Raw genomic sequence first — 51,368 nt, forward strand, 5'->3', positions numbered from 1 at the left:
AGAGCCGCTTGCGCAGACGCCAGGGCGGCGCGCAGCTGCGGTTCGGGCAGGCCGTCGAATAGGCTCATGGCCGTCCTCCTCTTGCCAGCCGGGCGCCCAGCGACAGTTTTTTGGCCGGTGCGGCGCTGGTGACTGACACAACCGGAGCAGCAGCGGTTGTCGCCTGTGGCGCTGGCGATGAGATCGGCATCGCCGGTGTCGGCGGCGCTTCAGCGTCGGGGAGGTGGTCGCTTTCGTCGCGATCCCCATCATCAGGATCGCCGACCACCTCGGTATGCGGCGTCACCTCCGCGCCGACCTTGTCCGCCTCACGGTTCAGCTTCAGGCCAGTGTGCATTAAGCCGCGAAGCGCGGCGAGCGCATAGACGCGGCAGTCGAGGCGTTCGTTCGCTCGCCCAGCGATCGGGACCCAACGGCGGATTTTCTGCGAACCTTCGCCTTTAATTTCGATCTGCTCGGAGGTGAGCTGTTCGAAGGCGGGGAGGTCCCAATCCCCGTTGAAGTGCATGTACCCAGGCCCAGGCGTGGGCTTGGGTAGATAGCTCTGAAGGATGGTGTCCTTACCGGCGTTCACGCCGAGAATGATGGGCCGGAAGGTCTTTTTCGACCGCGACGACGGCCGTTTGGTAGGCCACAGCGGATTACGAAAACCCGTCCGCGCGCTCTCGCCTTTGATTGCCCACCACTTACGTCGCAGGTTTTCCTTCGAAAACGTGTAAACAGCGTCCGTGTGGTGGCCGCCGCTGTCCTGGCACGCCGCGGCAATCGTGAACGGACGCTCGTCGGCTCTATACCACGTCCGCGATAGGAACCGTTCCAGTTGGGCGCGAACATCGGGATCGCTCATCTCGCCGTCGATGACGTGATGCTCGATCGACCAGCTTTCCTCGTCGCGGCCCCAGCCGACAACTTCGATCTCGATGCGGTAATCCTGCGTGTCGATGCCGGCGGTCAGCATCGCGACGCCGTTGGGCACGAACCCTTCGGGCCAATTCTCGCGGCGGGCGAGTAGCGCATGCCCATCGACCTGCTTGGCCATGTGCTTGCGATAGGTCAGCGCCAACTGGGTGTTGTAGAAGGTGAGCTTGCCGTCCTCGTCCGTGATGGCGAGGAACTTCTCTGCCATCCGCGGCGGGGAATCGTTTTGCCACGGGCTATAGAGCTTGCCCGCCTGGAAACCGGCATGGATGTTTGGCACGGCCCAGGTGCCGCATTCGCTGCACTTTGCCCTATAGACGGCGTGGCGAGGGCCTTCCCACCAGTCCCAGATGCGATCAACCGCCGCCGACCCGGTATCGCTATGCCACGCGGCCTCGTAGCGATCGAGCGGCTTCTGGAACACGCCGCAGCATTCGAACGGACGCGTCTGATGCCAACGGATTGTGCCGAGGGCGCGCAGGCGCTGACCTTCGGTCCAGCTCTCATTGCAGCGTTCGCAGTAGACCTGCGCCGTTTCCGGGCGGTGCGTCTTGCCGTCCTTGCCCTTCTCCCAATGCACATGGCGGAAGAAGTCTAGGAATTGGCGATGACCGCAATGCGGGCAGGCGACCGAAGCGCGACGCTGGTCGGACTGGTTAAAGCGAACCTCGATCTTGCTCTCGCCCGTGACCGTCGGCGAGCAGACCGCAACGTCGAGCGAGTTTGATTCGAACGTGGCGAGGCGCTCGGCGCCGATGAGGAGCGGGTCGCCCTCCTTCAGGGGCGCGTACTTGTCGACCTCGTCGAAGAGGATGATCCGGATCGGCCGGCGGGCGAGGTTGTCGGGGCTGCCGGCGCCGACGATGCCGAGGAAACCGCCGGGGAAGGCCTTGTAATCCAGCGTGTCGCCGGCGTCGCGCGTCTTGGAGGCGCCGACCAGGCCCCGTAGGACCGGCGTCGCTTTGATGAAGGGCGCCACGCGCTCCTTCGAAAACTGGAGGGCCGCCGTGTCCTTCGGCTGGACGATCAGCATCGGACAGGGGTCGAGATGGGCGTGATACCCGGTGATGTTCTCGATCAGCGTCGTTTTGAGCAGCTGCGTCGCGACCATCGCCGAGATCTTGCGGCAGCCTGGCTCCGTCGCTGCCAGCATCGGCCCGCGGGCGATTTCCACACGCCCGGTACGATATTTGCCCGAGGTGCTCCCCGCCTCCTTGGCGAGGACGCGATATCGATCTGCCCATTCAGGCAGGCTGATACGCGGCGGCGGCGTCCAACCTCGTCGACTAGCTCGGCGGAGACGATCAGCTTTCGACGGCGGTGAAGTCGAGATCCGGCTCGCCGAGCTCATCAAGCTGCTGGTGGACATACGGCTTCAGCGCCTCCGCCAGCGTGGCGCCATCGATATCGAGATCGGCGGCGAGCAGGGGCGCGAACCGCGAAGGGAACGCCATCCACGCGTCGCGCGCGGCGCGCCGGTCATCGAAAATCACCGCCTCGGCAACCTCGATCTCAACGAGCTTGCTGGCCTCCTTCTGCGCGGCGAGCAGGTGCTTCAGCGCGAGGGCATTCTCTTTGATCGCGACCGCTTCGACCTTGGATCGAAACTGCCCTGCGAGCAGCTCTTCGATGAAGCCGGTAGCGATCGCCTCGTCGATCTCGTCGTCTTCCGCGGCCGCTTTGAAGTCGGCAACGACCTCGTCGATGACCGCAACAACCTCAGGCGCAACAGCAGACTTGTTGCGTTTCTTGTTGCGCCCGCTGTTGCGGGGGCTTGTTGCGGGTGCGGGAGCAGCTGTTGCGGCCTCCAATTTGAACCGGCCGAGCCCAGCTTTGCGCAGCGCTTCGTCGGAGGCGCGCACGTCGACCAGCTTACCGGAAAGCGTGATAAAACCGCGCTTTATCCAGTTCTGAACCGCCTGCCGCTTCATGCTGTGCGTTTCCGCATAGGCCGTGATCGACAGCAGCGTCATCCGCGCCCCCTCCCCCGCAACAAGCGACCCCCCGCAACAAACTTTTCGCCCCCGTAGCTGGGCGAGCATCGGGGTGCGCAATTACCCTCGTTGCAGAAGGGGGCAGGAGGGACCCATTCGGGGTCGTCTAGCGCCGCTTGGTTGCGAGGGCGCGGCGCAGTGCCTGGTCAAAGGCGGCGGCGGCGTGCCGCTCGATGTACGTCCGCGCCACCCTATCAAAAGGCAGGCGCTTGCGGACTGGCGTCGTGTCCTCAAACTGGATCAGCAGCTTCAGCGTCGTGCGAGCGCCACCAATCTTGTTCAGCTTCCCTCGAGTGCTGTACTCGCCACCGCCCTTGTAGCGCTCGCCTCGCTTCGTCTTACCGCGCTGCCATACCCCGTTGATCGTACGTCCGTTCTTTAGCGTCACCGGCCCAATGAACACGCCGGGCTTTGATTTCAGCGAGGCCAGCTTGCCCTTCGACAGGTTGCCGTACTGATTGAGGCCAACGGCACGAGGGGCGAGCATCCCGCGCTTGGTGCCGAGCGAACGATTGCCACCCACGACGTATGGCTCGAGGTAGCTAGCTTGGATGTCTTTGAACGCGACGGTAGCCACCGGCCGAGATTTCGTCGCGACCTCGATGCGGGTTGCCTTTTGAGTGAATGGTGTCGGCGTGTCGAACGTGTCGTTGATCGCGTCCTGCTCGCCAGCGGCGACGCCGCGAGCAAGGTGGTTCAGCGCCAGCGACATCGCGAACGGGACCTGCTGCGCGCCAAGCGCGATCATCGCGCGGTGCAGTGGTTTGAGGTCGGCCTTAATGCTGATCCCGACCGGCATCAGGCCCGGCCGCGGCCCCGCACGGCGGCGCGGGCTTCCGCCGCGATGCGCTCTACGTTCTCAATGCGCTCCTCAGCGCGACCGTGGGTTTCCACAGCATCGGCGAAGTCGAACGCGGCGCTGTGCAGTTCACCTGCGAGGCGCTCGAGGATCATCGCGGTCGTAGCAGGCTGGGGCATTCACGCCTCCCAACTTCCGAAACTTCGGTAGCCTTCGGACTTCCATCGACGCGCCGTGCGTCAGATGGTTCGGCTGGGGATGCGGAAGAGCATGGAGCTCCACATCGTCTTTCCCCTCAGCTGCTCAGGCAGCGGCCCTATCGAAGGTGTTCGCGCTATGTACGCCAGTTGATACGATCTGCCAAGCCTCTACCGTAAGGGTCAGCGCGCCCCCGAAATGGACCTTGGCTGTAGCGCCTTTGCTTTCCACAATCACACCCGTCATGCCCGCGAGCGCCGGCATGTCCGTCACCTCCACCTCCGCCCCGGGATTGAACGCCTTGCGTTCGCGCCGCAGCGCCTTCCGCCGTTCACGCTCTCGCCCCATGCGCTCAGCCCGCTCCCGCCGCGCCGCTTCGCGATTGTCGGCTTCCCGCTCGGCGATGATGCTGGCCGTGGCCTCCGCTTCGGCGTCGAGCAGCCCGCGGATCGCGGCGGCGCCGATCTCTGGCGCGCGCCCGGCGACCTGCATTATCGAGAATTCCGGGAGCGGTCCGAACGGGATGAGGCTGACAGAGATGGCGTCGTGAAGCCGACGCGCGTCAACAAATACGATGCCCGGGAGAATGGGCACCGTCACCTCGACCATGATCCGCCGCTGCCCCATGACATAGCGACGCCCGCTGCGTGGCGCAGGTCGCTTTACGGTTCGCCGCGGCGACCACGCGTCAATGCCGATCGCCAGCAGCGCCTCGGCCAGCGGCAGCGTGCGGGAGATTGAGGTGCGCAATATGCACCACCGCTCTGCCGCCACGACCGCTGCGCCGGCCTGCCCTTCGATCCTCTGGTGCATCATTACACGTTCCCCCGGCCGCAATGCTCGCCGGGGAGCGCTCATCGCTAACCCGTTGTGAACCGGGCAACGGTAGCGCGATAGTTGCCATTCCGTTCCGCTTTGCCGGCCAAGTTCGGCTAGCGGAGTGATAATTGCAAAGAGTGATGCTGCATAAGATCTCTGCAGGTCCCACTTTCCAAAAAAACCGGTATACCGTTCCGCGACAAGTCATTCCACGCACCGGCGCCGGCCATAGTGATATCTCCGATAGCATCGTAGATCATATGACGATCCGCATCGGAAAGGCCAAATGCTGTTGCGAAGGCTCGCGCACTTTGTCCTCGATTGGGCGGCCTCAGTAGATCGTTATTCTGCTCGGCAAATCCATACCCCATAAACAACGTAACATGCGATGCTGCGATGTACTGCCTAACTTTCTCATCAACATCTGCCGCTACGGACTCCGTGAAAGTCTTAATATTGGCGGCTACGCGAAACAGCTTTTCTGGTTCGTCTTCCCCGAATTCTACACTCCCGTTTTCCGTTGACGCCAATTGCCAAGGTAGATTTCCCACCGAGCCATACGGATGCACTACATCCAAATTTCCTATCAAAAATGCTGCTTCTGCTGAGGCAATATCAAAGTAGGCTTGAACGGCTAGCCAAAGAAATTGCTCCAAACACCGATCGTAGTTGAATACTACAAATCGGAGATCTTTGAACGCTCTCTCAGGATATTTTTTATCCACACCTGTAAAAAGCCAGCGGGCAAGATCGGGAAACCAGCTAATTCGTTGGAAATCGTTACCCTGCAACGTATCAAGTCGATTTACGTGATTGAATGGCGGCCGATGCGATTTCTCAAAGAGTAGGCTTTCCCGCTCAGCCAGTAGTATGTTAGCCGCTATACCATACTTCCCAAGCATATTGATATCTGCATCATCTTGGTGAGTATGGAGATAATTATCTATAGATGCAGCAACGCTCATGCCCACTTGAATCTTATGGGCGGCGTCGGCAAGTGCGAACATTCTGTCTTGATTAAGGTGTCCATTGACACCCAACATTCCGCGTAACGCACGTTGCAGGCGCTCCTCCCGGAAACGCCAAGCGTTGCTGTAATCGGGCTCGAGAGACTTCGCGATTAATCGACGCAGTTCAGCGCCTGACGGAAGGCCGAGTTCACAACTTGAACCAGCACCGATAACTATCGTTGTAGGCCGGCGGATCATAGTGAGACTTTCATGCGTCTCAAACTGGCATGACGGCGTGATGACCACAAGCAATAGTCAAATCACGCCATGGCGCTGTCGCTCGACTGCTGTAGTGGCGCGATAACTTGCCAGCCCCGCTTATGAAGCAAAGCGACTGCCGCCTCTACGTCTCCAGGCACCGCTAGCCCATCGGCGTGCCGCACCAGCCGCCCTGCCGCCACAAGCCGCGCCACCGCGCGACTGACCGCCGTCTTCGACCCCGCCCCGACCTCGAGCATGATCTCACGGAGGCTGGGGCCGCGGTCGTATGTCAGGCGGAAGGCGCGCACGAACGACACGATCTTGACGTCGATCCGAACGGCACGCGGGATCGTCTGCTCGTTCACGCCGCCTCCCGCGCCGCCATCCCCGGCATGATGCGCGCAGCGCTCGACGCCTTCAGCTTCGCCGTTGCGATGATCTCGCGCATCGCCTCCGGGGTCAGCGGATCGGCGGCGAGCTCAGCGGCGCGGGCTTCCGCGCGTTCCGCCTCATCGGCAAGGCGCGAGAGGCGCATGGCGCGCGCGCGGCGTTCATAGAGCATGGGGTTGATGAAGGTCCGCAGCTCGCCGGCCGACTTCGGGAAAAACCGCCGGCCAGGCACATTGCAATATGCGCGGCACGCCGCCTGCAGGATGTCGAGCGGCACGTCGTCCAGATGGGCGCGCAGCAGCTTCAGGGTCGCGTCCGCTTCCTTGGCATCCTCATCGCGGATGATCGTGCTGCTGCGCATACCGAACAGCACGGCATGACGCTCAGCGCTGGTGCTGGGGGCAAGTGCCTCGGCATGCATCATCGCGGCAGCGCGCAGGCCCTCGCCAGAACCGGCGGGGATCGGCATGCCGTACCCATGCGGGAAGCTGGCATCGAGCGCGTGACGGTCAACCCAGGCCGGGATCTGCGCCGCCAGCATAGTGGTTGAGAAGGGGGTCGCGGAAACCGCTCCGTTGCTGCCGCCCGCCGCGATTGTCAGATCGTTTCCCACTGCGAAGCACTCCCTCGATGTAGCTGACGGGCTCGATGGCCCCTTCCCTCTGCGCCTTGCCCAGCGCGACGATCACCGCCTCCGCGCCGAACTCGCCCTTCCACCTGCCAAGCAGCTTGCCTGCCTTCGGATCACCGATGGCGTTGGCAGCCAGGAAGGCCCTCCCCTGGTCGAACATGACCTTCTCGGGATCGGCCGGCGGCGCCGCGGCGCCCGATCCGGTAGGATCGGAATTAGAATCTCTCTGTCCCTGTCCCTCTCTCTGTCTCTTGGAGGCTTCGTCCCCGAGGACATGCGCTGCTGTCCCTGGGGACAGGTGCGGGACAGAGGCGGGGAAATGCTGGGACAGGAAGGTGACGAAGTCGGGCGCGGCCACGTCTGTCTCGTGGCGCTGGTTATGCTTCTTCACCCGCGCGCATTCGGCACGGTGACGCTGTTCGACCTTGCTGCGCCAGGCGGCGAGCACCTGCTCGGCGACCACCGGATGGTAGAGCCGGCCGTCCGCAGCCTCGACCCAACCGCGCAGCGCATCGGCGCGATGCTTGCGGAACGTCTTCAGGTCGCGCCCCAGCCCGCATAGGCGCGCCAGCACGGCGTCCGCCGCCGGCAAAGACCCGGCCGGCAGCTGATGCCACGCCGCCGACCAGAGCAGCACGGCGTACCAGCACGCCTCCGGGTGGCCCTCGGCGGCGAGATCGCTGTCGCGCAGCCGGGCGACGTGCAGCGGCATGAACGGGAAGTCCTGCAGGTCCGCATCGGCGGGTGTCAGCGGCGCGGTCATGCGCGATCCTTTGCGGGCGGTGAGGTGTGGACGGAACGGAGCGGCGTCATCGCCACCCCCACGCGCGCAGCGCCAAGGCGCCGCCGTCCGGCGTGTTGATAAGTGCCCACGGGAAGCCAAGGCGCTGGAGCTCGTCGCGCCACCAGATCTGATCTGGATCAAGCGTCGACTTTCCTTCCCGCTTCACCTCCATGAAACCGACGCGCAGCGCGCGCTGGTCGATCACGGTGAGGTCGGGGAAGCCCGGTCGTACGCCGTCGGCCTTCAGCGCCGCCGTCTGTTTGGCGCGTGCCAGCTCATCGCCAGCGAGGTGCGACCCATTCGGCGTGTGAACGACGTGACAGCCCATCATCGTGAGGAGGTGGACGTTCGCGCGCTGGATCGGACGCTCGGCGAGCTTGGGCGGCTTCACGAGCCCACCAGATCGCGAAACAGGATGGGCTGCACCGACCCGTCATTGTGCATGGTATCGAGCCACACGTCCGCGTTCGGCTCGCCGCCTGTCCAGCCGTTCGGCCACGTCTCGAGCGCGATCAGCTCGCGAATGCGCGCCTCCTCGTCAGCGTCGATCAGGACCATGCCCTCACGGCCAAGCCGCGCCGCCGCTTCATTCACCTGCGCTTGGATGCCTAGAACGCGGTCGAGCGCCCAGAGGCGAGCCTCGAATGTCAGCGGGCCCATGCGCTGCTGGTTCGACTGGAGCGAGCCGTCCTTGCGCGTCTGTCCGCCAGGCTGGCGCTTGCGATGCTGTGGCTTGCGCAATTCGCGGTATAGGCGCTTCAGCTCTGTAAGCGGGCTCAGATGATCCCAGCCCTGCATACGCATCACCGCGCCGAGGGCGCCGTCGTGCTCGACCAGCGCGCATTCGACGCAGCCGGTCCGCATATCCTCCTCGCCGCCGTAGCCCTCCGCCAGCAGGCCAGTCGACCATGCCCCGAACTGTGACCAGGGCGCGAAGACCGTAAGCCAGTCCCACACCATACAGAGCGACCAGTGGTCGATCGGGGCGAAGGTGTCGGTGAGAGCGCCGGGGAGATCGGTCTGCAACCACCCCTGCCCGCACTCTGCGCCATTCTTCGAACAGGATAGCGAGATGCGCTGGTCACGCGCCGCGCTCTCGCCACGCCGAACGCCGGTGATGGTGAGCGCGCGACCGTCGAGCCCGGCCATGTGCCGCTCGATCGCCGCCGTCATCGGCTCGACTTTGATCTGGGGCGTGCACCACCGGAACGTGTTGGACGGCGGCGGCACGCCACGACCGAGCATGTAGACGAAGAACCGCTCGTCCATTGGAGCGACCACCTCCATGACGGTGATGCCCATGGCGCGCATCCGGTCCATAATTGCGCGAGCCGATGCCTGGAGCGGGGGGAGCTCCATGCGGGTGTCCGCGTACATGACCGTGATCGACTTTGGCCGCGGCAGGTGGCCGATCTCGATGAGGGTGACAATAACTGTCACCGCTGTCGTGCTGTCCTTCCCACCGCTGAAGGCGAAGATCCAATGGTCATAGGCGAGCGCGTGCGCGCGCATATTCATGAGCGTCCGCTCGACGCATTCGCCGACTGGCATGTGCGGGCCATCACCGGAGAACAGGTTGCGGGTCGAGCGAGGCCGATAGCCGAATTGCTCGGCGTGCTGCTCGATCATGGCACCGATGTCGGTCACTACGCCGCCTTCGCCCGCGGCGAATAGCGGCCGAGCGAAACCCGGTCGGACCAACCGGGAACTGCGCTCGCAACTTTGTCGAGCAGGTATTCAGATTCGACTAGGTCGCGGCGCCGGATCGCCGCCGCCAGATCCTGCAGGTCATCGCTTACGACCGACCTCTCCAGCAGCTCGACGATATCATCGTCGTCCGGCGCACGTCGGTCACCATCATCGCCATACTCGCCATCTGCACAGTCCTCGCACAACAGGCGATCGGAGACGCGCTCGCAGCTGTCGCACTTGAGCTCGGCGTGATCCGGGCAAAGAACCTTTTCGACGACGGTCGGACAACGGTCGCAGGATGCATGGGCGGCCATGGTTATTCTCCTGAAACGCGGATGGGCATGAGGACGAGCGACACGCCGCTCGCTTTGGGGCTGGTGATGAGTGCAGGGGCAGCGGGATCGCCGAGCGCGAAGTCGACATGGTCGACGTCGAGCACTGCCAGGGCATCGCGGAGGTAGCGGCTATTGAAGCCGATCGTCAGCGGCGCGCCGCTATACTCGCAGGGCACCTCGTCGACGGCGACGCCATGCTCCGCTGACGTGACGGACGCTCGCGTAACATCGCGCTCGATCTCGAGCTTCACGACGCGCACCTTGTCCGAAACGGCCGTCGCTACCCGCCCGATCGCTTCCGTGATCGCATCGCGGTCGATCACGAGCTTTCTGTCGTTCGACGTCGGGATAACCCGGGTGTAATCCGGGAAGGTGCCATCGACGACTTTCGCAACGATGACGTAATCCACCGCCGACATCGTCACCTTGCCGTCACCGACGGCGATCTCGATCGGAACGTCACGGGCATCGGCGGCGGCCCGGACTAAATCGATGCAGCGTGTCCGCAGGATGGTGTCGGGCAGCGCTGCCGCGCCATCGGGCAGGTCATCGACGTACCGAGCCAGGCGGTGGCCATCGGTGGCGGCATACCGGAGCTTGCCTTCGCTCGCATGGAGGAAGACGCCATTGAGGTAATACCGCGTCTCCTCGGTCGAAACGGCGTGCCGCACGACGCCAAGCGCCCGCGTCAGCACTTTGGGGTCAAGCGTGAACCGAGCCTTCACCGACTGCTGGTGCAGGATCGGAAAGTCCTTTTTGGGCAAGGTGGCGAACCGCAGGCGCGCGCGGCCTGATGACACCATCGCCGCCGGCGGATCGTAACGGATCGTGGTTTGACTGCCTGGGGTGAAGGAACCGACGACATCGGCCAGTCGATGCGCATCCAACGTGAATGCGATCTCCTGATCAACCGTCGCCGCGAGGGTACGGCTGACCATCACGTCGAGGTCGCTCGTCGTGAGGCGGACGCGGCCCGGCTCCGCCTCGATCAGCACGTTGAACAGGATCGGGATGGTGTTGCGGCGTTGCACTGCGCCGCGGACCTCCCTCAGGGCGGCGGCAAGCGCGTCGGTTTCGAAGGCGATGTTCGTCATGCGATGGCTCCGATGGACGGGGCGGCAGGCTCGACAGGCCCTTCGCCAATTTCGCGGAAGAGGTTTGCGGACACGCGGGCGCAGCGCTCGGCGACCTTGGCCAGCTCGCGAGCGAGCATGCGGACTTCGAAGTCCGTGATGGTCGTGTTGCCCTGTCGCTTGTCGTACAGGCCGCGCTCGCTGCACCCGATCAGCGCGGCGACGTTCTTGAAGCCGCCGCGGTCGCACATGATTTCGCAGGCGGTTTCGAGGCCGGCCATCCGTGGCACCGACAAGCGCCGCGAGACTGCTTCCGAATGTTCGGAAGTCACGTTAGCGCCGTTGCTGTGTTTACCGCAGCTCATGCGGCGGCGCCCCGGCGGGCAGGCAGCCCGATCACCGGGTGCCAACCCATCACGCAGCCGTTCACCGCGTACAGGCGCGTTGCGAGCGCGCTGGCCGCAGGACGCAGAGGTTCGTCCGCCGTCCCGCCCTTCGACGGGATCGACGCTGTTCGCATCGTCATGGTGTCACTCCTGGCGGGCGGCTGCCCGCGGGCTAGATCCTCAGGTCAGGGCAGGCAGGCGTCGTTGGGACTTGGCGCGCTGCTCACGCAGCCGGTCAATGTGTCGGGAAACGGCCTCGATCTCGGGCCACATGCCATCGAGCTCTTCGTCATCGACGATGTTGTCGTTCTCGAGCGCCGCCGCCTTTTTCGACATTAGGTCGGCTAGAGCCTTTAGCGCCGTCCGACCCTCGCAGGCTCCAGCCGCGTCGATCGGGCTGATCCGCATGCCGACAAGGCCCATGACGTCATTGGCGAATCGGCCGTCCCACTCCCGGCAGCCGCGGAGGAACGACACGACACCCATCTCGCCCAGGGCGGTGCGGTAGCGCGCGGCGGTGTCCTCGTGCTTTCCCAGCACCGCACCAAGGTCGGCATCGGTTGCCCCATCCTCCATCTTAATCGTCTCGAGGCTGCTGCCGAGCGTCTCAAGCAGTAACGATGCGGGAACAGTGCGGTAGCGGTTGTGGATGTGCGGCGCGGTCATGCTGCAAAGCCTTCGACATGAACAGGGAAACGCTCCACTTCGCCCCCAAGGCGGTCCGCCTCGCGGTTGCCCGCGCGCTGATCGACAAAGGTGCCGGTGACGCAGGTACGCGCGTCACCGGCGAGGGGGCGGCCGCCCGTCATGGTTTCAGCGGCCGCGGGGAGAGCTTGAGCGCGACGGATCGCGCAATCGGTGTGGGTGCAACTATAGGCCTCCGGATGCCAGGGGCCGATGCCGCAGCGATCGCAGGTGCTCATGCGGGCACCGCGCTTCCGGGGCCGCGCCTTGACAGCGCGACCCCTTCCGCCATCGTCGGGTTGCTCCACACCGACGAAAGGAAAACCGAGTGCCGCACCGCGCTCTCACGCAGACGGAAATGGCCGCTGCTCAGAAGCTTTTCGACCACATCATGGCGGCCGAATACGGTGGCGCGCCGGACGATGGTGAGAGCATGGCGGACTACACACTGCGCATCTGGGATCGATGCGCAAGCTCCGTCATCGAGCCGCCGCCGCGAGAAGGATAAGCGGCGGTTCATGCGGCTACCTCGACGGCTTCGCTGGGCAGGTGCCCGGTCATGAAATCCCGAACGCGCTGCTCCGTTTCGGGCCAAACGCGACGGCCGCGCCGCAACTGCCGGACGAAATGCCGGTCGCCGAGCGCGTCGTCGCCGAAGCGTGTCGCTGACACCTGCGGGTTCTGCTCGAGGAAAGCCTCGACGTCTGCGAGAAGCTGAGCCATGGCCACAGCAAATACGTGTGCAATATCACACCGTCAAGGTGTGAAACGTCTCACCTTTCGCCGTTCGTCGCATTCGTGTGAAAAAGCACACATGGCCGAACCCTATGAAGTTGCCCGCGTGAAGGCCGAGCTCCGTCGCCTGATGGACCTAAAGGGCATCAAAGCGAAGCCGTTGGCCAAAAAGGCCGGCCTTGGCGAAACTGCGGTCAGGGATATTTTCGAGCGCGAGGGATCCGACATGAAGGTCGGCACCCTCCATAAGCTGGCGGTCGCTCTAGACAGCACGATCGACGACATCGTCGGAGCTACCGGCGTCTCGATCGTGGGTAGGGTGGGCGCAGGCGGCAACGTAATCTACGCTGAGGACCACGCGGGGACCGCGCCCCGCCCACCCGGCTTAGCGATCCCGGTCGAGGCGCTCGAGGTCGACGGATCATCAATGCTGCCGCGCTACTCATCTGGCGACGTCGTCTACATTGCACGCGAACATGACGGTGTGATTGATGAGGACATTGGTGAGTTCTGCGCCGCCCGGCTTGTGACTGGCGAAACCTATATCAAGCAGCTTGCGTATGGCTCGCGCCCTGGCTTCTTCACCCTTCGGTCATTGAACGCAGAGGATATCGTCGACGTCGAGCTGGAATGGGCTACGCCGATCGTTTTCGTTCTTCCACGAGCCGCGCGGCGCCGGCTGGGATTTTGATCCAATAGCGAAAGCCCCCGCGGGGCGGGACTGGGGCCGCCCTATCGGGGAAATAGGACGCCACCTGCGGATCATCGTCGCAAACGACGGCGCTTATGGTCGCGCCCAGCACACAAGCGCGACTGTATCCAATGCTGGCGAAGACGCCAGAAATGCCGCGCCCTTGTTGGTGAACCACGTGATGGACCCAGCCTCCGCGCGGAACATATCCTACCGTTTCGCCCCGCGCCGAAACAATGCGAATCGCCTGCTGATCGTGGGGATTATCCGGCTCGTGGACAAACAATACGGCTTCGCCGGCAGAGCAGCGCTCGAGGGCATCTTGATAGAAGGAGACGCCCGCCACGCGAAAATGCCCCAGATCGTCATCCATCACGACTCGCTCCCTTCCTGCGCCAAACTCCCCAATGGCTTGGAACATTGCAAGAACGATGTGACGTTGCACATTTCCGTATTGACACAGTGTGATTTTGCACACTATCTGACCTCGAGCCGCACGACGCGGCATGGAGGTTTCACCCGTGGCCACCGCCCTACGCACCGATTGGCCGAGCGACGAACGCGATCCCCGCGTCGACGCCGCCGTCGAGGATTTTCGCGCCGCCGTCATTGACCTGCGCCGGCTGAGCGCCAAGCTGTTCGAGCTGCCCGCTGGTAGCGCGCATCGCCCGCCGCTGAAGGAGCAGATCGACGATCTGGTCGGCGGTATGCAGGCGCGCTGCGACATGCTGGGGATCGACCTCGACCAGCTGTTCCAACTCATAAACGCCGACCTCGCCGCCCGCCGCGGCGGCGGCAACGACCACCGCCCCCATGGCGATCACCTTCGCGCGCTCGTCGATGAGGTGAACGGAGCCTACGCCGACGAGGCGACCATCCGTCGCAACATCACTCGCCTGCAGGATCTGCTGCCCGGCGCCGCCGCGCGCCGGATAGCTGCCGATCGCGCGTGCGCGGGTTTCGTCGCCGGCTGGCCGGAGCGCGCGCGATGATCGCCGCGGCACCCGCCCCGCGGTCGGAAAAGCAGGAGGAGTTCCTCATCTACCTCCGCCGCATCGGACCGGAGGGGTGGGACAGGTCCCGCAACGACAGCGTCCTCTGCGCCCTCGAGCGCGACGGCTTGGCCGAATATCGCGGCACCCGCGCCCGTCCCCGCGTCGAGGCATGGCACGCCACCCCCGCCGGCGCGAAGTGGGTCGAGGATGCCCGCGCCGCCGCCCTCGCACAGGAGGTCTGACATGACCCGCGACACCTTCCTTCACATCGTCGGCTGGCTGTGCCTGATCGCGATCGCAGAGGTCGCCGTCTTCACGATAATTGAGACGGTCGCACCGCAGTGGCGCCGGATCTGGCGTCTCGCCACCGGCCACATTGACCCGGTGCCCGCACCCTTCCTCCCTGCCGCCTCGGACGCGCTTGTGTCGTCGGCACTCCCCCAGCGCCGCGATGACGAGGCCGCCGCCGCGCCAGCTCTTCAGGTGCGCGCATGATCGGGCGCGACCCGGCCCGCCAGTGGGTCGTGGCCGGCGGGGAAGTCATATCCCGTACCGACGGACAACGCCATTACGTCAGCGCCGACCAAGTAGCGCGTTCGCACCGCCTTCGCGATGACGAATGGCGCCGGTGGGACGGCAACGAAACGGCCCACCTGTGGCCGCGGCACGACGGCGACTACCGCAATCTGCGCGATCAGGTGCCGGTTACGCCGCCACCCACCGTGATCGTCGCCGGCCTAGGCCGCTGTGGCACGTCGATGGTCATGCAGATGCTGGCGGCCGGCGGCATGACCACGATCGGCACGTTCCCCGATTTCGAGGATATGGACACCGATCGCCAACGCAGCCTCAACCCGGCCGCGTGGATAGCGAGGTGCGAGGGCTGCGCGGTGAAGGTGCTCGACCCGCAGCGCGTGCCGCCGCCGGCCGGGCAGTCCTACCGCACGATCTGGCTGACCCGCGATCCCGAACAGCAGGGCCGCAGCCAGATCAAGCTGATCGACGCGAACCCCAGCCGCGCGATGCGCAAGGCGATGGCGCAGTCGATCCGCCGGGATGAGCCACGCGCGCGACGCGCCCTCGCCGCCGCCGATCTGTCGGGACGGCCGATGCTGCGGCTGACGTTCGAAGGCATCCTCGGCGACCCATTTGCCGCGGCAACTGCCATCGTCGATCACATCGACGCCGAGGGGTTCGAAGAGGGGGCGGCCTGGCGCATGGCGACGGCCGTGATGCCGCGCGGCCCGCATTGCCTCCCCTTCATGCTCGAAACCCATCTGCTTCAGGGAGCCGCCGCGTGACCGATCGCAGCTTCAAGATATACGACACGGCGCTGATCGTCAGCGCCGCCGGCAGCAAGCCCGACCGGGTCGGCGGCGTCGCGATGACGTGGAAGGCGCCTGACTACGAAACCTTCAATCGGCTGTTGCTGGTGCTGGAGGGCAAGGGCTTCACCGTCACCCGCGATCCAAAGATCGAGCAGCACTATCCGAGCCTCGGCCGACATCATCGCGTCGGCTCCCGCCCCACCCCGTCGGGCGACCTCTGGTTCCATGCCGAGGCGAGGCCCATTGGCTGCAAGGTCGAGTTCTATCAGGAGGTCGTGACGGTCAACTGCAACGGCGGCCGTTACGACTTCGACCGTCGCGCCAAGATGCCGTACCTGCTGGGGCTGGCGTACGAGGCTGCGATGCGCTCGGCATGCGCCCACCTGATCGACCGCGGCTTTGCCGACGTCACGCAGGCTGTTTCGCCGGTCGCCGATCCCCTCGGCTATTTCAACCAGCGGTGGGACAGCGAATGGGATCGCGCCGCCAGCCGGCACCGTTTCAAGCGCGGCGAGGATGGCTGGCCGATCGCGAGCGAGCTCAACAGCAACCAGGTCAGCGACACCAACCCACTGCCTGCGCAGGGGTCCGTCTGGTATTTCCGGGATCGCGGCGGCCGGCTGGCCCGGGGCCGCGTCTATGGCGGGATCGGCGGTGTGTGGACGGTCGTCTACGGCCCGCGTCCGAACGACTTCACGCATAAGGCGCGGTTCGAACTGTTCCAGTACGACCCCGCCGCCGAGCCGCGCCGCGTCGTGCCCGCCAAGCGTGGGATCGATCGCCTCACGCGCGAGCTGCGCGCCGCCGTCGAAACCGAGAACTTCGAACGAGCGATCATCCTGCGCGACAGCCTGAGGAAAGCCGCATGAGCGATATCCTACTCGAAAGCACGAAGGCGCCATGAGGAGCGCGATCGCCTATGCAACGCCCGACCAGCTGGTCGCCTGGGCGGCGGCGCAGATGCAGCGCGCGCCCGACTTCGTCATCGGCGAGGTGTCCGCACCGTATCTGCGCCGCTGGTGGCAGGTGCCGCGCAACAGGCAGTGCAACGTCTACCTGCACGAGATCCTGCGCAGCGACGACGATCGCGCGCTGCACGACCATCCCTGGCCGAACACCTCGTTCGTGCTGGCGGGCCGGTATGTCGAGCACACCCCGGACGGCTCGTTCCTCCGCGAGGCAGGATGGTCGGGCAGCCGGCCGGCTGAGGCGGCGCACCGTCTCGAGATCCTGCCCGGCGAGCGCGCGATCACCCTGTTCATGACAGGGCCAAAGCTGCGCGAGTGGGGCTTCCACTGCCCGAAAGGCTGGGTGCATTGGCGCGAGTTCACCGGCGGCGCCAATGGCGAGCTGATCGGCCGTGGTTGCGGGGAAGCGTAAAGCGATGAGCGCGATGAGAAATATTGAAGCTGCTGATCGTCTGCTCTGCCTCGACGAGGTCAAGGTGGTTGCTGGCATCGGCAAATCAATGATCTACCGCAAGATGCGCGCTGGCACCTTTCCGAAGGCCTGCAAAGCCGGGGGAAGCTCCACGCGCTGGAGCGAACGCGAGGTCCAGGAGTGGATCGCTTTGCAACTCAGCAGCAGACAAGCGGCCTGAAAGCTGGGCGGCGTCAGATTGCGCCTCCCGTTCAGGCTGTTAGACTATCCCGCATGTCGACTGAGCAACAATATCCAGGCGGTTCTCGCAAACGCGTAAGTCGGGCTGGAGATGCTGTCAGAGATGGAAACGCGTCGGCAGATGATCTGCGGGTATTCAACCTGTGGAGAGGCGCCCACGCGTACGTCATAAACAGCTTCCAGGCTATGCTCCGCGGTCGGACGCGCGGTCTCGATATTGCGGTGGCTCAGCGTCATAAGCGTCGCACAACGATATTCCGGAAACTCCGTCGCTTTCCGGAAATGCGTCTACATCGGATGGATGACGTTGCGGGATGTCGTCTTATCTTTCCAGACATCGACGCCTTGCGGGTTTTCCGCGCCGGACTGCACAGCGCCAAATTCCAGCACAAGCTCCGCAACGACCCCGACAAATATGATTATATCACGACGCCCAAACCTGACGGGTATCGTGGCATACATGACGTGTACGTCTACGACGTGCGAGGCAAAGGCGGGGCGGCCTATAAGGGGCTCCAAATAGAGTTGCAATACAGGACCATATATCAGCATGCTTGGGCAACGTGCGTTGAGGTCATAGGCTTTGTAACGCAAAGCAATCCAAAATTCAAAGAGGGCGATAAGCGCTACGAGCAGATTATGATCCTCGCGAGTGAATTGATCGCTCGTGTGTGGGAGGGCGTGAGCGGCCCCCTTCCCGATCTATCAAACAACGATCTTGTTAATGCGTTTTCGGCTTTGGATACCGATCTTGGCTTCATAGATATGCTACGCGCCCTTAACGCTTCCGACGAGGTTCTTAGGGGAAGGTCACAAAATCTCATTCTTATATTCAGTCGTGACGAACCCCTTGAAATACGGGCATACTCAACTGATCGCGAAGCACTTTCCGCGTTGCTTGATCTGGAAATTGACGCCATGTTTGGCGAGAAAGATATTGTCGCTGTTCGGGGAAATAAGAAGGATGTGCGAACTGCGTTTCGCAACTATTTTACTGACGCACGCGACTTCCTGGAATTTATTGATCAGGCGCTTGAGGAGACGACGAATCAGGCAATTCGAGATGAGGCTGTGCTAGTTGACGCCAATCTCAACAGAGTGTTCGGCTTGGACCGCCACCTGTAGGAGCAGCGGATCGGCCCGCTGGAGCGGATGCGAGGTCCAGGCGTGGCTCGGTGAGCAACTGGCGCACGGCGCCGCGACGCGGTAACGACGCCCTATGATCCGATTTCGCAAACGTCGCCGGCCCGAAACTCGCATTGATGGGATAGTGGTGCCGGAACCAAATCCGACGCCAAAGGCGGTTCGCGGATGGTCCGAAGACTATATCCACGAACGGCTTGCAAAGGCCAAAGGCACCTATCCTTACGGCCAGAGCGTTCTGGAGTCTGAGCTTCGGGTCATCGAATCATGGCGACAACCCGCTGCCAAATCACTCTGGATCAGCCTCGCTGCGCTGATCATATCCTTGGTGGCATTGTACGTCAGCGCGACGAAGCCCGACCAGTCCACGCCACCGACTTCGACCGCCGGCAATACTTCGGCGGCCAGCTAGGCCTCCCCTGGCCCCGTCGCCGCGTAGCGAATCGGACGTCCGAGCTGCGCCTCTGGGGGCTCAAGCCCCACGATGATGAGGTCGGCATATTCCTGCGCGATCTCCCGTCGCCGCGGCATGTATGCAGCCCGGTTGTACGCCCCCTCGACCTTGTCGTCTGGGACGTGCGCCAGCATCAGGTCTATGATCGCACGATCCGGCGACGCGCCCTTGTGCCCCGCCTCGCGCCATGCACGGTCAAATATCTCGTTCATGATCGTCGAGAAAGTGGCGCGGAAGCCGTGTGGAACGTGCTCATTGCCGTACCCGGCCCGCTTTAGCAGCGCATTGAGCGTATTTTCCGACATCGACCGATGCGAAAATCGCTCGCTGGGGAATAATAGGGCATATCGGCCGGTCAGCGGTTCAAGCGCTGAGAGGACCTCGACCGCCTGGCGTGACAACGGCACGAGGTGATCGCCGCCGACCTCGTGCTTCCGGTCGTCGTCGCCCTTCATCCGCGCCGCCGGGATGCGCCACAAAGGTGCCGCACCGCGCAAGTCTTCGAATTCCGTCCACGCCGCGCCAGCGACCTCACCCGGCCGAACAGCCGTCAGCGCGAGGAGGCGCATCGCGAACTTGGTGGTGGCGCGGGTCCTCTTGTCCTCAACGTCGCGAAGAAGCTTGCGGACGCGGCGGATGCGCTCGTCGTTATTCTGGGTGTCATCCACCACCGATGGCTGCGGACGCGAGCGCGGCCGGGCAGGTAGCAGCTTCAATAAGGACACCGGCGCAGGATCCGCGCGGATCAGCTTGAGGGGGATCGCGCTGCCGAAAATGTCGGAGAGGCGCTGACGCAGGCGCTGGGCGCTCTCGATCGAGCCGCGGGCAACGATGGCGTTCAGTAGGTCGAGCACCATAGCGGTGTCGATGTCGGCGATGGGCAGATCGCCGAAGGCCGGGAAGGCGTCGCGTTCAAGCGACTTCCACACGTCGTCTGCATGGACGGCCGACCAGCCGCGGACCTTGGGGTCAGACCAGTGCCCGGCGTCGCGAACGCGCGCGGAACCGTGCTGCTCGCGCCAAGCCTTGCGCTTCGCAAGGGACCAGCCGCTCTTCAGCTCGAACCAACGCTCGGCAACGACCCGAAACGTATTCACCGCCGCCGCCGATCGATCCCGGCGGGTCAGCTGCTTCACAACAGCCGGATCGCGCCCCTCATGCAACAGGCGCTTCGCCGCGTCGCGCGCCTCGCGCGCCTCGCCCAACGAAACAACTGGATAGGGACCGATCGTCAGCGTCTTCTGCGCAGGCTTGCCGGCGGCGTTGATCCCGAAGGTGTAGTTCATCCGCCAGTGCTTGCCGCCGGCGGGGGAGACGTGCAGGAACAGCTGCCCGCCGTCGGTGAGCTTGTAGGCCGTCTCGCGGGGCTTCGCCGCTTTCACCTTCGCATCGTTCAGCGCCATGGTTCGAGGCTCCATACCATGGCGAAAGCCGCCGATACCATGGGCCATGCCATGGTATGGGGTGGACGCGAGTGGACGACTATGGACATCACGACCCCGGTTAAAGGGTCAAAAACCGCAGTTTTCAAGGGGGTGTGGACGGCTATGGACGTCCATGGAAGAGAAATTGGCGGAGAGGGAGGGATTCGAACCCTCGGTGCCCGCAAAGGCACGCCGCATTTCGAGTGCGGTACAATCGACCACTCTGCCACCTCTCCGCAGAAGACGTCTTTGGCGGGTCGGTGAGACCCGCAATCCGTCGGTCGAGGGCGGGCCTTTAGCGGCTCGGTTTTCCGGTGGCAAGCGCCGTTGTGCTTGTGCAGCGCGGAAAGACGATTAAATTATGGGCATGCCCCGTCATGACCCTATCGGCACCCTGCCCGCGCAGGGGCGCCCCAATGTCGTCGAGATCGATGCGCCGGCGATCGCGCATGCGCGCTTCTCGATCGGCGATGTCGTGCGGCACCGCCTGTTCGATTTCCGCGGCGTGATCTTCGACGTCGATCCCGTCTTCGCCAATACCGATGAATGGTATGAGGCGATCCCAGAGGCGGTGCGGCCGCGTAAGGACCAGCCCTTCTATCACCTGCTCGCCGAGAATATGGATTCGAGCTACGTCGCCTATGTCAGCCAGCAGAATCTGGTGGTCGACGACAGCGACGAGCCGGTCGACCATCCGGCGATCGCCGGCCTGTTCGATGATTTTACCGACGGCCGCTACGCGTTGCGCCGCGAACACCGCCACTGACCGGTCAGCGGGAGGGACGCCGTAGCGCCCCTCCCCGCCCCCCCCCTTAGAAGTTGATCGCCGCGCGCGCGTACAGGAAGCGCCCGTTGAAGCCGAACGGCGAGAAGTTGCTATATGGCAGGAACTGATAGGTCGTCGGATAGCTGCCGCCGACGCTCGCCGGGCGCAGGCCGAACGGCCGGCGATCCGGATAGACGTCGAAGGCATTGTCCACGCCCAGCGTCAGCTGCACGCCGCGATATTCGTAGCTTAGCGAGAAATCGGTGATCCACTTGGGGCGCAGCACCTGATCGTCCGGCCCGAGCAGCGTCAGGCTGGTCGCATCGGCGAGCGGTGCGGTCGTTTCGGGCGAGATCACCGAACCATAACGCGTCGTACGCGCCGACACGCCGATGCCCGCGATCTTGCCGTCGGTCGCCAGCACGACCTTGGTACGCGGCTGGCCCCGTTCGAACCGGTAGCCCTCGACGCGTCCGAACAGGACGAGGCCGGGGATCTGCGCCAGCGACCCCAGCGTGTTCAGCCGCTTGTCGATCTGGTTCTTCGTGTAGTTATACGCGGCCGAGAAATTCCAGGCGCCCAGGCCGCCCAGATTGGCGCGATAGGTCGCAACCGCATCGACGCCCTGCGTGGTCGTATCCAGGCCGTTGATGAAGAAGCGCGCCGCACCGACGGTGTTGAAGCCGTTCGCCACCAGCACCTGCTGCACCGCGGCATTCTGCGCCGCCGTGCCGACGCCCGCCGCACCCAGATTTTCCGACAGCACGATGCGGTCGCGGATCTTGATGTGGAAATAATCGACCGTCAGGTTGAAGCCGCGGAACGGATTGAGCGTCGCACCGCCCGACAGATTGACCGACTTTTCGGGCTTGAGCGGCTGCGAACCGAGCGCACGCGCCACCGGGCTGTTCACGGCGACGGTCGACACGTCCACGGGCACGCCCGACAGGAAGTTGGTCGAGGTGGTGGTGAAATATTGCTGGTGCAGCGACGGCGCACGGAAGCCGTTCGACACCGACCCACGCAGCGCGAACCCCTCGGTCAGTTCGTAGCGCAGCGCCAGCTTGCCGTTCACCGTATCGCCGAAGTCGCTGTAATGTTCGTAACGGCCCGCCGCGGTCGCGGTGAAGCCGGTGAACAGGTCGGCGTCAAACTCGAGATAGCCGGCATAGCTGTTGCGGTTGACGTTGGTCCGGGCCGAGGCAGGCAGACCGCCGAAGCCCTGCGCACCCGCCGCCGCGGTACGGCCGGGGAACGAGCAAGTACCGGTCGCTGCCGCGCCCCCGCCATACACGCCGCCCAGCGTGGTGCAGTTCGCCGCCGTGGTGGTGCGCGTCGCCTGGAAGAACGGGCCGGTTTGGTACGACTGCGGATCGCCGGGGCGGATCTGGAAAATTTCGTGGCGATATTCGCCGCCGAACGCGAAGGTCAGCGGGCCCGCCAGGCCGACGTCGAACTGGCGCGACAGGTCGGCGTTCGCCAGGATCTGCGAGAAGGCGAGGCCGCCGGCATCGAACGAACGCTGGCTCTGCGGACCGAAGGAGACGTTGACGCTATCCTCGGTCCGGTAGCTCAGCTCGTTGCGACCGAAGCCGAGCGAGAAGTCGCCCTTGAAGCCCGCGACATCGGCCCGGATGCCGCTGGTCGCCGACAGATCGTCGATGCTCGACTGGATCTTGGGCAGGTAACCGTCTGGCGTCAGGCCGACGAAATTGGCGCTGGTCGGCGTTGTGCCGGGCGCGATCGTCGAGAAGTCGCGGTTGGTCGCCGCCGACTGCTGGCGGAAGTTCGCCGCCGACAGGCCGTCGCGGTGACCATATGTGAAGAAGGCGTAGAAGTCGGCCGAGCCCAGCGGCTGACCCATGTTGACGAGGAAGTTGAAGTCCTGCGTCTTCGCATCGCCGTAGCGGAAGTCGAGGCGGTTGAAGCTCGCTTCGCGCGAATCGAACGTGGTCGACGACGGACGGATGTAGTTGGGCCGCAGATCGTAGCCCTGGCGGTTGGTGAAGTCGCGGTCGCGATATTCGCCCGTGAAGTTGAAGAAGCCGCCGTTGCCGATCGGCAGGCCGACGTTGACGCCATAGGTCAGCATCGCGCCGTCGCGCGCCTTGCGCTCGCCGTTGCTGTTCGCCTGGAGGTAGCGCGAGTCGGTCGGGTCGAGCGACGGGGAATTGCCGAGCAGGCCGTTGAAATTGGCCACTCCGTCCAGTGTCGTCACATATTTGCCGTAGCTCACCTGTGCGCGACCGCCTTCGCTCGCGGTCTTCAGCTGGACGTTGATCACGCCCGCGATCGCATCCGAGCCATATTGCGAGGAGGCGCCGTCACGCAGCACCTCGACCCGCTGGATCGCGAGCGCCGGGATCATGTTCATGTCGACCGCTGCCGAGCCGCGCCCGACGGTGCCGTTGATGTTGAGCAGTGCCGACACGTGGCGGCGCTTGCCGTTGAGCAGCACCAGCGTCTGGTCGGGGTTGAGGCCGCGCAGCGTCGCGGGCCGCGTCACGTCGGAGCCGTCGGCGATCGAGGGCTGCGGGAAGTTGAACGAGGGGACGAGCTGGTTCAGCGTCTTGTTGAGTTCGCCGGTGCCCGACGCCTGCAGCGCGCTGCCGGAAATGACGTCGATCGGCACAGGGCTGTCGATCGCGGTCCGGTTGGCGACGCGGCTACCGATGACGACGATCTGGTTGGCCGCCTCGTCGCTTTGCGCCGACGTATCGGCCGTCGCTTCCTGGCTGGGCGCCGACTGCACCGCTTGTGCCCAGGCCGGTGCGGACAAGACCGCCAAGGATGCCGGCACGGCGACGCCGGCAAGCAAGATTGCGCGCTTCATGATTTTCCCCTGTTTCGCTCAGCTTAGTTACCGTCGCGATCGACGACACTTTATGTCGCGCTGGGGGCCGGGCAAGTCATCGTCACAGACCCTTCATACGTTTGTCATACCGCTGTTGCTGCGCCGCCACATGATGAATGTCGGCGTGCCCCGCTTCAAAGGTTGACAGAAGCCTGCACATTCCTTAGCTGCCGCCGCTCATCCCGCCGGGTCTCCCTGTGCGGGCACATGTTTTTTGGGAAGTGACTAGAGCCATGTTCGCAGTCGTGCGCACGGGCGGCAAGCAGTATCGCGTCGCCGCCGGAGACAAGATCGTCGTCGAGAAGCTGGACGGCGAAGCCGGCGCATCGATCACGCTGGGTGATGTCCTGCTCGCGGGCGAAGGCTCGGAGCTGAAGAGCGTCGAGGGTCTGACCGTCGCCGCCGAGATCGTCGCACAGGCGAAGGGCGAGAAGGTCATCGTCTTCAAGAAGCGCCGCCGTCACAATTATCGCCGCAAGAACGGCCATCGCCAGAACCACACGATCCTCAAGATCGTTTCGGTCGGCTGAGCCCAGCGCGAACAGGAGTAGAGCAGCATGGCACATAAGAAAGCAGGCGGTTCGTCGCGCAACGGTCGTGATTCGGCCGGCCGTCGTCTTGGCGTGAAGAAGTTCGGCGGTCAGGAAGCGATCGCGGGCAACATCCTCGTGCGTCAGCGCGGCACCAAGTTCTATCCGGGCGCCAACGTGGGCATGGGCAAGGATCACACCCTGTTCGCGCTCGTCGACGGCCGCGTGGCGTTCCACGAAGGCAAGCTCGGCCGTAAATTCTGCTCGGTGCAGATTATGGCGGAAGCCGCCGAATAACGGGCAACCAGCCGGGTTGCCCACCAGGGTGACCCGGTCGCATCTTTCACAAGATGCCAACCAAACAAGGGAGACGGGTCACCCCGGCTCCCTTTTTTCTTGCTCCCCGACCCCGACTGTCCCTGCCGCGTCACAGGCGCGTGGCAGCGGCGTGGCCAAGGAGAGAGCAGGAATGTTCGCGAGAACCAACAGATTGACGCTCCGGCCGGCGTGGCCGGAGGATGCGGCCGAGCTGGCCGCGGCGATCGATCACGAAGCGGTCACCCGGATGCTGAGCGGGGTTCCCTATCCCTATACCCTGTCCGACGCAGAGGCCTTTTGCGCCCGTCCGCATGCGCCAGACGATGCGCGGATGCTGATCGTCAGCCATGATCTTGCGTGGCCCGATGGCGCCCCGGCGATCGTCGGCGGCATTGGCATTTCGGAAATGGATGGCCAGCCCAATCTTGGCTACTGGCTCACCCCCGCCGCCTGGGGCCGCGGCTATGCGACCGAGGCGGGCCATGCCGTCATCGCGATGGCGCGTCACGCGCTGGGGCTGCGGCGCATCGCAGGCTGGCACTTCGCCGACAATCCGGCGTCGGGCGCCGTCCTGCGCAAGCTGGGCTTCCGGCCGACCGGGCAGACCTTCGTCAAGCCGTCGCTTGGCCGGACCGAACCGGCGCCGTCAATCGGCTATACGCTCGATCTGGACGCCGCAGAGGAGGATCACCCTGCCCTGCGTATCGCGGCGTGAGGGGGCGTGACTTGGCGGTCCGTCACGCCGTTCAGCTGCTGTAGGCCGCTGCCGGTTCAGCCCGCCCCTACCGTCACCCCGGACTTGATCCGGGGTCCCGCTAAATGCGGACAGCCCTGCAGAAGCGGGACCCCGGATCAAGTCCGGGGTGACGGCATGTGTGGTGCGATCGCAGGCCGACGATCGACTATGTGCGCGATCGGAATGCGGTGGACGGGGATCAGCCATCGCCGCGTGGATGAGGCCTGCCGGTCATTCCCGCGCAGGCGGGAATCCACACTGGCTGACGGTGGTGAGGCCCAGAAGCGTTAGCGGCTATAGATTCCCGCCTGCGCGGGAATGACGGAAGAGAGAAAGCCTCCCCGCCCTCCGCTCAATGCTTCTCCGCGACCCGCGTCAGCTTGCGGATGAAGCCGATCAACCCCGTCTGGCGCGAGCGCTTCAGCCTTTCGGCCGCCAGGATCGTCTTCACGCCGCGGAAACATTCCTCGACGTCGTCGTTGACCAGGACATAGTCATAGCCATCCCAGTGGCTCACCTCGTTGGCGGCGCGCGCCATGCGGGCGTCGATCACCTCGGCCGAATCGGTGTTCCGATTCGTCAGCCGCGCACGCAATTCCTCCATCGAGGGCGGGAAGATGAACACGCGCACCACGTCGCCGCCGGCGATCTGGAACAGCTGTTGCGCACCCTGCCAATCGATGTCGAAGAGCACATCCTTGCCCGCCGCCAGCATCGCCTCGACCTGCGCGCGCGGCGTGCCGTAGCGGTGACCGAAGACGTGGGCCCATTCCAGGAACTCGTCGTCCGCCACCATGCGGCGAAATTCCTCAAGCCCGACAAAGTGATAGTCCTTGCCGTCGGTCTCGCCCGGGCGAATGCTGCGCGTCGTCGCCGACACCGACATTTCGAGGCCGGGCTCGTCCGCGAGCAATTTGCGCGCGATGGTGGACTTGCCGGCGCCCGAAGGCGAGGACAGAACGAACAACATACCGCGGCGGCGGAAGTTGTGCGGATCATTGGGGGAGGAAGACGGCATGCGCGCTACTGGCGTAGCCGCGGGCCGGGCGTCAAGCGCAGGCGCGTGGTTGGCGGCGAAAAGTGGCTGGCTGATCGCAGCCCTGCTGGTGCTGGCTGCGGCGACATTGTTCGTCATGGGCCGCTCGCCGATCTGCCCCTGCGGCCGAATCGCGCTGTGGCATGGGGCGGTGCAATCCGACCAGAACAGCCAGCAGATCGCCGATTGGTACAGCCTCAGCCATATCGTCCACGGCCTGCTCTTCTACGCCGCGGGCCGGCTGGCGCTGCGCCGTTGGCCATGGACCGCCCGGCTCGTTCTGGCCGTGGCGATCGAGTCGGGTTGGGAGATCCTCGAAAACTCGCCGCTCATCATCGATCGCTATCGCAGCGTGACGATGGCCTGGGGCTATAGTGGCGACAGCATCCTCAATTCGCTCAGTGACATCGGCTGCATGATGCTGGGGTTCGCTATTGCGCGGCGTCTGCCCTGGTGGGCGTGCGCAGCGCTGGTCGTGCTGCTGGAAATGGTGGCGCTGGTCGCGATCCGCGACAATCTGACGCTCAATCTCATCATGCTGATCGCGCCGGTCGAGGCGATACGACATTGGCAGATGGGTTAGGGGAAAATGGCTCAGGGCCAGACCGAATGAAGCGCGACCCCGGCCAAAACGCCGGGGCCACGCCCCTCATCGATCAGATCTGGCCGCGCGCCGCCTTGCGACGATCATAGGCCTTCTTGGCGACATAGCCGCCGCCCAGGATCATGCCGAGCGGCCCCATGCGCCGCATCGCGCCCATGGTCAGCGCGCCGATCGCCGCGCCCTTCAGGCCACTGTCGCCGTTGCGGCGCTCGACTTCGCGACCAACCAACGCACCAATAATCTTGCCGATCATGCTTCCACCTTTCCGAAAATCTGGTCCTTCAGCTGCTCGGCGCCACGCAGCACCGCCCAGCCCACCGCGTAGGTCACCGCCAGCGGGAGCACGACCTTCAGCACGTTCGCGGTGACGGCGCCGATGATCGCGCCGTCCGCGACGCTGTCGTCGTCGCCCGAGATCGAGTCGATTGCCGCGCCGATCAGCGCGCCCGTGGTCGTCGTACTCACGCCATGCCCTTCGTGGTTGTTATGCCCCCAGCAAGCGCGCGAACCACGGGGAAGTTCCGCGACGGACCCGTCCGGCCGCTCAGCGACCGATCATCGTGTCCGGGCGCACCAGCCGGTCGAACGTTTCGGCATCGACCAGCCCCAGTTCCAGCCCTGCCTCTTTCAGCGTCTGGCCGTGCTGGTGGGCGTGCTTGGCGATCTTGGCGGCATTGTCGTAGCCGATCTCGGGCGCCAGCGCCGTCACCAGCATCAGCGATCGGTCGAGCAGTTCGGCGATGCGCGCGCGATTGGCGGTCATCCCCTCAACCGTCCGCTCGGCAAAGCTGTTCATGCCGACGCTCAGCAACGCGATCGAGCGCAGCACATTGGCACCGATCAGCGGTTTGAAGACGTTCAGCTCCATATGGCCCTGCAGTCCCCCGACGGTGACGGCGACGTTATTGCCCATCACCTGCCCCGCGACCATGGTCAGCATCTCCGCCTGGGTCGGATTGACCTTACCCGGCATGATCGAGCTGCCCGGTTCATTGGCGGGCAATTCCAGCTCGCCCAGGCCCGACCGCGGGCCGGAGCCGAGCAGCCGGATATCGTTGGCGATCTTGGTCAGCGCCACGGCGAGCACGTTCAATGCGCCATGCAGATCGACGAGGCCGTCGTTGCTGGCCAGCGCCTCGAACTTGTTGGGCGCGGTGACGAACGGCAGGCCGGTGAGGCCGGCGATCTCTTGCGCCACCTCCTCCGCAAAGCCCGCGGGTGCGTTGAGGCCGGTGCCGACCGCCGTTCCGCCCTGCGCCAGCGGCATGATGTTGCGATCGAGCGTCCCGGCGATCCGGTCGCGCGCATTGGCGATCTGCCGCGCGTAGCCCGAAAACTCCTGCCCCAGCGTCAGCGGCGTCGCGTCCTGCAAATGCGTGCGGCCGATCTTCACCAGGTCGCGCCATTCGACCGCCTTGGCGTCGAGCGCCGCATGCAGCCGGTCGAGCGCCGGGTACAGCTGCTGCGTCACCGCCAGTGCGGCGGCGACGTGGAGCGCGGTGGGGAAACTGTCGTTCGAGGATTGGCCGCGGTTGACGTCGTCATTGGGGTGAACGGGCGTCTTGCCACCGCGTGTGCCCGCCAGCGCCTCGTTGGCGTGGCCAGCAATCACCTCGTTCACGTTCATGTTCGATTGCGTGCCGCTGCCCGTCTGCCAGATGACGAGCGGGAACTGGTCGTCCAACTGCCCCGCGACGATCGCAGCCGCCGCCGCCTCGATCGCGTCGGCCTTATGCGCATCGAGCCCGTGTCGCCGGTTCACCCGCGCCGCCGCCTGCTTCACGATGGCGAGCGCATGGGCGATCTCCACCGGCATCCGCTCGCGCGGGCCGAAGGGGAAATTCTCCAGGCTGCGTTCGGTCTGGGCGCCCCAATAGGCGTCGGCGGGAACCTCGATCGGTCCGATCGAATCGGTTTCGGTGCGCGTGGTCATGCTGCTCCAATTCGTCAGACAAGCGCTTGTTGCAAGACAAGCGCTGTGCCAAATTTGCGACACGCGGATCCTTGCCCTGATCGCGCAGGCCGCCCTCGCCGCCGGCCCCTGCCATTACGACCGCGCCGCGATGCTGACGCTCGATCAGGCGGCGTTCGACCAGGACACGACCGGCGGTTGGCGCAAGCTGGAAGAGGACGGCTGCGAGGCAGAGGCCGCCGACCTGATCCGCGACTGGCGGATCGCACACAAGGCGCAGAACGATATCCTGTTCTGGCATGAGGGGCAGCTGCGCGCCGACATCGGCCAGACCGCCCAGGCGATTGCGCTCTTCCGTCAGTCGTACAAGCCGGCGGCGAAAGACCGCATCGGCTGGAACCATTATGTCGACGGCACGATCGCCTTCCTCAACCGCGACCGCGCCGCCTTCGATGCCGCCCGTGCGCGCCTCGCGGCCGTGCCGAAGCCGGCCGGGTTCACGTTCAACGGCCCGGACGGCAAGCCGCTGCCGATCCGCTGGCCGCTCAACATGAACGTCTTCGAAGGGTTCGATCGCTGCTGGGGCCAGCCCTATAAGGCGGCCTATGCCTGCGCGACTCCGATGCGGGTCGTCCACGTTCCCGACCGGAAATAGCGTTCGAGCGAGCGGCCGGAACCGCTCACACGCCGCGTCAGGCCCGCAGCGTCATATGCGGGGCAACCTCCGCCAGCAGTTGCGCGACCCTCGCAATCTCGCCGCGCGCGACGATGGCGATCGCCGATCCGTCGCTGCCGTCTTCCAGCGAGACAATGGCATAGCCGGCTTCGGCAAGGCTGGCGGGATCGACGGTGTCCGCCGATCGCACCCGTGCCGCCGCGAGCCGCTGCCGGGCGAGCTCCTGCACGAGTTCGTCGACCGTCTCTTCCTTCCAGTCGACCAGCGCGACCCATCCCTCTTCGCTGAGCAGTTCGAGGAAGGAGTCGATCCGCATCGACTCCGACGTATCCTCCTGATCGACGAAGAAGCCCTCGCGCAACCGCCGCCGCGCGCTGGCGAGCGACCGGCCGGACAGTCGATGGTACAGCTCGGCGAATTGCCGTTGCCACGTCGGGGTCCGCGGACCCGGCTCCGCCGGGGTGACATCGGGCAGGACCTGCTCGGCCCAGGTCATCAACGCGGACAGGAATTTTTCCTGCCGGACGGTCAGGTCATCGGTCTCGCGTCGCCCTTCGAGATGGTGCAGCACGACGATGGGCTCGCCGCCGGACGGGAAGCCGATCCGGAACCGGGCATGTAGCAACGCCCGACCCGTCACGTCGGATCGCAGCCCCACCTTCAGGCGCAGCTCTGCTTTGTCCCGCTTGCGCGAACAATCGGCGAAACGCCCCGTGTCCTGCGCCTTCAGCGACTTCCCCACGGGACAATGGCCGACCAAGTCGAGCACCCGACGCGCATAGCGATCGGCGAGGTCGGACGGAGCGTCGGTCATTGCGGCGGGACGATCGCGCCGACATCGTCGGCGACGGCACGGCTCGCATCCGCCGCCATGCCCGACGCCCGACGCGCGACCGCCAAAAACTCCGCTTCCGAAACCGGGGCATAATTGCAGCCGACGAACAGGCTGTCGGCGGGCGGCGGCGGCGGTGCCTTCGCCCCGAACGCCTTGGCCAGCAGCGCGGCGGTGGCATTGCCGGTCGGCGCGAACGCCCCCAGCATCGGGCCGCTCTTGGGATCGACGAAGCGATAATATTGCTCGGTGATGGCCATCGGCGCGCGCTTCAACGCATGCGCCGCGATAAAAGCCTCGGCCACCTTGCGCGGCCACAGCGTCACGATCCAGTTGTTGAGGAAGTAGACGCGATCGACGCGCTGCCCCATCAGCGACGCGGGCGTCGTCAGCGTATAACCTTCGATGCCCAGCATGCCCTCGGTCGCCTTGTCGGGGGCGCCCTCCTTCATCCAGGCGGGGATTTTCGGGTCGAGGAACAGCCCGTTGGCAAAGGCCTCCAGCGCATCGCGCGACCGGCAGGACAGCGCATCGCCGAGCAGTTCCGGCGTCAGCGCGGCCTGCGCTTCGGCAAGCGACGGCAGGGCAAGCGCCAGCACGAGCGGCAGGACGAAGGGCATGCGGCGGATCATGGCGCGTGTCTGCCAGCGCAGGGCAACCGGATCAATGGTCAGAATCGGACAGGCTTGACCCGCATCGCGCGCGCCGTCACCTGTCGGGGCATGAGAGTGATCCTGTCCCTGACGCTCGCCTTCGTCCTCGCGCTGGCGGGGACCGGCGTCGCGAGGGCGATCGACCCCGGCGTCTTCGGGTCCTGTTTCGAAGGGTCGTGCGGCTATGCCGCGATGCTCGTTGCGCTGCTCGGCACGCTGCTCCTCGCGCCGGTCCTGTGGATCGGGCTGGGCCGCGCAGGGCCGCTCAGCCGTCTGTTGCTTGGCGCGATCCTGTTCGCACTTGTCGGTCATTTCCTGCTGACGCCGCCGCTCTGGGTCGCCGGCCTTGCCGCCTTCGCTTATGCCATCGTCCGGTCGATCCGCCGCGCGCGTGCCGAAGGGCGCGCGACCGGCGACCTGTTCATCCTACCGCGAAACTAGACCCTCTACCGTTCAGATGGCGGTCGCCCGCTCCACGCGCAGCCCCATCGTGCCGGCCAGCGCCAGAAGCCGGTCCGTGTCGGATCGGCGCACGATGACGACGTGCAGATTATCGTCGAGGCCATTGTGCCATAACAGCACTTCCCACGCGGTCGGTCGCGCCAGCAATTCCGCGTCGAGCCACGCGAAATAGTCCTTCACGAGCACCTTTTCCTTATCCTCGCGATAGGGAAACGGCGGCAGCGGCTCGGCGAATTCGTCGCTGATCAGCTCGTGCAGCTCATCGATCTTGTCGCCGATCAAGAAGAACTCGCCCAGCGTCATCTCGACCACGAGCTGCCGAATTTCCTCAGGCTCGTAATCGAGCAACCACGCCTCGGGGTCGGTCACCGCCGCATCCAGCTCGGCCGCTTTCTCGCGCACGGCCTCGTCGTCGAGCGACCCGGCGCTGAGCAGCCTGACGATCTCGGTGTACATTGCGCCTGTCCCTGCCGCCGTCGAACCGTACGGGGGATTAAAAGAGTCCGTTCCGGATGGAAAGCGGCTATCGCGATCTGGGCCGTCCGCGACCGGCAGCGATGGTGACCCCGGCGCGATTCGAACGCGCGACCTACAGATTAGGAATCTGGCGCTCTATCCTGCTGAGCTACGGGGCCACTGCCTCGCCTGATACCGGTGCGCGGGCGCAGGGTCCAGCCCGTCAGTTCGCCTCTTCGGGCGGCCGCACGGGCAGTGGCAGCGGTGCGATCGGCACGCCCTCCTCCACCAGCGCCTTCGCCTCGGCAAGGCTTGCCTGGCCATGGATCGCGCTTACCGTCTCTTCGCCGTCGTGCATCGCCCGAGCCCGCGTCGCAAAGTCGCGCCCGACCCATTGCGACCCCTCCAGCGCCTTGGCCTGCAGGCCCGCCAGCTCGCGCAGCGCCGCCTTGACCACGTCGGGCGACGGCGCCGCCTCGCGCGTGTTGCCCTTGGCCGGAATGCCGGGCGCCATCACCGCCTTGCCCACCCCGGTCGTCCCGCACATCGGGCAGACGACGTGGCCCGCCGATCGCTGCGCTTCATAGGCCGCGCTCGACTGGAACCACGCCTCGAACACATGACCGCCGTCGCAGCGCAGGTCGAATACGATCACGCCCGGACCACCGGCGGAATGGGCCGATGATGCTGCAGCACCGGCATGCGCACCCGCACGTCCGCCACGCGTGCCGGATCGACCTCGGCAAAGCCCAGGCCGCGCGCCTCGCCCATGTCGAGCAGCACGTCCCCCCAGGGATCGACGACCAGCGAATGGCCATAGGTCGCGCGGCCGTCCGCATGCGCCCCCGCCTGCGCCGCAGCGACGACGAAACACCCCGTCTCGATCGCGCGGGCGCGCAGCAGCGCGTGCCAATGCGCCGCGCCAGTCGGACGCGTAAAGGCCGCCGGGATCGACATGACCGTCGCACCCGCCTGCGCCAGCGTGGCATACAGGCCGGCGAACCGCAGATCGTAACAGATCGACAGCCCCATGCCGCCCAGCGGCGTATCGACCACCACCGCAGTGTCGCCCGGCGCATAGCTCGCCGATTCGCGCCAGCTCTCGCCCGTCGGCAGATCCGCGTCGAACAGGTGGAGCTTGTCGTAGCGCGCACGGATTGCGCCCGTGTCGTCGATCACGAAGCTGCGATTGGCGAGCCGCCCGTCGTCACGCCGGATCGCCAGCGACCCGAGTTGCACCCAGATCCCCGCCTTCGCCGCCGCCTCGCGCATCGTCGCCAGCACGGGGTCGTCGCCCTCGGCGTGGATCGACACCGCGGCCCGCGCGCGATCGCGATCCAGCAGGCCCGCCATTTCCGGCGCGAAGACCATGCCCGCGCCGTTCGCCTTCGCCGCGGCGATGCCGTGGCGCAGGTCCGCAGCGTTGACGGCGGGATCGATCCCGCTCGTCATTTGCAACAGCGCGATCAGCACGGGGGTGACATCAGCCGGCGAGCAGCGGATCGAGCCCGCCGCGCGCGTCGAGCGCCGCCAGATCGTCCGACCCGCCGATATGCGCGCCGTCGATGAACACCTGCGGCACGGTGGTCCGCCCGTTGGCGCGCTGGATCATCTCCTGCCGCTGCGGACCGCCCATCGTGATGTCATATTCCACTGGCTCGACGCCCTTCTCGGCCAGCAGCCGCATCGCGCGCGAGCAATAGGGACAGAATGCCTTGGTGTAGATTTCGACCTTTGCCATGCCTGTGGAGGTGTGATGCGACGGCGGTCTTGTCAATCGTCGCTCTCCGCGATCACCCGCGCCCAGCACAGGATCGTCACCGATGCCGCCCCCGCACGCAGCAGCACTGCGGTGCAGGCGTCCGTCGTCGCGCCGCTGGTATAGACGTCGTCGACCAGCCCGATATGCAGCCCGCGCAGCCGCGCCGGATCAGATACCGCAAAGGCGCCCTTCACCGCCCGCGCCCGCGCCTTGCGCCCCATGCCGCGCAACGCCGCGGTCCGCCGCCGCCGGGTCAGCGCGAAGGGATCGTGTCGCAGCCCCGCCTCGCGCGCCAGCGCCGCCGCGATCAGCCCCGCCTGGTTATACCCGCGCGACCACAGCCGCCAGCGATGCAGCGGCACCGGCACCAGCAGATCGACGTCCGCGGGCACCAGCGGTGCGATCCGCTGCGCCATCGTCGTCGCGATCCCCATCCGCCCGCCATATTTCAACCGCAGCGCCAGTTGCCGCGCGATCGGGCCATAAGCGACCGCCGCCCGCACCCCGCGGTGGCGCGGCGGATCGGCAAGGCAGGCGCCGCAGCGCGCGCCCTCCCCCATCGCATGCGTGAAGGGCAGGTTGCAGGTCGCGCACCACGGCGGCCCGATCAGGTGCAGGCTGCTCCAGCAGGCGGCGCAGAAGCGATGGTCCGCCGCCACCGGCTCGCCGCATCCCGGGCAGCGCGGCGGCAGCGCCTGCGCCACCAGCACGCCGACGCCGCCCGCCAACCCCTTCAGGGCAGACGCGGCGATGCGTGGCGCAAATCGGCTCATGCCCGCTTGTCGCCCGGCCGTCCGAAAGGCACAAGCCGGCCCGTGACCAGTCCCGCCCCCAATGCCATTTTCGACGCCGCGGCCCGCCGCCGCCGCCGCGACCGCGCCGCTGCGGGCGACTATGCCGCCCACGCCTTCCTGCGCGAAACGATGGTCGACGGGCTGCTCGAACGCCTCGCCGCGGTGAAGCGCGATTTCGCCGACGTGCTCGATATCGGCGCCAGCGACACCGCGCTCACCGTGTCCGGCGCCCGGGTGGCGCGGATGGACCCCGGCTTCGCCTTCGCGCGCGCCAGCGGCGGCGTACAGGCGGACGAAGACCGCCTGCCCTTCGCCGATGCCAGTTTCGACGCGGTGCTCAGCGCCGGCGTGCTCGACCAGGTCAACGACCTGCCCGGCGCTTTGTCGCTCATTCGCCGCACGTTGCGGCCCGATGGCGTGTTCCTGGGCGCGTTCCTCGGCGCCGGCAGCCTGCCCGCGCTCCGCGCCGCATTCCGCGCAGCGGAGGGCGACCGGCCCGCTCCCCGGCTGCACCCGCAGATCGACGTCCGCTCGGCGGGCGACCTGCTCGTCCGCGCCGGCCTGACCCTGCCGGTCGCCGACGTCGAGACGCTCGATGTGCGCTATGCGAGCTTCGGCCGGCTGCTCGACGATCTGCGCGGCAGTGCGCTGGGCAATATCCTGACCGCGCGGACCGGCATGACGCGCGGCACGCTCGCGCGCGCCGCCGCCGCCTTCGCCGAGGCGGCGGGGCCGGACGGGCGGACGACGGAGCGCTTTTCCATTGTCTTCCTCACCGGCTGGGCCCCCGACGCCTCGCAGCCCCAACCCGCCCGTCGCGGCAGCGCCACCGCCAGCCTGGCAGCGGCGCTGAAGACGCCCTGATCCCCCCATGCTCCGTCACCCCGGACTTGATCCGGGGTCCCGCTATCGACGGTCGACAAAGCGGGATCCCGGCTCAAGGCCGGGATGACGGAAGGGAATAGCTCAAGCGCACCGCCCCCGCTCGATCTCGCAGCCCACCGCTGCGTCGGGATACACATCCAGCTTCATCGAGCGCACGCGCACATGGCGGACGCGCGGATCGGCGAGGCACAGCGCCGCCACCGCATCGACCAGCGTCTCCTGCAACGCAAAGCCCGGCCCATCGGCAAGCCGCCGGATACCGTCGCGCACGAAGTCATAGTCGAGCACTTCCTCGATCCGGTCGGCACTGGGCGGCGCGGCATAATCCACCGTCATCCACACCGACAGGCGGACGCGCTGCGGCTCGGCCTCGTGCGGGTGGATGCCGAGGCGCATCGCCACCTCCAGCCCGTCGAGGATCGTGGTGTAGACGCTCATGCCTCGTCCCCGAACATCACATCGCGCGCGCTGGGCACGAACCGCTGGCCGGCGTCGACGTACAGTGTCTGCCCGGTGACGCTGCGCGCGCCGAGCAGATACACGACGGCCGCCGCGACATTGTCTGCCCCCACCGGATGGCGCAGCAGATTGTCGGAGGCGACCGCGGCGAATTCCGCCTCGCTCTGCCCGCCGCTCGGCAAGGTGATCCCCGGTGCTACCGCATTCACCCGCACGCGAGGACTCAGCGCCTGGGCCAGCATCGTCGTCGCACCGGCGAGCGCATATTTGCTCAAGCTGTAGCTGAAGAAATCGGGGTTCGGATTGGCGAGCTTCTGGTCGAGCAGATTGACCACCGCCCCGTCCGCAACGTCATCCTGCGCGGCGAGTGCGCTTGCCAGCATCGCCGGCGTCACCGCATTGGTCGCATGCAGCCGGGCCGCGAGCCCTGCATCGATCGCCTCGGGCCGATCGAACTCGAACGCCGATGCACTGTTCACCAGCGCCGCGATCGGCCCGCCCGCCGCTGCACGGGCGCGTGCGAACAGCGCCGCCGCCTGCGACGGATCGGACAGGTCGCCCTGCACCACCGCACCGCCGATCTCCTCCGCCAGCACCTGCGCGTCGTCGGCGGAACGGCCGTAATGGATCACCACGCGCCACCCGGCGGCGGCGCAGGCACGCGCGATGCACGCGCCCAGCCGCTTGGCGCCGCCCGTGACCAGCACATGCCCCAGCGCCGGGCTGGCCATCAGCTGCGCAGGCCCATCAGCGACAGCACTTCCTTGCGGCTGCGCTCGTCGTCGCGAAACACGCCCATCATTCGGCTCGTCACCATCGACACGCCGGGCGTGCGCACGCCGCGTGCGGTCATGCAGGCGTGGCTCGCCTCGATCACCACCGCGACACCCTGCGGGCGCAGATTTTCCCAGATGCAATCGGCGACCTCCGCCGTCAGCCGCTCCTGCACCTGCAACCGCCGGGCAAAGCCGTGCAGCACGCGCGCGAGCTTGCTGATGCCGACGACATGGTCCTTCGGCAGATAGGCGATATGCGCCTTGCCGATGATCGGTGCCATGTGATGCTCGCAATGCGACTGGAAAGGGATGTCCTTCAGCAGCACGATCTCGTCATAGCCGCCGACCTCTTCGAACACGCGCGACAGGTGATGCGCGGGATCGTCGCCATAGCCGGCGCAATATTCGCGCCATGCCTTGGCGACGCGGCGCGGCGTGTCGACCAGCCCCTCGCGCGTGGGATCGTCGCCCGCCCAGCGGATCAGCGTGCGGATCGCCTCCGCCACATCCTGAGGGATCGCGGCCTCGGCCGCGGAGGCAACCAGATCCCCGTCGTCCGGTGCCGCGTGATCGTGTGACATTCCATACCCTTTCAGCCAACTGGCTCATCGCTGCGGTGCAGCAAACCTTACGTTCAATTTCGCAACTTATCGTGGTGATCGCCGCGGCCTCGCATACGGCAGTTTCCCACTGTACAAAACGTTTGACGACGACGAAATTCCGACGCTAACTCCACCATACCGCAGACTGGAAACCGCTCTACCGGCGCAAGACCGGATGGCGACAGGGAGACGAGGCCATCATGAAGAAATTCGAACTGCTTGCCGCATCCGCCCTCGCCATGACGGCCGCCATGCCCGCCGCCGCACAGACGGGCGCTACCACGTCCGCGCAGAATACGGCACCCACCATTGGGCCCGGACAGGAAGCGACCTCGGCGCAGAGCATCGATCCCAATGCCGCGTCCGCCGATACGGGCATCCAGGACATCGTCGTCACCGCGCAGCGCCAGTCGCAACGGTTGCAGGACGTGCCGATCGCGGTCAGCGCCTTCTCCGCCGACAACATCGAAAAGCAGCAGATCGTCAATCCGATCGCGCTGCAACAGTCGCTGCCCAGCATCACCTTCACCAAGACGGGCTTCACCACCTCCAGCTTCACCATCCGCGGCATCGGCGATCTGTGCGTCGGCGTGACCTGCGATCAGGCGACCGCAATCCACGTCAACGATATGCCGCTCGCCACCACGCGCCTGTTCGAAAGCGAATTTTTCGACCTCGAACGCGTCGAAGTGCTGCGCGGGCCGCAGGGCACGCTGTTCGGCCGCAACGCGACGTCGGGCGTCGTCAACTTCATCACCGCCAAGCCCGATCTCAGCGGCGTCCATGCCGCGGGCGAATTCGAATACGGCAATTACGATTCGAAGCGCGCGAAGGCGATGTTCAACCTGCCGATCACCGACACGCTCGGCATCCGCGTTGCCGGCACCTATCTGAAGCGCGACGGCTATACCTTCAACACCTATGACAACAGCCGCATCGACGATCGCGATCTGTATGCGATCCGCGGCACGCTGTCGTGGGAGCCGTCGTCCGACACGCGCATCGACCTGATGGGCTATTATTTCCGCGAAAAGGACAATCGCAGCCGCATCCAGAAGCAGCTGTGCCATCGTGATCCGACCGGCGTGTTGGGCTGTCTGCCCGATACCAAGAGCTATGAGACGACCAACGGCCTCTCGACGCTCGCCGCGGTGCTGACCTCGACCGAATTCTTCAACGTCAACAACCCCGCGCTCGGCCGCTTCGCGCTGCAGAGCCTGTATGGTGCCGACCCGTACGCCGGCGTCGTCAACCCCGCCGACGTCCGCACCGTGCGGCTCGACTATCGTCCGACCTATTTCGCGGACGAAGAGCAATATATGGTCAAGGTCTTCCACGATTTTGGCCCGGTAAACCTCAACATCACCGGCGGTTACACGCGCAATTCGGTCGACAGCACCGTCGACTATAACCTCGCGGTCGAGGCGCCGCTGGCGAACAACGCCGGCCTTGCCAACCTCAATGCGCTGGGCCGCGCTGGATCGCCCTTCGCCTTCCTCAACGGCGTGCGCCAGACGCTGATCCCCAACGGCCCGGCGGGCGGCGTCTGCCAGTCGGCGTCCGACCCCAACAATGTCGGCGTGTACGGCGGCAATGCGATCGGTTGTTTCCCGCAGAGCCTCGACTTCGACCGGTCGCGTATCCAGAACCGCCAGTTCTCGGCCGAAGCGCACATCGACAGCAAGTTCGACGGCATGTTCAACTTCCTGCTGGGCGGCATCTATCTCGACAGCCTCAGCAAGAATAACGACTATTTCGTCAATGCCTTCGGCCTCGATTACGCCTCGGGTATCCTGGGCGCGGCCTCATCGGCGGCGATCCCGGGCGTGGGCGGGAATGCCTTCCTCTCGACGCCCTTCTACCGCAATGACTCGCCGCGCTTCCGCCTGAAATCCTATGGCATTTTCGGTGAAACCTATTTCGAATTCAGCAAGCGTGCCAAGCTGACGCTGGGTCTGCGCTACAACCATGACGACAAGTTCGTGCAGGCACGCAACCTGACGCTCAACGTGCTGACGCCTTATGGCGCGCAGGGCATCCAGAACGGCTTCAACTATGCGCAGGTCGATTTCGACCCGACGACGCCCGGCATCCAGGATTATGCCCGCCGCAACGTGTCGTTCGGCCGCCTGACCGGCCGCGCGGTGTTCGATTACAAGATCGACGACAACAAGCTGCTCTACGCCTCCTATTCGCGCGGCTATAAGTCGGGCGGCATCAACCCGCCGGTCGCGGCCAGCTTCTCGGTGCCGACCACCTTCACGCCCGAACAGGTCGATGCGTTCGAAATCGGGTCGAAGAACACGTTCCTGAACGGCGCGCTGCGCCTAAACGTCACTGGCTTCTACTATAAGTACAAGGGGCTACAGCTCAGCCGCATCGTCGCGCGCACCGCGGTGAACGACAATGTCGACGCCAATATCTACGGCCTCGAAGCCGAAGCCATCGTCGCACCGATCCCGCGCTTCGTCGTCAACATGAACGCCAGCTACCTGCACACCGAAATCACCGGCAACAAGGCGCTGATCAACCCGCGCCTGCCCTCGGGTGGCCGGACGGACACGGTGATTATCAAGGATATCACCAATGCCTCCAACTGCGTCGTCATCCCCAATGCGGGCGGCGCAGCGGTGTCGAACGGCTTCGTAACCGCGGTGAACCGCGGCATTGGCCTGCAGGGGCCGACGTCGATCTCCGGCACCGGCACGACCGGCGCCTTCGGCATCTGCTCGGTGCTCCAGGCGCAGGCGGCCGCAACGCAGACCCCGGTGACCGTCACCGATGGCGTGCCGGTCGGCCTCAACGGCAACACGCTGCCGCAGGCGCCGACGTACAAATGGTCGGTGGGCGCGCAATATACGATGGACTTCGGCAGCGGCTGGAGCCTCGTCCCGCGTGCCGACCTCAATTACACCGGCAATTTCTCGGCGAGCGTGTTCAACATGAACATCGATCGCGTGCCGGGCTATGAGGTCGTCAATGCCCAGGTGCAGCTCAATGCGCCGGACGACCGCTTCTACCTGCGTGCCTTCGTCCAGAACCTGACCAACAACAATGCGATCACCGGCCAGGCGGTCGCCGATCAGTCGTCGGGCCTGTACACCAACATCTTCACCATCGAACCGCGCCGCTACGGCGCGGCGGTAGGCTTCAAGTTCTGACGTTCGATCCGCTCACGCGGATGTACGGTGCCGGCCCGCTCCCCCTCCCGGCCACCCATCAGGATACCGTGTGGGCGGCCGGGAGGGGGAGCGGGCCGGCACCGTACCTGATCCAGCTAGGCTGGATCAGCAACCAAGGCGCAACCCTTCGCCCCGCCAAGCGCTTGATCGCGCACCACGCAACGGAGGCGATCATGGCAGACCTGAAGAAGGGCGACGAAGTGACCTGGAAGAGCCATGGCGGCACCGCCCATGGCACGGTCGAAAAGAAGCAGACGAGCGACACGACGATCAAGGGCCACACCGTCCGCGCGTCGAAGGACGACCCGCAGTTCATTGTAAAGAGTGACAACGGCGGAAAGGCAGCGCACAAGGCGGACGCGCTCAAAAAGGCGTAACGTTTCAACGCCCCGGGCTGGACCGGGCGCAAACAGGAAGGAATGCGATGGCTACTGCACCCAAGACCGGCGGCATCCACGCCCCCGTGCAGCCGTCTCCCGAGCTGGGAGCGGTCGTCGGCAACGAGAAGCTGCCGCGCAGCCAGGTGATCAGCAAGGTGTGGGAATATATCAAGTCCAACAACCTGCAGAACCCTGAGAACAAGCGCGAGATCCTCGCCGACGACAAGCTGAAGAAGGTCTTCGGCAAGGACAAGGTGACGATGTTCGAGATGAACAAGTACATCTCGCAGCACGTCAAGGCGTAACCCCGCCTTCCCCGAATCGGGAACATCGCGCCCTCATGCGGCCGGCGATGTTCCCGATCGGTTTGGATAACGTGACGGGTGCGGGGCTGTTACAGCCCGCGATTGCGGAGGTTGTTCCGCAACATCGGCAACGGCAACAGCGCAGCCAAAATCACGCCGTCACCCCGGACTTGGTCCGGGGTCCACCGAGCCGCAGAGACGGCATCAGAGAAGATGGGCTAGAAAAAGGTCTGTCTCAGCCACGCGAATAAGCCGTCATCCCAGCGAAGGCTGGGATATCCCGGTTAAAGCGCGCGTCGATAGCCGCACGAGACCCCAGCCTTCGCTGGGGTGACGCTTCTACTAAAAGTCTATCAGAGCGAAATCAGGCACCAACCGCCGGCCAGCGTCACCGCGACCGCGCGTACCAAAACCGCCCGGTCAGCCCCTCAGCGCGACCGCGCCGGAACGAACGGCAGGGCGATCACCGACGCGATAATCATCAGCGCACCGGCCAGCACGTACAGATAAAAGCTCAGCGGACGCATGGCTTACAGCTCCGCCGTGGCGATGGCGCGCATCGTCGTCAGAATTGCCGAAACTGCACACGTCATGTCGATCTCCCGCCCCCGGAATACCGCCAGTTAGCCGTAAAATGTGGCCATAATTTTGCAGACCGGCACATGGGGACGGCCGGCGACGCGCGCAACCCTGCCCGCCCCGTCCGCATTCGCGCCTGACTACCGGGCGAAGCGCCTTACTTCTTGCGCTTGAAATCCACGCTGACGACGTTCGACCCGTCTTCGGCCGGCGTGACGGTGGGGCCGTCGTTCTCCGCCTCGTCATGCGGTTCGGGGCCATCGTCCGGGCCTTCGGTCGCCTGGAAGCGCAGCTCGAAATTCACCGCCGGATCGTGGAAGCCGGTGATCGCCGAATACGGGATAACCAGCTTCGAGGGCACCTGGTTGAACGACAGGCCGACCGAGAATTTCCGGTCGTCGACCAGCAGGTCCCAATAGCGGTTCTGCAGGACGATCGTCATCTCGTCCGGGAAGCGTTCGATCAGCCGTTGCGGGATGTCGACACCCGGCGCCTGCGTCTTGAACGTGATGTAGAAGTGATGTTCGCCCGGCAAGCCGCCCGAATCGGCGACGGAGCCGAGCACGCGTCCGACGACGGCACGCAGCGCCTCCTGGACGATTTCGTCATACGGGATCAGGCTATCGGGCAGGCCGTCGGTCATGACCCCTTGGGTAGCGCGATCGGCGGCGGGGTCAAGCCGCCACGATGGCCCATCAAATTTGTGTGTGACGACATGCACTCAACCGTCCTATGGGGCACGGCCATGCGCACCGCCACGATCAACCGCTCCACCGCCGAGACGCGGATCGACGTCACCGTCAACCTCGACGGCACCGGCGTCTACAGCATCAAGACCGGCATCGGCTTCCTCGATCACATGGTCGAACAGCTCTCGCGCCACGGCCTGATCGACATCGACCTAAAGGTCGACGGCGACCTGCATATCGACGGCCACCACACCGTCGAGGATTCGGCGCTGGCGCTGGGCCAGGCGATCGCCAAGGCGCTGGGCGACAAGCGCGGTATCCGTCGCTACGGCGACGCGCTGTCGCCGATGGACGAAACGCTGACCCGCGTCGCGCTCGACATTTCGGGGCGGCCGTGGCTGGTGTGGAAGTCTGGCTTCACGATGCAGCGGCTGGGCGAACTCGACACCGAGCTGATCGAACACTGGTTCCACAGCTTCGCGCAGACCGCCGGGCTGACGCTGCACGTCGAGACGCTGTATGGCAGCAACAACCATCATATCGTCGAGAGCGCGTTCAAGGGCCTCGCCCGTGCGCTGCGCACCGCGGTCGAGATCGATCCGCGCAAGAGCGACGCGATCCCGTCGACCAAGGGTGTGCTGTAATGGGGGGCATTTCGTGAGCGAGCCCTTCGCCCGCCCCGGCACGACGCTCTGCATCGTGTCGCTGACCTATGGCGCAGACCTCGACGCGATCGACGCGGCGATGAGCGATCATGTCGACTGGCTGCGTGCCTGCTATGTCGAGGGGCGCCTGATCGCCTCGGGCCGCAAGCAACCGCGCACCGGCGGCATCGTCATCGCGATCGGCACACGCGCGGAAGTCGAGGCGATGGTGTCGCTCGACCCGTTCGTCGCGCGCGGCCTAGCCACCGCCGACATCACGCCCTTCACCGCCAGCATGGCGGCGCTGCCGCTCGAGGATATGCTGGCGTCATGAGCATCGCGCTGATCGATTACGGCGCGGGCAACCTCCACTCGGTCGAAAATGCCCTTCGCGCGGCCGGCGCCACCGACCTCATCGTCACCGCCGACGCCGATGCGGTGGCGAAGGCCGACCGCATCGTCCTACCCGGCGTCGGCGCGTTCGGCGCCTGCGCCAGCGCCCTGCGCGCCGTGCCCGGCATGGTCGAGGCACTCGACCGCCGCGTGCGGGCGGAGGGCGCGCCCTTCCTCGGCGTCTGCGTCGGCATGCAGCTGATGGCGGACGTCGGCGAAGAGATGGGCGACCACCGCGGTCTCGGCTGGATGCGCGGCCGCGTGCGGCGGCTCGAGCCCGGTACGATGGAGGCGAAGGTCCCGCACATGGGCTGGAACGATGTCGTCCCGACCGGCGATCACCCGCTCGTCCCCGCGGGCGAGGCCTATTTCCTGCACAGCTACGCCTATGAGGGCGAGGACGTGATCGCGACCAGCGACCATGCCGGCCCGATCACCGCCGCCATCGCCCGCGACACGATGCTGGGGCTGCAATTCCACCCGGAAAAGAGTCAGCGCTACGGCCTGGCGATGCTCGAAAGGTTTCTCGCATGGCGGCCGTGACCATCGGCCTGACCGTTGCTGCGACGCCGTCATCCCAGCGAAGGCTGGGATCTTCTCCGACTTGGCGTTGCCCTTTCCTCATGAAGACCCCAGCCTTCGCTGGGGTGACGAAATCGCGGAGCGCCGCATGACCCTCATCGTCTTCCCCGCCATCGACCTCAAGGGCGGCCAGGTCGTCCGCCTCGCCGAGGGCGATATGGACCGCGCCACCGTCTATGGCGACGATCCCGCTGCACAGGCGCTGCTGTTCGCCGATGCCGGCGCGCAGCACCTGCATGTCGTCGACCTCGACGGCGCCTTCGCCGGCGAATCGGTGAATGGCGAGGCGGTGCGCGGCATCGTCTCCGCCTTTCCGGGCCATGTTCAGCTGGGCGGCGGCATCCGCAACCGCGCCAGCGTCGAACGCTGGTTCGACCTCGGCGTGTCGCGCGTCGTCATCGGCACCGCCGCGCTCGAGGATCCCGATTTCGTCCGCGAGGCTGCCCGCGACTTCCCCGGCGGCATCGTCGTCGCGGTCGACGCCAAGGACGGCATGGTCGCCACCAAGGGCTGGGCGGATGTCTCGACGACCAGCGTCGTCGACCTCGCCCGCCGGTTCGAGGATGCAGGCGTCGCCTCGCTGCTGTTCACCGACGTCGGCCGGGACGGCCTGCTGAAGGGCTGCAACGTCGACGCGACCGTCGACCTCGCCCGCGCCGTCTCGATCCCCGTCATCGCCAGCGGCGGCGTGAAGGGCATCGACGACATCCACATGCTCGCGGTCCACGCGGCTGACGGCATCGAAGGCGTCATCACCGGCCGCGCGCTCTACGACGGCCGCCTCGACCTCGCCGCCGCACTCGCCGTGGCGCAGGCGGCGTGATGATGTTCGCGCGAAGACGCGAAGACGCTAAGGTGGCGCGCGCGTGGCCGCGTCATTCCACCGCAGCAGGCGGCCAGCCGTCTCCCGATCGCGATTGCAGAGCGGCGCGTGGCCAAGCGACCGGACCTCTTCGCGTCTTCGCGTCTTCGCGCGACCATCACAGGCCATCCGCATGACCGTCCGCGCCCGCGTGATCCCCTGCCTCGACGTCGCCGACGGCCGCGTCGTGAAGGGCGTGAACTTCGTCGAACTGCGCGACGCCGGCGATCCGGTCGAGCAGGCGCGCGCCTATGACGCCGCCGGTGCCGACGAACTCTGCTTTCTCGACATCACCGCCTCCCACGAAAACCGCGGTACGATCCTCGACGTCGTACGCCGCACCGCCGCGGTGTGCTTCATGCCGCTGACCGTCGGCGGCGGCGTGCGCACCGCCGACGACGCCCGCGCGCTGCTGCTGGCGGGCGCGGACAAGGTCGCGGTCAACTCCGCCGCAGTCGCCCGCCCCGAAGTCGTCGCTGACATCGCCGAACGCTTCGGCAGCCAATGCTGCGTCGCCTCGGTCGACGCGCGCCGGGTCGGAGAGCGCTGGGAGGTGTTCACCCATGGTGGCCGCCGCCCGACCGGCATCGACGCGATCGAGCACGCGCTGCGCCTCGCCGATCTCGGCGCGGGCGAGCTTCTCGTCACCTCGATGGACAAGGATGGCACCCGTTCGGGCTATGACCTCGATCTGGTTCGCGCCATCGCCGACCGGGTCAGCGTCCCCGTCGTCGCCTCGGGCGGCGTCGGCGGCCTCGACGATCTGGTCGCCGGCATCCGCGACGGCCACGCCAGCGCCGTGCTCGCCGCCTCGATCTTCCACTTCGGCGAGGCGAGCATCGCTGACGCGCATAACGCCTTGGCACAGGCGGGAATTCCGGTCCGCCGGCCGATCCTCGCTTAGCGTTTCCGCAAGGCTTGACCGCTATACAGGTCAGCCATGTACACCATTTCCTTTCGGCATGAGTGCAACCTGCTGGATATCCAGTGGCAGAAGCTGTTCGATCTGGCCGGCGTCGAACGCTATGCCACTGAATTGGTGGACCGGTTCCGCAAGGAAGGCTTCACGAGCGGCTATCGCCTGCGGATCGACATGGGCGCCTGCAGCGTCCAGCCCGTACAAGCCGCGGCGGCGATCCACGAACGTCTGGCCGGCTTCCCCCGCGCCAGCCGCATCGCCATCGTCACCGCCAGCGCGATCACCCGCCTTCAGGTACAGCGCTTGATGACCCAGCCCTATCTGCGCATCTTCGACACCGCCGAGGCATCATGGGACTGGCTGACCGCGCCGGACGCGGCCGCCACGGTATGACGTCGCTTGCTCTGCTGTCGGTCGCCGGGGGCCATTCCGGCACCGTCCACCGCCGCACCGGCCCCGAATGGTCCGACATCGCGCTGTTCGTCGTCGCGGCGCTCGGCCTGTGGCTCGTCCGGCGCGCGCTGCGCCGCCGCTTTGCGCATCGCAACGCCGACAAGGATTGACCCCGCCCCCTCCCCCGCGCCAAGCGGGGCACATGGACCCGCTCGACCGCCTGGACGCCACGATCCGCAGCCGCCGCGATGCCGATGCCGGCACGTCGTACGTCGCCAGCCTGTTCGCCAAGGGCCGGCCAAAGATCGCGCAAAAGGTCGGCGAAGAAGCCACCGAAACCGTCATCGCCGCTTTGGCGGAGCCGGACAAGCTGGCGTCCGAGGCGGCGGACCTCGTCTTCCACCTGCTCGTCCTGCTCGCCGACGCCGGCCTGTCGCTGGACGACGTCCGCGCCGAACTGACGCGGCGCGAGGGCGTATCGGGCCATGTCGAAAAGGCCAGCCGGTAACGCCGCCGACACGCGGATCGCGCCTCATCTCCCTCGTCACCCCGGACTTGATCCGGGGTCCCGCTACCTCCAGCGGCAGAAAGAAGCGGGATCCCGGATCCAGTCCGGGATGACGAAATGGAGAAGCCCGCCGTAACGACGCGAGGCTCGATCACCCCCCACAACCCGGCTACACAGGCCCGCAGGAGGACCCCGCATGCCGATCGACGCCACCCTGCCCTATGACGACCAGAACGTCTTCGCGAAGATCCTGCGCGACGAAATACCGTCGAAGCGGGTGTACGAAGACGATTACGCCGTCGCCTTCCACGACATCGCGCCCGTCGCGCCCGTCCATATCCTGGTGATCCCCCGCGGTCCCTACGTCTCGTGGGACGATTTCAGCACCCGCGCCTCCGATGCGGAGATCGCCGGTCTCGTCCGCGCGGTGGGGCATGTCGCGCGCGAACACGGCCTCGTCGCCCCGGGCTATCGCCTGCTCGCCAATATCGGCGTACATGCCGGGCAGGAGGTGCCGCACCTCCACGTCCACCTGTTCGGCGGCGCACCGCTGGGCCCCATGCTCGCCCGGTAACGCCATCCACCTGCATTAAGGGGATTGCCTCCGTTTCATTTGAGACTAGCATCCCCCCCTTCACCATGCGGCGGCGCGCTCAAGACGCCACGCACCTGGGGGGATACGCTACATGATATTCGGGCGCGTCAAACCACTCGACGCCATTCTCGCCACGGCCGAAAAGAAGGGCCTGCATCGCTCGCTCGGGGCCTTCCAGCTCACCATGCTGGGCATCGGCGCCGTCATCGGCACCGGCATTTTCGTGCTGACCTCGGAAGCCGCGCAAAAGGCGGGGCCGGGCATGCTGCTCAGCTTCCTCGTCGCCGGCTTCATCTGCGCGGTCGCCGCGCTCTGCTATTCCGAACTCGCCTCGATGGTGCCGGTGTCGGGCTCGGCCTACACCTACACCTATGCGGTGACGGGCGAGATTCTCGCGTGGATGGTCGGCTGGGCGCTGATCCTCGAATATGCGGTCGGCGCCAGCGCCGTCGCGGTCGGCTGGTCGAACCACGCGGTCGGCCTGCTCAACGGCATCGGTTTCCACGTGCCCGCCGCGATCAGCAACGCCGACGCGCTGATGGCGCATATGTATCTCGCCTTCGGTGCGGAGCCCAGCGCCGACCTGACGCAGGCGATGGCGACGGGCGGCTGGGTCAACGTCCCCGCGATCATCGTCGTCTCGTTCGTCACCTGGCTGCTCATCATCGGCACCACCGAAAGCGCGCGCGTCAATGCCGTGCTGGTCGCGATCAAGATTGCCGCGCTCACCGCCTTCGTCGCGCTGACGATCCCGGTGATGCAGGCGGATAATTTCAATCCGTTCCTGCCCACCGGCATCGGCAATCCGTTCAGCTCGTCGGGCCTGGGCGTGCTGGGCGCGGCCGCCTCGATCTTCTTCGCCTACGTCGGCTTCGACGCCGTCTCGACCGCCGCGGAAGAAACGAAGAACCCGCAGCGCAACGTGCCGATCGGCCTGATCGGCAGCCTCGCGATCTGCACCATCTTCTACATCCTCGTCGCCTCGGGCGCGATCGGGGCGATCGGCGCGCAGCCGGTCACCTCGCTCGCCGGCAAGGTGCTCTCGCCCGGTACGCCGGAGATCGCCGGCCGCTGCGCCGCGATCGTTGCCAGCGGGGCGCTCGAACCGCTCGTGTGCTCGAAGGAAGCGCTGGTCCACGTCCTCGACGTCATCAACTGGCCGATGATCGGCCGCCTCGTCGGCCTCGCTGCGGTGCTGGCGCTGCCGTCGGTCGTGCTGATGATGATGTTCGGCCAGACGCGCATCTTCTTCACCATGGCGCGCGACGGTCTGCTGCCGAACAAGCTCGCCTCGGTCCACCCGCGCTATCGCACGCCGCACGTCGTCACGCTGATGACCGGCGTCGCCGCAGCGGTCGCAGCGGCGATCCTGCCGGTCGGCAAGCTCGCCGATTACTCTAACGCCGGTACGCTGTTCGCCTTCTTCATGGTGGCGATCTCGGTGATGGTGCTGCGTCGCACCGATCCCAGCCGTCATCGGCCGTTCCGCACGCCGGCGGTCTATGTCGTCGCGCCGCTCGCGATCATCGGCTGCGTCGTGCTGTACCTGTCGCTGCCGCTGACCGCCAAGCTGGTGCTGCCGATCTGGGGCCTCATCGGCCTCGTCATCTACTTCGGCTACAGCCGCAGCCGGTCCTACGTCGGTCGCGGCATCATCGACGTCGTCGACGATGCGTCGATGCAGCCCGAAACGGCCCGCAAGCTCGACTGATCGGTTCGCCGGTCACACAAAAAAAGGCCGGGGGAGCGATCCCCCGGCCTTTTTGTTTGTGGGTAGAACGGAAACCGGGCCGGCGGCGGACGCCCTCGGCCCGGCGTGGCCTACGCCGCCAGCCGCGTCATCCAGCCCTCGGCATGCGCGAAGGCGGGGGCGTCATCGACGTCCAGCCAGTCTAGGTCGCTGCAATCCACCACCTGCGCCCGGTCCTGCGCGGCGAGGATGCGCACGCCCTCGGTCAGCGACGGGCTGTCGAGGCCGGCGAGCGCATCGAAGAACGCCTGCCCCACCGCGAACACGCCGGTGTCATAGCAGTCGTGCGGCTCCAGCTCCTTGCCGATCGCGACGATCCGGTCGCCGCGTGTCGCGACGCAGGTGACGTCGAGCGGATCGACCCAGGGATGTCCCAGCCGCCGGTCGATGCCGAGCCGCAGCCCCTCTCCCGCACCTGCGCGGGCAAGACGCCGATAATGGCGCGGCAGCACCAGATGATCGCACATCGCCATCACCGCCCCCTCAGGCCCAACCAGCGCCCGCGCGGCAAGCGCGCTGACGCCGTTGGGCTGGTGGAAATCGGTCATCACCGTCAACACCTCGACCGGCCAGTCCCGGCCGGCGAGGTGCGCGGCGATCGCATCGGCGCCATAGCCCAGCGTGACGATCACGCGCGTCAGGCCCGCCGCCGCCATGCTGTCCAGCGCATGGTCGATCAGCGCCCGGCCCGCCACCGGGCACAGCGGCTTGTACGGCGTGACCGAGCGCAGGCGCGTGCCCTGACCGGCGGCGAGCAGCAGGCCCGTCGTGATCATCAGGCGGCCTTGATGAAGTCCTCGACCGCGATCTGCGCGAGATCGTCGGTCATCTGGTGGCGCGGATGCTTGCAGAAATACGCCGAGGCCGGGTCGATCACGCCGGCGATGCCGCGGTCCTTGGCGATCGCGGCACAGCGGATCATGTCGATCGCGACACCGGCGGAGTTCGGCGAATCCTCGACCGACAGGCGCAGTTCCAGGTTCATCGGCACGCCGCCGAACAGCTGGCCTTCCATGCGCAGGAAGCAGACCTTGTTGTCGTTCTGCCAGGGCACATAATCCGACGGGCCGATGTGGACGTTCTCGTCCTCCAGCCGCTCGGCCGCGACCGACTGCACCGCCTCGGTCTTCGACACCTTCTTCGACGCCAGGCGGCGGTGGTTCGACATGTTGAGGAAGTCGGTGTTGCCGCCGGTGTTGAGCTGATAGGTGCGGTCGAGCTTGACGCCGCGCTTGGCGAACAGGTCGGTCAGCACGCGGTGAACGATCGTCGCGCCCAGCTGTGCCTTGATGTCGTCGCCGATGATCGCGACGCCGGCATCTTCGAACTTCTTCGCCCATTCGGGGTTCGACGCGATAAAGACCGGGATGTTGTTGACGAAGGCAACGCCGGCTTCCAGCGCGCATTCGGCATAGAATTCGGTCGCTTCCTGGCTGCCGACGGGCAGGTAGTTCATCAGCACGTCGGTGCCGGATGCCTTCAGATCGGCGACGACCTGTTCCTTCGTCGGCTGCGTGTCGTTGGCGACCACGAACGTGCGGTCGTCCTTATACTCGCTCATATGGTCGGCGACGCCGTCGAGCACGGCGCCCATCTTCACGACGGTGCCGGTCGCGGGAATGTTGGCGGCGAAGACCGCGGTGCAATTGGGCTTGGCAAAGATCGCCTCGGCGACATCCTTGCCCACTTTACGCGCATCGACGTCCCAGGCGGCGACGACCTTGATGTCGGAGGGCTTATAGCCGCCGACTTCCCAGTGCATCAGGCCGACCGTGTCGTTCGTGCCTTCGCGATAATATTCGAGTCCCTGGACAAGCGAGCTCGCGCAATTGCCGATGCCGACGATGGCGATGTTGATGCTCTTCATGAATGACCCTGTTCGCTGGATAGAAGGATGGAATGCGGCGCTTGGCCGTGGACGAAGCGGCGCTCGACGCGCCGGTGACGGAGCAGGCCGATCAGACAAATGGCCGACAGCGGGCCGATCTCGACCCACCAGAAAATACGCGGATTGCCGATCAGGCAGGCGAGGCAGATCGTCCAGACGCGGACGTTGGCGGTGAGCAGCGATTGGAGGCGCATCACCGGCACCGCGGCGGCGGCATAGGCCGCACCGAAGGCGGCGCGATCCTCGGCCGCACCGAAGCGGCGTTCGAACGGCATCGAGATG

Annotated in this window: 71 protein-coding genes and 2 tRNA genes (1 of these 73 running past the window's edge); 31 read left to right on the forward strand and 42 right to left on the reverse strand. The window is 65.8% G+C overall.

Translation table 11 applies throughout. The features are described 5' to 3' along the window. Positions 1-64 precede the first annotated feature (64 nt). From ACGVWT_RS14585 to ACGVWT_RS14675, 19 genes are all read right to left on the reverse strand, one after another. A complete protein-coding gene (locus ACGVWT_RS14585; RefSeq protein WP_394427071.1) occupies positions 65-2,251 on the reverse strand; it encodes a phage terminase large subunit family protein in 2,187 nt (728 codons plus the stop codon). Continuing rightward, on the reverse strand, positions 2,223-2,891 hold the full coding sequence (locus ACGVWT_RS14590; protein WP_394426989.1) for a hypothetical protein: 669 nt from the start codon (positions 2,889-2,891) through the stop codon (positions 2,223-2,225). Before ACGVWT_RS14590 ends, ACGVWT_RS14585 begins: the two co-directional genes overlap by 29 nt. Before the next feature lie 127 nt (positions 2,892-3,018). Then, positions 3,019-3,711: a hypothetical protein gene (locus tag ACGVWT_RS14595; RefSeq protein ID WP_315462874.1), complete on the reverse strand. Its 693-nt coding sequence runs from the start codon at positions 3,709-3,711 to the stop codon at positions 3,019-3,021. After that, positions 3,711-3,890 carry a hypothetical protein gene (locus ACGVWT_RS14600; protein WP_394426992.1) on the reverse strand — a complete coding sequence of 60 codons (180 nt, stop codon included), beginning with the start codon at positions 3,888-3,890 and terminating at the stop codon, positions 3,711-3,713. Before ACGVWT_RS14600 ends, ACGVWT_RS14595 begins: the two co-directional genes overlap by 1 nt. A gap of 124 nt (positions 3,891-4,014) precedes the next feature. Then, positions 4,015-4,725 (reverse strand): hypothetical protein, encoded by a 711-nt coding sequence (locus tag ACGVWT_RS14605; RefSeq protein ID WP_315462876.1) that lies wholly within the window; start codon positions 4,723-4,725, stop codon positions 4,015-4,017. 116 nt (positions 4,726-4,841) lie between these two features. Further along, the gene (locus ACGVWT_RS14610; protein ID WP_315462877.1) at positions 4,842-5,936 is read right to left on the reverse strand and encodes a hypothetical protein; all 1,095 of its coding nucleotides are present in this window, start codon (positions 5,934-5,936) and stop codon (positions 4,842-4,844) included. 62 nt (positions 5,937-5,998) lie between these two features. Then, positions 5,999-6,304, reverse strand: coding sequence for a hypothetical protein (locus ACGVWT_RS14615; protein ID WP_315462878.1), 306 nt, complete (start codon positions 6,302-6,304; stop codon positions 5,999-6,001). Beyond that, on the reverse strand, positions 6,301-6,798 hold the full coding sequence (locus ACGVWT_RS14620; RefSeq protein WP_315462879.1) for a hypothetical protein: 498 nt from the start codon (positions 6,796-6,798) through the stop codon (positions 6,301-6,303). The genes ACGVWT_RS14615 and ACGVWT_RS14620 overlap by 4 nt, the downstream gene beginning before the upstream one ends. 40 nt (positions 6,799-6,838) lie before the next feature. Beyond that, on the reverse strand, positions 6,839-7,723 hold the full coding sequence (locus ACGVWT_RS14625; protein WP_315462880.1) for a DUF1376 domain-containing protein: 885 nt from the start codon (positions 7,721-7,723) through the stop codon (positions 6,839-6,841). A gap of 46 nt (positions 7,724-7,769) precedes the next feature. Further along, positions 7,770-8,135 carry a VRR-NUC domain-containing protein gene (locus ACGVWT_RS14630; RefSeq protein WP_315462881.1) on the reverse strand — a complete coding sequence of 122 codons (366 nt, stop codon included), beginning with the start codon at positions 8,133-8,135 and terminating at the stop codon, positions 7,770-7,772. Then, entirely contained in the window at positions 8,132-9,391 is a 1,260-nt protein-coding gene (locus ACGVWT_RS14635) for a phosphoadenosine phosphosulfate reductase family protein (RefSeq protein ID WP_315462882.1), read from the reverse strand. Before ACGVWT_RS14635 ends, ACGVWT_RS14630 begins: the two co-directional genes overlap by 4 nt. Next, positions 9,391-9,750 (reverse strand): hypothetical protein, encoded by a 360-nt coding sequence (locus ACGVWT_RS14640; RefSeq protein ID WP_315462883.1) that lies wholly within the window; start codon positions 9,748-9,750, stop codon positions 9,391-9,393. Before ACGVWT_RS14640 ends, ACGVWT_RS14635 begins: the two co-directional genes overlap by 1 nt. A gap of 2 nt (positions 9,751-9,752) precedes the next feature. Beyond that, complete coding sequence (gene dnaN / locus ACGVWT_RS14645; protein ID WP_315462884.1) at positions 9,753-10,865, reverse strand: DNA polymerase III subunit beta; 1,113 nt, start codon at positions 10,863-10,865, stop codon at positions 9,753-9,755. Further along, entirely contained in the window at positions 10,862-11,125 is a 264-nt protein-coding gene (locus ACGVWT_RS14650) for a hypothetical protein (RefSeq protein ID WP_315462885.1), read from the reverse strand. The genes dnaN and ACGVWT_RS14650 overlap by 4 nt, the downstream gene beginning before the upstream one ends. An 80-nt stretch (positions 11,126-11,205) precedes the next feature. Next, positions 11,206-11,370, reverse strand: coding sequence for a hypothetical protein (locus ACGVWT_RS14655; protein ID WP_315462886.1), 165 nt, complete (start codon positions 11,368-11,370; stop codon positions 11,206-11,208). 40 nt (positions 11,371-11,410) lie between these two features. Next, entirely contained in the window at positions 11,411-11,896 is a 486-nt protein-coding gene (locus ACGVWT_RS14660; RefSeq protein ID WP_315462887.1) for a hypothetical protein, read from the reverse strand. Beyond that, a complete protein-coding gene (locus tag ACGVWT_RS14665) occupies positions 11,893-12,153 on the reverse strand; it encodes a hypothetical protein (protein WP_315462888.1) in 261 nt (86 codons plus the stop codon). Before ACGVWT_RS14665 ends, ACGVWT_RS14660 begins: the two co-directional genes overlap by 4 nt. Further along, entirely contained in the window at positions 12,150-12,434 is a 285-nt protein-coding gene (locus ACGVWT_RS14670) for a hypothetical protein (protein ID WP_315462889.1), read from the reverse strand. Before ACGVWT_RS14670 ends, ACGVWT_RS14665 begins: the two co-directional genes overlap by 4 nt. Continuing rightward, a complete protein-coding gene (locus ACGVWT_RS14675) occupies positions 12,431-12,637 on the reverse strand; it encodes a hypothetical protein (RefSeq protein ID WP_315462890.1) in 207 nt (68 codons plus the stop codon). The genes ACGVWT_RS14670 and ACGVWT_RS14675 overlap by 4 nt, the downstream gene beginning before the upstream one ends. Before the next feature lie 91 nt (positions 12,638-12,728). Between ACGVWT_RS14675 and ACGVWT_RS14680 the strand changes: the two genes are divergently transcribed. Next, complete coding sequence (locus ACGVWT_RS14680; protein ID WP_315462891.1) at positions 12,729-13,340, forward strand: S24 family peptidase; 612 nt, start codon at positions 12,729-12,731, stop codon at positions 13,338-13,340. Here the strand turns inward: ACGVWT_RS14680 and ACGVWT_RS14685 are convergent. Then, the gene (locus ACGVWT_RS14685) at positions 13,285-13,713 is read right to left on the reverse strand and encodes an HIRAN domain-containing protein (protein WP_315462892.1); all 429 of its coding nucleotides are present in this window, start codon (positions 13,711-13,713) and stop codon (positions 13,285-13,287) included. The genes ACGVWT_RS14680 and ACGVWT_RS14685 overlap by 56 nt on opposite strands. Positions 13,714-13,861: 148 nt before the next feature. On the opposite strand from ACGVWT_RS14685, the gene ACGVWT_RS14690 reads away from it, so the two are divergent. The 9 genes from ACGVWT_RS14690 (at position 13,862) to ACGVWT_RS14730 (ending at position 18,838) form a co-directional block, all read left to right on the forward strand. Further along, on the forward strand, positions 13,862-14,332 hold the full coding sequence (locus ACGVWT_RS14690; protein ID WP_315462893.1) for a hypothetical protein: 471 nt from the start codon (positions 13,862-13,864) through the stop codon (positions 14,330-14,332). Then, positions 14,329-14,577, forward strand: a complete 249-nt coding sequence (locus ACGVWT_RS14695; RefSeq protein WP_315462894.1) for a hypothetical protein — start codon at positions 14,329-14,331, stop codon at positions 14,575-14,577. Before ACGVWT_RS14690 ends, ACGVWT_RS14695 begins: the two co-directional genes overlap by 4 nt. Position 14,578: 1 nt before the next feature. Next, positions 14,579-14,830, forward strand: coding sequence for a hypothetical protein (locus tag ACGVWT_RS14700; protein WP_315462895.1), 252 nt, complete (start codon positions 14,579-14,581; stop codon positions 14,828-14,830). Then, positions 14,827-15,636 (forward strand): hypothetical protein, encoded by an 810-nt coding sequence (locus ACGVWT_RS14705; protein WP_315462896.1) that lies wholly within the window; start codon positions 14,827-14,829, stop codon positions 15,634-15,636. Before ACGVWT_RS14700 ends, ACGVWT_RS14705 begins: the two co-directional genes overlap by 4 nt. Beyond that, positions 15,633-16,532 (forward strand): UvrB/UvrC motif-containing protein, encoded by a 900-nt coding sequence (locus ACGVWT_RS14710; RefSeq protein ID WP_315462897.1) that lies wholly within the window; start codon positions 15,633-15,635, stop codon positions 16,530-16,532. Before ACGVWT_RS14705 ends, ACGVWT_RS14710 begins: the two co-directional genes overlap by 4 nt. A gap of 31 nt (positions 16,533-16,563) precedes the next feature. Next, the gene (locus ACGVWT_RS14715) at positions 16,564-17,043 is read left to right on the forward strand and encodes a hypothetical protein (protein ID WP_315462898.1); all 480 of its coding nucleotides are present in this window, start codon (positions 16,564-16,566) and stop codon (positions 17,041-17,043) included. Between the two features lie 4 nt (positions 17,044-17,047). After that, positions 17,048-17,263, forward strand: a complete 216-nt coding sequence (locus ACGVWT_RS14720) for an AlpA family transcriptional regulator (protein ID WP_315462899.1) — start codon at positions 17,048-17,050, stop codon at positions 17,261-17,263. 206 nt (positions 17,264-17,469) lie between these two features. Further along, a complete protein-coding gene (locus ACGVWT_RS14725) occupies positions 17,470-18,408 on the forward strand; it encodes a hypothetical protein (RefSeq protein WP_315462948.1) in 939 nt (312 codons plus the stop codon). Positions 18,409-18,502: 94 nt separating this feature from the next. Then, positions 18,503-18,838 (forward strand): hypothetical protein, encoded by a 336-nt coding sequence (locus tag ACGVWT_RS14730; RefSeq protein ID WP_315462900.1) that lies wholly within the window; start codon positions 18,503-18,505, stop codon positions 18,836-18,838. Here ACGVWT_RS14730 and ACGVWT_RS14735 read toward each other — a convergent pair. Continuing rightward, positions 18,835-20,283 (reverse strand): integrase arm-type DNA-binding domain-containing protein, encoded by a 1,449-nt coding sequence (locus ACGVWT_RS14735; RefSeq protein ID WP_315462901.1) that lies wholly within the window; start codon positions 20,281-20,283, stop codon positions 18,835-18,837. The two genes, ACGVWT_RS14730 and ACGVWT_RS14735, sit on opposite strands and share 4 nt — an antisense overlap. Positions 20,284-20,450: 167 nt before the next feature. Next, positions 20,451-20,540, reverse strand: a tRNA-Ser gene (locus ACGVWT_RS14740). Positions 20,541-20,671: 131 nt separating this feature from the next. On the opposite strand from ACGVWT_RS14740, the gene hspQ reads away from it, so the two are divergent. Then, on the forward strand, positions 20,672-21,070 hold the full coding sequence (gene hspQ, locus ACGVWT_RS14745) for a heat shock protein HspQ (RefSeq protein ID WP_394427013.1): 399 nt from the start codon (positions 20,672-20,674) through the stop codon (positions 21,068-21,070). Positions 21,071-21,116: 46 nt separating this feature from the next. Here hspQ and ACGVWT_RS14750 read toward each other — a convergent pair whose 3' ends face one another. Further along, positions 21,117-23,903 carry a TonB-dependent siderophore receptor gene (locus ACGVWT_RS14750; RefSeq protein WP_315462903.1) on the reverse strand — a complete coding sequence of 929 codons (2,787 nt, stop codon included), beginning with the start codon at positions 23,901-23,903 and terminating at the stop codon, positions 21,117-21,119. A gap of 254 nt (positions 23,904-24,157) precedes the next feature. On the opposite strand from ACGVWT_RS14750, the gene rplU reads away from it, so the two are divergent. From rplU to ACGVWT_RS14765, 3 genes are all read left to right on the forward strand, one after another. After that, positions 24,158-24,454: a 50S ribosomal protein L21 gene (gene rplU, locus ACGVWT_RS14755; RefSeq protein ID WP_017979337.1), complete on the forward strand. Its 297-nt coding sequence runs from the start codon at positions 24,158-24,160 to the stop codon at positions 24,452-24,454. Between the two features lie 27 nt (positions 24,455-24,481). Then, positions 24,482-24,751, forward strand: a complete 270-nt coding sequence (gene rpmA / locus ACGVWT_RS14760; RefSeq protein ID WP_018250697.1) for a 50S ribosomal protein L27 — start codon at positions 24,482-24,484, stop codon at positions 24,749-24,751. 172 nt (positions 24,752-24,923) lie between these two features. After that, a complete protein-coding gene (locus ACGVWT_RS14765; protein WP_315462904.1) occupies positions 24,924-25,487 on the forward strand; it encodes a GNAT family N-acetyltransferase in 564 nt (187 codons plus the stop codon). 373 nt (positions 25,488-25,860) lie between these two features. On the opposite strand, the gene gmk is transcribed toward ACGVWT_RS14765, so the two are convergent. Further along, positions 25,861-26,526 carry a guanylate kinase gene (gmk, locus tag ACGVWT_RS14770; protein WP_207771711.1) on the reverse strand — a complete coding sequence of 222 codons (666 nt, stop codon included), beginning with the start codon at positions 26,524-26,526 and terminating at the stop codon, positions 25,861-25,863. Between gmk and ACGVWT_RS14775 the strand changes: the two genes are divergently transcribed. Beyond that, entirely contained in the window at positions 26,525-27,127 is a 603-nt protein-coding gene (locus ACGVWT_RS14775; RefSeq protein WP_315462905.1) for a DUF2585 domain-containing protein, read from the forward strand. The genes gmk and ACGVWT_RS14775 overlap by 2 nt on opposite strands. Before the next feature lie 73 nt (positions 27,128-27,200). On the opposite strand, the gene ACGVWT_RS14780 is transcribed toward ACGVWT_RS14775, so the two are convergent. From ACGVWT_RS14780 to fumC, 3 genes are all read right to left on the reverse strand, one after another. Further along, positions 27,201-27,401 (reverse strand): hypothetical protein, encoded by a 201-nt coding sequence (locus ACGVWT_RS14780; RefSeq protein ID WP_147034880.1) that lies wholly within the window; start codon positions 27,399-27,401, stop codon positions 27,201-27,203. Further along, positions 27,398-27,613 (reverse strand): hypothetical protein, encoded by a 216-nt coding sequence (locus ACGVWT_RS14785; RefSeq protein ID WP_017979343.1) that lies wholly within the window; start codon positions 27,611-27,613, stop codon positions 27,398-27,400. The genes ACGVWT_RS14780 and ACGVWT_RS14785 overlap by 4 nt, the downstream gene beginning before the upstream one ends. A gap of 79 nt (positions 27,614-27,692) precedes the next feature. Then, the gene (gene fumC, locus ACGVWT_RS14790) at positions 27,693-29,081 is read right to left on the reverse strand and encodes a class II fumarate hydratase (RefSeq protein WP_315462906.1); all 1,389 of its coding nucleotides are present in this window, start codon (positions 29,079-29,081) and stop codon (positions 27,693-27,695) included. On the opposite strand from fumC, the gene ACGVWT_RS14795 reads away from it, so the two are divergent. Continuing rightward, a complete protein-coding gene (locus ACGVWT_RS14795) occupies positions 29,080-29,715 on the forward strand; it encodes a hypothetical protein (RefSeq protein ID WP_315462907.1) in 636 nt (211 codons plus the stop codon). The genes fumC and ACGVWT_RS14795 overlap by 2 nt on opposite strands. Positions 29,716-29,752: 37 nt before the next feature. Here the strand turns inward: ACGVWT_RS14795 and ACGVWT_RS14800 are convergent, their stop codons facing one another. Both ACGVWT_RS14800 and ACGVWT_RS14805 read right to left on the reverse strand, forming a co-directional pair. After that, entirely contained in the window at positions 29,753-30,550 is a 798-nt protein-coding gene (locus tag ACGVWT_RS14800) for a hypothetical protein (protein ID WP_315462908.1), read from the reverse strand. After that, positions 30,547-31,200, reverse strand: a complete 654-nt coding sequence (locus tag ACGVWT_RS14805; protein ID WP_394427024.1) for a hypothetical protein — start codon at positions 31,198-31,200, stop codon at positions 30,547-30,549. The genes ACGVWT_RS14800 and ACGVWT_RS14805 overlap by 4 nt, the downstream gene beginning before the upstream one ends. A gap of 96 nt (positions 31,201-31,296) precedes the next feature. On the opposite strand from ACGVWT_RS14805, the gene ACGVWT_RS14810 reads away from it, so the two are divergent. Then, positions 31,297-31,662 (forward strand): hypothetical protein, encoded by a 366-nt coding sequence (locus tag ACGVWT_RS14810; protein WP_315462910.1) that lies wholly within the window; start codon positions 31,297-31,299, stop codon positions 31,660-31,662. A gap of 12 nt (positions 31,663-31,674) precedes the next feature. On the opposite strand, the gene ACGVWT_RS14815 is transcribed toward ACGVWT_RS14810, so the two are convergent. The 6 genes from ACGVWT_RS14815 to ACGVWT_RS14840 form a co-directional block, all read right to left on the reverse strand. Further along, on the reverse strand, positions 31,675-32,139 hold the full coding sequence (locus tag ACGVWT_RS14815; protein ID WP_315462911.1) for a hypothetical protein: 465 nt from the start codon (positions 32,137-32,139) through the stop codon (positions 31,675-31,677). Between the two features lie 102 nt (positions 32,140-32,241). Continuing rightward, a tRNA-Arg gene (locus tag ACGVWT_RS14820) sits at positions 32,242-32,318 on the reverse strand. Between the two features lie 44 nt (positions 32,319-32,362). After that, on the reverse strand, positions 32,363-32,794 hold the full coding sequence (locus ACGVWT_RS14825) for a DUF1178 family protein (protein ID WP_315462912.1): 432 nt from the start codon (positions 32,792-32,794) through the stop codon (positions 32,363-32,365). After that, the gene (locus tag ACGVWT_RS14830) at positions 32,791-33,612 is read right to left on the reverse strand and encodes a carbon-nitrogen hydrolase family protein (RefSeq protein WP_315462913.1); all 822 of its coding nucleotides are present in this window, start codon (positions 33,610-33,612) and stop codon (positions 32,791-32,793) included. The genes ACGVWT_RS14825 and ACGVWT_RS14830 overlap by 4 nt, the downstream gene beginning before the upstream one ends. 10 nt (positions 33,613-33,622) lie before the next feature. Next, the gene (grxC, locus tag ACGVWT_RS14835) at positions 33,623-33,880 is read right to left on the reverse strand and encodes a glutaredoxin 3 (protein WP_116462713.1); all 258 of its coding nucleotides are present in this window, start codon (positions 33,878-33,880) and stop codon (positions 33,623-33,625) included. A 32-nt stretch (positions 33,881-33,912) separates the two neighbouring features. After that, a complete protein-coding gene (locus ACGVWT_RS14840) occupies positions 33,913-34,674 on the reverse strand; it encodes a ComF family protein (RefSeq protein WP_315462914.1) in 762 nt (253 codons plus the stop codon). Between the two features lie 42 nt (positions 34,675-34,716). Here ACGVWT_RS14840 and ACGVWT_RS14845 point away from each other — a divergent pair, with 42 nt between their 5' ends. After that, positions 34,717-35,559 (forward strand): class I SAM-dependent methyltransferase, encoded by an 843-nt coding sequence (locus ACGVWT_RS14845; RefSeq protein ID WP_315462915.1) that lies wholly within the window; start codon positions 34,717-34,719, stop codon positions 35,557-35,559. Between the two features lie 102 nt (positions 35,560-35,661). Here the strand turns inward: ACGVWT_RS14845 and ACGVWT_RS14850 are convergent, their stop codons facing one another. The 3 genes from ACGVWT_RS14850 to folE are packed head-to-tail and all read right to left on the reverse strand — an operon-like array spanning position 35,662 to position 37,396. Next, positions 35,662-36,018 (reverse strand): dihydroneopterin aldolase, encoded by a 357-nt coding sequence (locus ACGVWT_RS14850; RefSeq protein WP_315462916.1) that lies wholly within the window; start codon positions 36,016-36,018, stop codon positions 35,662-35,664. Next, entirely contained in the window at positions 36,015-36,770 is a 756-nt protein-coding gene (locus ACGVWT_RS14855) for an SDR family oxidoreductase (RefSeq protein ID WP_315462917.1), read from the reverse strand. Before ACGVWT_RS14855 ends, ACGVWT_RS14850 begins: the two co-directional genes overlap by 4 nt. Then, positions 36,770-37,396 carry a GTP cyclohydrolase I FolE gene (folE, locus tag ACGVWT_RS14860; RefSeq protein ID WP_116462708.1) on the reverse strand — a complete coding sequence of 209 codons (627 nt, stop codon included), beginning with the start codon at positions 37,394-37,396 and terminating at the stop codon, positions 36,770-36,772. Before folE ends, ACGVWT_RS14855 begins: the two co-directional genes overlap by 1 nt. Positions 37,397-37,617: 221 nt before the next feature. Between folE and ACGVWT_RS14865 the strand changes: the two genes are divergently transcribed. From ACGVWT_RS14865 to ACGVWT_RS14875, 3 genes are all read left to right on the forward strand, one after another. Continuing rightward, positions 37,618-40,578 carry a TonB-dependent receptor gene (locus ACGVWT_RS14865; protein ID WP_394427034.1) on the forward strand — a complete coding sequence of 987 codons (2,961 nt, stop codon included), beginning with the start codon at positions 37,618-37,620 and terminating at the stop codon, positions 40,576-40,578. Positions 40,579-40,772: 194 nt separating this feature from the next. Further along, positions 40,773-40,976: a DUF2945 domain-containing protein gene (locus tag ACGVWT_RS14870; protein WP_024310300.1), complete on the forward strand. Its 204-nt coding sequence runs from the start codon at positions 40,773-40,775 to the stop codon at positions 40,974-40,976. 47 nt (positions 40,977-41,023) lie between these two features. Continuing rightward, positions 41,024-41,284, forward strand: a complete 261-nt coding sequence (locus ACGVWT_RS14875; RefSeq protein WP_116462706.1) for an SWIB/MDM2 domain-containing protein — start codon at positions 41,024-41,026, stop codon at positions 41,282-41,284. Between the two features lie 736 nt (positions 41,285-42,020). Here ACGVWT_RS14875 and ACGVWT_RS14880 read toward each other — a convergent pair. Then, positions 42,021-42,506, reverse strand: coding sequence for an SspB family protein (locus ACGVWT_RS14880; protein ID WP_017979362.1), 486 nt, complete (start codon positions 42,504-42,506; stop codon positions 42,021-42,023). 102 nt (positions 42,507-42,608) lie between these two features. Between ACGVWT_RS14880 and hisB the strand changes: the two genes are divergently transcribed. The 10 genes from hisB (at position 42,609) to ACGVWT_RS14930 (ending at position 49,159) form a co-directional block, all read left to right on the forward strand. Next, positions 42,609-43,196, forward strand: a complete 588-nt coding sequence (gene hisB / locus ACGVWT_RS14885) for an imidazoleglycerol-phosphate dehydratase HisB (protein WP_241891113.1) — start codon at positions 42,609-42,611, stop codon at positions 43,194-43,196. Positions 43,197-43,209: 13 nt separating this feature from the next. Beyond that, on the forward strand, positions 43,210-43,530 hold the full coding sequence (locus tag ACGVWT_RS14890) for a YciI family protein (protein ID WP_315462919.1): 321 nt from the start codon (positions 43,210-43,212) through the stop codon (positions 43,528-43,530). Further along, complete coding sequence (gene hisH, locus ACGVWT_RS14895; protein ID WP_315462920.1) at positions 43,527-44,132, forward strand: imidazole glycerol phosphate synthase subunit HisH; 606 nt, start codon at positions 43,527-43,529, stop codon at positions 44,130-44,132. Before ACGVWT_RS14890 ends, hisH begins: the two co-directional genes overlap by 4 nt. Positions 44,133-44,259: 127 nt before the next feature. After that, positions 44,260-44,994 carry a 1-(5-phosphoribosyl)-5-[(5-phosphoribosylamino)methylideneamino]imidazole-4-carboxamide isomerase gene (hisA, locus tag ACGVWT_RS14900; RefSeq protein WP_315462921.1) on the forward strand — a complete coding sequence of 245 codons (735 nt, stop codon included), beginning with the start codon at positions 44,260-44,262 and terminating at the stop codon, positions 44,992-44,994. A gap of 172 nt (positions 44,995-45,166) precedes the next feature. Next, a complete protein-coding gene (gene hisF / locus ACGVWT_RS14905; RefSeq protein WP_315462922.1) occupies positions 45,167-45,937 on the forward strand; it encodes an imidazole glycerol phosphate synthase subunit HisF in 771 nt (256 codons plus the stop codon). 36 nt (positions 45,938-45,973) lie between these two features. Continuing rightward, positions 45,974-46,345, forward strand: a complete 372-nt coding sequence (locus ACGVWT_RS14910; protein WP_315462923.1) for an STAS/SEC14 domain-containing protein — start codon at positions 45,974-45,976, stop codon at positions 46,343-46,345. Next, positions 46,342-46,515, forward strand: coding sequence for a hypothetical protein (locus ACGVWT_RS14915; protein WP_165800932.1), 174 nt, complete (start codon positions 46,342-46,344; stop codon positions 46,513-46,515). Before ACGVWT_RS14910 ends, ACGVWT_RS14915 begins: the two co-directional genes overlap by 4 nt. Positions 46,516-46,547: 32 nt before the next feature. After that, on the forward strand, positions 46,548-46,853 hold the full coding sequence (locus ACGVWT_RS14920) for a phosphoribosyl-ATP diphosphatase (protein WP_315462924.1): 306 nt from the start codon (positions 46,548-46,550) through the stop codon (positions 46,851-46,853). 196 nt (positions 46,854-47,049) lie between these two features. Further along, complete coding sequence (locus ACGVWT_RS14925; protein WP_315462925.1) at positions 47,050-47,427, forward strand: histidine triad nucleotide-binding protein; 378 nt, start codon at positions 47,050-47,052, stop codon at positions 47,425-47,427. Between the two features lie 112 nt (positions 47,428-47,539). After that, positions 47,540-49,159 (forward strand): amino acid permease, encoded by a 1,620-nt coding sequence (locus tag ACGVWT_RS14930; RefSeq protein ID WP_315462926.1) that lies wholly within the window; start codon positions 47,540-47,542, stop codon positions 49,157-49,159. A gap of 110 nt (positions 49,160-49,269) precedes the next feature. Here the strand turns inward: ACGVWT_RS14930 and ACGVWT_RS14935 are convergent, their stop codons facing one another. The 3 genes in view from ACGVWT_RS14935 to ACGVWT_RS14945 are tightly spaced (each overlapping or abutting the next) and all read right to left on the reverse strand, a layout consistent with a single transcriptional unit that may run on beyond the window. Next, positions 49,270-49,974, reverse strand: a complete 705-nt coding sequence (locus tag ACGVWT_RS14935; RefSeq protein ID WP_294282767.1) for an NTP transferase domain-containing protein — start codon at positions 49,972-49,974, stop codon at positions 49,270-49,272. Further along, on the reverse strand, positions 49,974-51,065 hold the full coding sequence (locus ACGVWT_RS14940; protein ID WP_116462695.1) for an inositol-3-phosphate synthase: 1,092 nt from the start codon (positions 51,063-51,065) through the stop codon (positions 49,974-49,976). The genes ACGVWT_RS14935 and ACGVWT_RS14940 overlap by 1 nt, the downstream gene beginning before the upstream one ends. Then, positions 51,062-51,368: the 3' portion of a CDP-alcohol phosphatidyltransferase family protein gene (locus ACGVWT_RS14945; protein ID WP_315462927.1), read on the reverse strand. The gene runs 554 nt beyond the window's last position; only the last 307 of its 861 coding nucleotides appear in the window; its start codon lies beyond the right edge, outside the window — the gene reads right to left on this strand; the stop codon is at positions 51,062-51,064. Before ACGVWT_RS14945 ends, ACGVWT_RS14940 begins: the two co-directional genes overlap by 4 nt.

Origin of the sequence: Sphingomonas sp. S6 (assembly GCF_043498045.1) — a bacterium.
Lineage (GTDB): Bacteria > Pseudomonadota > Alphaproteobacteria > Sphingomonadales > Sphingomonadaceae > Sphingomonas.

What these genes read in the sequence shown, in the direction of transcription:
- ACGVWT_RS14800 (WP_315462908.1), bottom strand. Translation starts at nt 30,550, where the DNA reads ATGACCGACGCTCCGTCCGACCTCGCCGATCGCTATGCGCGTCGGGTG.
- ACGVWT_RS14925 (WP_315462925.1), top strand. Translation starts at nt 47,050, where the DNA reads ATGCCGATCGACGCCACCCTGCCCTATGACGACCAGAACGTCTTCGCG.
- ACGVWT_RS14720 (WP_315462899.1), top strand. Translation starts at nt 17,048, where the DNA reads ATGAGCGCGATGAGAAATATTGAAGCTGCTGATCGTCTGCTCTGCCTC.
- ACGVWT_RS14735 (WP_315462901.1), bottom strand. Translation starts at nt 20,283, where the DNA reads ATGGCGCTGAACGATGCGAAGGTGAAAGCGGCGAAGCCCCGCGAGACG.
- ACGVWT_RS14655 (WP_315462886.1), bottom strand. Translation starts at nt 11,370, where the DNA reads ATGACGATGCGAACAGCGTCGATCCCGTCGAAGGGCGGGACGGCGGAC.
- ACGVWT_RS14915 (WP_165800932.1), top strand. Translation starts at nt 46,342, where the DNA reads ATGACGTCGCTTGCTCTGCTGTCGGTCGCCGGGGGCCATTCCGGCACC.
- ACGVWT_RS14605 (WP_315462876.1), bottom strand. Translation starts at nt 4,725, where the DNA reads ATGATGCACCAGAGGATCGAAGGGCAGGCCGGCGCAGCGGTCGTGGCG.
- hisF (WP_315462922.1), top strand. Translation starts at nt 45,167, where the DNA reads ATGACCGTCCGCGCCCGCGTGATCCCCTGCCTCGACGTCGCCGACGGC.
- ACGVWT_RS14855 (WP_315462917.1), bottom strand. Translation starts at nt 36,770, where the DNA reads ATGGCCAGCCCGGCGCTGGGGCATGTGCTGGTCACGGGCGGCGCCAAG.
- ACGVWT_RS14930 (WP_315462926.1), top strand. Translation starts at nt 47,540, where the DNA reads ATGATATTCGGGCGCGTCAAACCACTCGACGCCATTCTCGCCACGGCC.
- ACGVWT_RS14730 (WP_315462900.1), top strand. Translation starts at nt 18,503, where the DNA reads ATGATCCGATTTCGCAAACGTCGCCGGCCCGAAACTCGCATTGATGGG.
- ACGVWT_RS14665 (WP_315462888.1), bottom strand. Translation starts at nt 12,153, where the DNA reads ATGAGCACCTGCGATCGCTGCGGCATCGGCCCCTGGCATCCGGAGGCC.
- ACGVWT_RS14670 (WP_315462889.1), bottom strand. Translation starts at nt 12,434, where the DNA reads ATGAACCGCCGCTTATCCTTCTCGCGGCGGCGGCTCGATGACGGAGCT.
- folE (WP_116462708.1), bottom strand. Translation starts at nt 37,396, where the DNA reads ATGTCACACGATCACGCGGCACCGGACGACGGGGATCTGGTTGCCTCC.
- ACGVWT_RS14865 (WP_394427034.1), top strand. Translation starts at nt 37,618, where the DNA reads ATGAAGAAATTCGAACTGCTTGCCGCATCCGCCCTCGCCATGACGGCC.
- ACGVWT_RS14700 (WP_315462895.1), top strand. Translation starts at nt 14,579, where the DNA reads ATGACCCGCGACACCTTCCTTCACATCGTCGGCTGGCTGTGCCTGATC.
- hisB (WP_241891113.1), top strand. Translation starts at nt 42,609, where the DNA reads ATGCGCACCGCCACGATCAACCGCTCCACCGCCGAGACGCGGATCGAC.
- dnaN (WP_315462884.1), bottom strand. Translation starts at nt 10,865, where the DNA reads ATGACGAACATCGCCTTCGAAACCGACGCGCTTGCCGCCGCCCTGAGG.
- ACGVWT_RS14725 (WP_315462948.1), top strand. Translation starts at nt 17,470, where the DNA reads ATGCTCCGCGGTCGGACGCGCGGTCTCGATATTGCGGTGGCTCAGCGT.
- ACGVWT_RS14595 (WP_315462874.1), bottom strand. Translation starts at nt 3,711, where the DNA reads ATGCCGGTCGGGATCAGCATTAAGGCCGACCTCAAACCACTGCACCGC.
- ACGVWT_RS14805 (WP_394427024.1), bottom strand. Translation starts at nt 31,200, where the DNA reads ATGATCCGCCGCATGCCCTTCGTCCTGCCGCTCGTGCTGGCGCTTGCC.
- ACGVWT_RS14705 (WP_315462896.1), top strand. Translation starts at nt 14,827, where the DNA reads ATGATCGGGCGCGACCCGGCCCGCCAGTGGGTCGTGGCCGGCGGGGAA.
- ACGVWT_RS14875 (WP_116462706.1), top strand. Translation starts at nt 41,024, where the DNA reads ATGGCTACTGCACCCAAGACCGGCGGCATCCACGCCCCCGTGCAGCCG.
- hisH (WP_315462920.1), top strand. Translation starts at nt 43,527, where the DNA reads ATGAGCATCGCGCTGATCGATTACGGCGCGGGCAACCTCCACTCGGTC.
- ACGVWT_RS14750 (WP_315462903.1), bottom strand. Translation starts at nt 23,903, where the DNA reads ATGAAGCGCGCAATCTTGCTTGCCGGCGTCGCCGTGCCGGCATCCTTG.
- rplU (WP_017979337.1), top strand. Translation starts at nt 24,158, where the DNA reads ATGTTCGCAGTCGTGCGCACGGGCGGCAAGCAGTATCGCGTCGCCGCC.
- ACGVWT_RS14940 (WP_116462695.1), bottom strand. Translation starts at nt 51,065, where the DNA reads ATGAAGAGCATCAACATCGCCATCGTCGGCATCGGCAATTGCGCGAGC.
- ACGVWT_RS14650 (WP_315462885.1), bottom strand. Translation starts at nt 11,125, where the DNA reads ATGGCCGGCCTCGAAACCGCCTGCGAAATCATGTGCGACCGCGGCGGC.
- ACGVWT_RS14600 (WP_394426992.1), bottom strand. Translation starts at nt 3,890, where the DNA reads ATGCCCCAGCCTGCTACGACCGCGATGATCCTCGAGCGCCTCGCAGGT.
- ACGVWT_RS14815 (WP_315462911.1), bottom strand. Translation starts at nt 32,139, where the DNA reads ATGTACACCGAGATCGTCAGGCTGCTCAGCGCCGGGTCGCTCGACGAC.
- ACGVWT_RS14675 (WP_315462890.1), bottom strand. Translation starts at nt 12,637, where the DNA reads ATGGCTCAGCTTCTCGCAGACGTCGAGGCTTTCCTCGAGCAGAACCCG.
- ACGVWT_RS14935 (WP_294282767.1), bottom strand. Translation starts at nt 49,974, where the DNA reads ATGATCACGACGGGCCTGCTGCTCGCCGCCGGTCAGGGCACGCGCCTG.
- ACGVWT_RS14695 (WP_315462894.1), top strand. Translation starts at nt 14,329, where the DNA reads ATGATCGCCGCGGCACCCGCCCCGCGGTCGGAAAAGCAGGAGGAGTTC.
- ACGVWT_RS14850 (WP_315462916.1), bottom strand. Translation starts at nt 36,018, where the DNA reads ATGAGCGTCTACACCACGATCCTCGACGGGCTGGAGGTGGCGATGCGC.
- ACGVWT_RS14660 (WP_315462887.1), bottom strand. Translation starts at nt 11,896, where the DNA reads ATGACCGCGCCGCACATCCACAACCGCTACCGCACTGTTCCCGCATCG.
- hspQ (WP_394427013.1), top strand. Translation starts at nt 20,672, where the DNA reads ATGCCCCGTCATGACCCTATCGGCACCCTGCCCGCGCAGGGGCGCCCC.
- ACGVWT_RS14610 (WP_315462877.1), bottom strand. Translation starts at nt 5,936, where the DNA reads ATGATCCGCCGGCCTACAACGATAGTTATCGGTGCTGGTTCAAGTTGT.
- hisA (WP_315462921.1), top strand. Translation starts at nt 44,260, where the DNA reads ATGACCCTCATCGTCTTCCCCGCCATCGACCTCAAGGGCGGCCAGGTC.
- ACGVWT_RS14640 (WP_315462883.1), bottom strand. Translation starts at nt 9,750, where the DNA reads ATGGCCGCCCATGCATCCTGCGACCGTTGTCCGACCGTCGTCGAAAAG.
- ACGVWT_RS14795 (WP_315462907.1), top strand. Translation starts at nt 29,080, where the DNA reads ATGCTGCTCCAATTCGTCAGACAAGCGCTTGTTGCAAGACAAGCGCTG.
- ACGVWT_RS14780 (WP_147034880.1), bottom strand. Translation starts at nt 27,401, where the DNA reads ATGATCGGCAAGATTATTGGTGCGTTGGTTGGTCGCGAAGTCGAGCGC.
- ACGVWT_RS14840 (WP_315462914.1), bottom strand. Translation starts at nt 34,674, where the DNA reads ATGAGCCGATTTGCGCCACGCATCGCCGCGTCTGCCCTGAAGGGGTTG.
- ACGVWT_RS14620 (WP_315462879.1), bottom strand. Translation starts at nt 6,798, where the DNA reads ATGCCGATCCCCGCCGGTTCTGGCGAGGGCCTGCGCGCTGCCGCGATG.
- fumC (WP_315462906.1), bottom strand. Translation starts at nt 29,081, where the DNA reads ATGACCACGCGCACCGAAACCGATTCGATCGGACCGATCGAGGTTCCC.
- ACGVWT_RS14715 (WP_315462898.1), top strand. Translation starts at nt 16,564, where the DNA reads ATGAGGAGCGCGATCGCCTATGCAACGCCCGACCAGCTGGTCGCCTGG.
- ACGVWT_RS14765 (WP_315462904.1), top strand. Translation starts at nt 24,924, where the DNA reads ATGTTCGCGAGAACCAACAGATTGACGCTCCGGCCGGCGTGGCCGGAG.
- grxC (WP_116462713.1), bottom strand. Translation starts at nt 33,880, where the DNA reads ATGGCAAAGGTCGAAATCTACACCAAGGCATTCTGTCCCTATTGCTCG.
- ACGVWT_RS14920 (WP_315462924.1), top strand. Translation starts at nt 46,548, where the DNA reads ATGGACCCGCTCGACCGCCTGGACGCCACGATCCGCAGCCGCCGCGAT.
- ACGVWT_RS14625 (WP_315462880.1), bottom strand. Translation starts at nt 7,723, where the DNA reads ATGACCGCGCCGCTGACACCCGCCGATGCGGACCTGCAGGACTTCCCG.
- ACGVWT_RS14680 (WP_315462891.1), top strand. Translation starts at nt 12,729, where the DNA reads ATGGCCGAACCCTATGAAGTTGCCCGCGTGAAGGCCGAGCTCCGTCGC.
- ACGVWT_RS14775 (WP_315462905.1), top strand. Translation starts at nt 26,525, where the DNA reads ATGCGCGCTACTGGCGTAGCCGCGGGCCGGGCGTCAAGCGCAGGCGCG.
- ACGVWT_RS14910 (WP_315462923.1), top strand. Translation starts at nt 45,974, where the DNA reads ATGTACACCATTTCCTTTCGGCATGAGTGCAACCTGCTGGATATCCAG.
- gmk (WP_207771711.1), bottom strand. Translation starts at nt 26,526, where the DNA reads ATGCCGTCTTCCTCCCCCAATGATCCGCACAACTTCCGCCGCCGCGGT.
- ACGVWT_RS14685 (WP_315462892.1), bottom strand. Translation starts at nt 13,713, where the DNA reads ATGGATGACGATCTGGGGCATTTTCGCGTGGCGGGCGTCTCCTTCTAT.
- rpmA (WP_018250697.1), top strand. Translation starts at nt 24,482, where the DNA reads ATGGCACATAAGAAAGCAGGCGGTTCGTCGCGCAACGGTCGTGATTCG.
- ACGVWT_RS14590 (WP_394426989.1), bottom strand. Translation starts at nt 2,891, where the DNA reads ATGACGCTGCTGTCGATCACGGCCTATGCGGAAACGCACAGCATGAAG.
- ACGVWT_RS14870 (WP_024310300.1), top strand. Translation starts at nt 40,773, where the DNA reads ATGGCAGACCTGAAGAAGGGCGACGAAGTGACCTGGAAGAGCCATGGC.
- ACGVWT_RS14880 (WP_017979362.1), bottom strand. Translation starts at nt 42,506, where the DNA reads ATGACCGACGGCCTGCCCGATAGCCTGATCCCGTATGACGAAATCGTC.